Genomic DNA, 56,338 nt, shown 5'->3' with positions numbered 1-56,338 from the left:
CGTTCGTCCTGAGCCAGGATCAAACTCTCCATATAAGAGTTGATTAAGCTCATAAGTTGTCTTTTTAAAAAAGACTAAAGAATTAACGTTGACGTTTTTGTTCGTTCAGTTTTCAAAGATCAATCCGCCGCTCAGAAGCGACTTTATTAATATATCATTTCTCAATCACTTCGTCAACAACTTTTTTTAAAACTATCAAATCTTGTTAACGTCTCAAGCGACTGTTTTTCTATAATAACACCTGTTGCCCATAAGGTCAATAAATTATTCGTAAAAACTAAAAAGATTTTATTTTGCATTTAAATCAAAAAAACCAGCTGGTTAAAACGCAGCTGGTTTCTTCTATATTATATATTACTATTTGGAGATGACAATGATTTCTTTTTCTTTTAGATCAACAGCGCCTGGCTTATTAATCTTGATCACTTCACCCTGCTGAAGGTTTGTAAATAGAATTGGCGTGATGATAGAAGTTGCATTTTTCTCGATATAATCAAGATCCACTTTCAACAGCGGCTGCCCTGCTTCTACACGGTCATTTTCAGCAACTAACGCTTCAAATCCCTGACCTTTCAGATTTACTGTATCAATACCTACATGGATAAGTATTTCGCGGCCTGAATCTGAAAGAATGCCGATTGCATGCTTTGTCGGGAACATGTTAACGATCTTCCCGTCTACCGGTGATACAACAGTTCCTTCTGCAGGTACAATCGCAAAACCATCACCCATCATTTTACCTGAGAATACAGCGTCAGGTACTTCTGTGATTGGTTTGATTTCTCCTTTGATCGGTGAAATGAAAAGATCTTCCTTGTGCTCAGTCTGAAGAGCTTCAGGATTTACTTCTTCAATTTGCTGTTCAACTCCGCCTTCCGGAGCTTTTTCAACCGTGCGCGGTCTTTTGCCGCTCATGATATCTTTCATTTGTCCTTTGATTGTTTCAGATCTCGGGCCAAAGATAGCCTGGATGTTGTTTCCTACTTCCAGTACTCCAGATGCACCAAGTTTTTTTAAGCGTTCTTTATCTACATTTTTAATATCGTTTACCGATACACGCAGACGAGTAATACATGCATCAAGATGAGCGATGTTTTCTTGTCCGCCCATAGCATCAAGAACTTCATATGGAAGATCTCCGCCTTTACCTGAAGAAGCTGTTTCTTCATCTTCTACTTCTTCACGGCCCGGAGTCATTAAATTAAATTTGCGGATGGCAAATCGGAAACCAAAGTAATAGATCACAGCAAATACTAATCCAACCGGAATGACAATCCAGGCATTTGTTTGAGGGTTGATTAAACCGAATAGAATATAGTCAATCAAACCGCCTGAGAAAGTCATGCCGATTTTTACATCCAAGAGATGCATGGTCATGAATGACAGACCTGCAAACACCGCGTGAACCGCAAATAGGATAGGAGCTACGAATAAGAATGAGAACTCCAGCGGCTCTGTAATACCTGTTAAGAAAGAAGTTAACGCCGCAGATGCCATAAGGCCTCCGACTACCACTTTCTTTTCCGGACGTGCTTCATGATAAATTGCTAATGCAGCGGCAGGAAGACCGAACATCATGAACGGGAATTTACCAGTCATGAATGTACCTGCAGTAAGGTTTTGTACATTGTCACTGATTTGTGCCATGAAAATGCGCTGGTCACCGCGAACCGTTTCCCCTGCATTCGTTACATACTGTCCGAATTCATACCAGAATGGAGAGTAGAAAATATGATGAAGACCAAAAGGAATCAATGAGCGTTCAATTAATCCAAAAATAAACGCTGATAGAGTCAAGTTCGCATGAACCATGTTTTGAGAGAAAGCATTCAGCCCTTCCTGGATTGGCGGCCAGATAACAAGCATCAGCAAACCAAGGACTACAGACGTTGCTGCCGTAATAATCGGAACGAAACGCTTTCCGGCAAAGAATCCTAAATAGGATGGAAGTTCGATTTCAAAAAACTTGTTATATAATGCAGCGGCGATAATACCAACAATGATACCGCCGAATACACCTGTCTGCAGAGTTGGGATTCCTAAGATGTTTGCATAATTAAGCCCATTTACATCCTCAGCAGTAATTCCTGCAGCCGTCCCCATTGTCACATTCATAATTAGATAGCCGATAATGGCAGCAAGCGCAGCTACACCTTCACCGCCGGCCAAACCAACTGCTACACCAACTGCAAATAGAACAGGCAGGTTGGCAAAAACGATATCTCCTGCTTTTTGCATAACTTGAGCAACGATTTCAACTCCGCTGTTATCCAGGAATGGAGCCAGCTCAAGCAGCGCCGGATTTTGCAAAGCGGCACCGATAGCGAGCAGTATCCCCGCTGCCGGCAGTAATGCTACTGGAAGCATTAAGGCTTTTCCTACTTTTTGCAGGACGCCAAATACTTTTTTAAACATATGTTAACCCCCTATAGTTTTTTACTCATTAAGCGTTTTCATTTAAAGCGGCAAGCATTAAAAAAATAAAAAAGGCATGAGGAAAAAAGGATAGAATTCAGGTGTATACAAGGGTATCATACCCTATTTACCTAAATTCAATTACCTTTCTTCACTCATGCCTGATCGAATCAGTAACACGTAAAGACTTGCCTGTTTCGCAAGATAGTATTGTAATTAATTTATTTTCTTTTGAAGCCTCTGCAGATGCATTGTCAGATAAACAGCTTCTGCATTAAAGACTGGTTTTTTTAATGTTTGCTGCATTACTTTAATGAGCTTCCAAGAGAGATTGTAGCACACCGGATATTCTTCTTTCAAGAGGGAAGTTATTTTTTCCGGCTCTTCAACCACCTCGCCTTTGTTAACCCGTTCAATGGTGAATCGGATATGGCGGACAAGCCTCATATAATCGATGCTGTCTTTATCAATCTTAATGTCAAGCTGTTCTTCAATCATATTCACAAGATGGGTTACCAGTTGTGAATGCTGATTGACTTCGGATAAATCGCGGTTCATTACAGCACTATGAACATGGAGGGCAATGAACCCAATCTCCCCTTCAGGCAAATAAATACCGGTTCGCTGTCCTATAAGGTTCACAACTTCGTGGGCAATTTCGTATTCAAATGGGTAGAGAGTCTTAGTTTCGATAAGAAAAGGATTTTTCATTTCCATCCCTTTTTTCAGACGCGTTATTGCAAACATCAAGTGATCAGTTAACGCAACATGGATATGTTCATTAAGCATGGAATTTGCCCTTTGTTTAATCAATTGAATTGAGGAGATAATTGCTTCAAGCAATTCATTATCCACAAAAGGCATCAGTTTAATATAATTCTCCTGCTCTTTTTCATTTTTAAGCACAAAGAGCTTTTCAACCAAATTAGAGTCGATTGGCTGGCCCGGCCTCCGGCTGAAGCCAATCCCCTTACCGATAAGGACAACTTCCCCAAATGACTCGTGGCTGCCAATAAGGACGTTATTATTAAGCACTTTTTTTACCTTATACTCACCCATTCTCTTCTCCCCGCCCATAAACAAATGTACTCTCATGGTATTAAAGCCTGTCCGGGAAGTCAACGGATTGAGAATAAAATAAAACAGCCCGCATTAAAGCGGGCCTAATTCATAATTATTACTTCAGGAAAATGAAATACAAAACAAATATGACGAACAGCCCGTACATGATTGGGTGAATCTCTTTGATTCTTCCTTTTACAATCATGGTGATTGGATAGAAAATAAATCCGATTGCAATTCCTGTTGCGATACTGTAAGTCAATGGCATTGCAATAATCGTAAGGAATGCCGGAACTGCAATTTCAAACTTGGTCCAATCAATGTTGCCTAATGATGCAACCATCAATACACCGACAATGATCAGTGCCGGAGCTGTCACCGCAGAAGTGATGACTTCTAATAACGGGAAGAAAAATAATGATAACAGGAAGAACCCTGCTGTGACAATCGATGCAAATCCCGTTCTCGCACCTGCCGCAACCCCTGATGAAGACTCAATGAAAGAAGTTGTCGTGGATGTTCCGAATATCGCACCAACGACAGTTGCTGTGGAGTCCGCCAGAAGCGCTTTACCTGCGCGGGGCAATTTATTTTCTTTCATTAAGCCCGCCTGGTTGGCAACACCCACTAACGTTCCTGCTGTATCAAAGAAGTCAACGAATAGGAATGTCAGAACAACGACCAGCATGCTTGTTGAGAAGAATGAAGGGTCACTGTATGCCCCGAATGCCGCTCCAAACGTTGGAGCTACACTTGGCACGGAATCAACAACCTTTCCTGGAACGTCAATCAGGCCGGCAATCATCCCAACAATCGTCGTGAGTACCATCCCTATAAAAATTCCGCCATTAACACCTTTTGTCATCAGAATTACTGTGATGATAATCCCGAAAATAGCCAGAAGCACATTCCCATCAGTAAAATCTCCTAATCCTACAAGAACTGCATCATTATTGACAATCAGCCCTGCGCTTTGAGCACCGACAAATGTAATAAACAATCCGATTCCGGCACTGACCGCATACTTTAATTCAGCAGGAATCGAGTTAATAATTTTTTCACGCAAACCAGAAAGGGATAAAAATATAAAGATAATCCCTGAGATAAGAACCCCGCCTAATGCATGCTGCCAAGGAATTCCCATTGTTAAAACAACAGTATAAGCAAAAAATGCATTTAATCCCATTCCCGGGGCAAGTGCAATCGGATATCTGGCCAGCACCCCCATCAATAGGGATCCAATTGCGGCAGCCACTGCTGTTGCCACAAATACTGCCCCATAGTCCATTCTCATGGAATCCGGCAAATCAGGTATATCCATTAACGATAATGTAATCGGATTAACGACTAAGATATAAGCCATTGCTAAAAAAGTTGTAAGTCCGCCGATAAATTCACGGCGATAGTTAGTACCAAGTTCTTCAAACTGGAAGTACTTCTTCATTTCTCTTCCCCCTATTGGCTGTCTTTATTTTTTAAAATAAAAAAACTCCGGTTTGACTATCGGAGCATTGACAACTGGGCTCGTGCTTGCAATAGGGGAAAACAAAGAAAAATAATAGCAAAAACATCCCTATTTGCACTTACCTCGTAGTCAAGCTATTTACGGCAGCTCGGTAGAAACTTTTGGGCCATATCCCCAATATTATACGACGTAAAACGACATATTTAATTCTTCTTTATCATAGCACCTCAAAAAGTCCTAGTCAATAGAAAAAGCGAACATTTTCATGTCCGCTTTTTCTTAATGTTCGTATTTTATTCCCACTCGATTGTTGCAGGCGGCTTGCTCGTAATATCGTAAACCACTCTGTTGACATGCGAAACTTCATTAACGATTCTAGTTGAAATAATCTCCAGTACATCCCATGGGATACGTGCCCAGTCAGAAGTCATGCCGTCTATTGAAGTAACCGCACGGATTCCGATAGTATAATCATAAGTCCGGGCATCTCCCATTACACCGACACTGCGGATATCAGGCAGAACCGTGAAGTATTGCCAAATGTCGCGATCAAGCCCTGCCTTTTGGATTTCCTCACGCAGTATAGCATCAGACTCGCGCACAATTTCAAGCTTATCTTCTGAGATTTCCCCGAGAACGCGGATACCTAATCCCGGACCAGGGAATGGCTGTCTCCAAACGATTTCATCCGGAATGCCAAGCTCTGTTCCCAGCGCACGCACCTCATCTTTAAACAGAGTGTTAAGCGGCTCGATCAGCTTGAATTGCATATCTTCAGGAAGTCCGCCTACATTATGGTGAGATTTAATGGTTTGCGCAGTAGCTGTTCCGCTTTCAATAATATCTGTGTAGAGAGTCCCCTGTGCAAGGAAATCAATGCCTTGAAGCTTAGCAGCTTCATCATCGAATACATAGATGAATTCGTTGCCGATAATTTTTCGCTTTTGTTCAGGATCGCTAACACCTTTAAGCTTATTCATAAAGCGTTCCTGGGCATCCACTTTAATTACATTCATATTAAATCCATCAGCAAATGTCTTCATGACGCCTTCTGCTTCATCTTTTCTCAGCAGGCCGTGATCCACGAAAATACAAGTTAGCTGATCACCGATTGCTTTATGAATAAGGACGGCAACAACAGATGAATCAACACCGCCGCTTAATGCGCAAAGAACCTTTTTATCTCCAACTTCCTGGCGTATCTTTTCCATTTCGATTTCAATGAAGTTTTCCATTGACCAATCGCCTGTACAGCCGCAAACGCCGAACACAAAGTTTTTCAGCATATCGTTTCCGTGAACTGAATGGCGTACCTCAGGGTGGAATTGAACAGCATATAAACCGCGTTCTTCATTGCTCATAGCCGCAATCGGGCATGATGGATTTATACCATCCACTGTAAAACCAGCTGGAGCCTCTACGACAAGATCGCCATGGCTCATCCAGACTGTCTGTTCTCTAGGCAGATCTGTAAACAATTTGGATTCATTTTCAATCTTCATGATTGCCTTACCGTATTCACGGTGCTTGGCAGGCTCTACTTTACCATCAAAATGCATCGTCATCAGCTGCATGCCATAGCAGATTCCGAAAATCGGCAAGCCCAGTTCAAAAATTTCTTCATCACAGCGGAAAGCATTTTCGCCGTAGACACTGTTAGGCCCGCCAGAGAAAATAATTCCTTTTGGATTCATTTCTTTGATTTCCGCAGCTGTAATCGTATGCGGATGAAGCTCACTGTATACACCCAGTTCACGGATTCTGCGAGTGATTAACTGATTGTACTGGCTTCCAAAGTCCAGCACTACGATCATTTCTTGATTTTGAAGTTCTGTTTTCCCCGTCACACTGTTCACCTCATTAAATTTGTAATATTTCTTTTAGTCTTCTCTCCTGCAGGTAAAATATCTAGTAAAAATATAATTTCTTTGCAATCTCATATATAACCGCCAGCCAGAAGCTGGCCAATAAAAAAACCGGAACTCTTTCTCCACAAAAAAAAGTGAAGGCAGAATTCCGGTTTTCACGTATAGCAAAAAGCTTCTTCTGCCTTCATAGTCAGATCATTTACGGCGATCCGGTAGAGACTTTCGAACCATATTATCGAGGATATATGAAGGTTGCATGATTTAATTGTAATACGCGGCAAAAACCGAACATTATGCCGCTGTCTTATTTGCCTATTGTAACAACAGCCCCAAATCCCGGTCAAGCTATTGTCTTTTTAATTAAATTTTCCCACAATTCCTTCGTGTCATTCCAGCTTCCTTCTTTTAGAACACCCCTGTAAACAAGTTCTTCATAGCGGGCTGTCAGCCTGCTCATTTCCTTTGTTGAGAAAAAGCTGTCTATATATTTGGCATACTCCCTTAAGGTTTGGCCGTTTTTCCGCTTTAACCCGTACCGGTCCAATTCTTTTAAGAGAATCAGATAAGCCTTAGGAAAATGCTCATCATCCTTTGTTTTTTTAAATCTCCAGATAAAATAATGCGGCATCCATTTGCCCCTCTTCTGGAAAAGCACGAAAACAAGCACACCGGCTGCCAATATCGCTGCTGCGATTACTTTCCAATTATCTTTCAAGAAAGTTCCCAGATTATCCCAAAGCTCTTTTATTGAAAAAGGCGATTTTTCCGCCGCTGCTTCTTCAGGCATGTCCGGCTTAACAGGAGTCTCAGTCTCGCTTGGCTTAACTTCTTCCGGCTGGCTCGTATTTTGGCCGGCGTTGTCAAAGTTGAATTGTACGTTATTATTGAACCCCTGAGTTGGTTCAAATGGAACCCAGCCCATTTCAGGGAAATAGATTTCCACCCATGAATGGGCATTGTTATTTGTCACCTCAAACAATCGAAGACCAGACCCTAATGACTGCTTGAATTCTCCTTCTGTATAGCCCTTCACCCATCTTGCCGGCAATCCAATGGATCTGGCCATTACCACCATGGAGGAGGAGAAATTGTCACAATACCCCTGTTTGGTATCAAATAAAAACTGATCCACATAATCCTCATTTTCATCTGGAACAGCTACATCTGTCTGGCTGTAGGTATATTCTGCCCTTCGGAAATACCTCTCAAGCTCCCTTGCTTTTTCAAACCAGTCCGGTTTCTCTTGAGTAATTTCCAGTGCAAGTTCCCTGACTCTTTCAGGCAAGTCTTCAGGCAGCTGTGTATATCTCGCCACAAATTCCCCAGGCAGTGATTCCGCATTTGCCCCGGCTGCCTTCATTGCAGTCACACTGTATTCAGGCACCTCGAAGCCTAACTTATATTCTTCCAATGCAAATGGCCGTCCGCCCTCCAATGTCCGGATCTTTTCAGTGGCCGTTTCAAGCTCATAGGTAATGAACGGTGCAGCTTCAATATTATTTAACCCTAATGGATACACCACATGAGGGTAATTCATAAAAGTATAAACGGAGCTTACTTCTTCAGTGGTTTTAATTGCATCGTTACCGATGAACGATGTAACCGGGATTTCTTCTCCCATTTCAAACGGTTGATATTCTCCTTCGGCCTGGGATGTAACCCATCCTTTGCCGGTATAAGTATCTTTTGTTTCAACCTTCCAGTAATGGCGGGACTCCACTTCCGCCCTGAAGACCACAGCGTTATCTCCTATAAATGGGCCGCCAAGACGGGAATCGTCTTCCCCATAGCCGATTTTCTGAATACCCGGGCCATCACCGCCGCTATTTTGTCCATAGGACTTAATAAACGGAACTGGATCGGGCCAAATCGGTTCTGCCTTAGGTGCTGCAAACCCCAAGCCAGTACTCAGAACGATCAGAGCAGTCAGCGGAATCATCCATTTACGCGACAGGGAGGCTTCTTTTTTCAGCCCTTCCTGGTCCAGAAGACGGTTGAAGGTTAAGATGCCCATAACCGCAAAGCCCGCAATAACTGTCCTGACAATCGCCGCATCTGCCACGTAAGGCGTAAAGGTATCCAATACAGTTATATAAATGAGTGTCATGAAAAAGAAAATGAAAATCCGCCTGCGATTGATCAGCCAATACTGAATTAAATAAGTCATCAGCCACAGCAGAATGAAAAAGAGGAGGCTTCTGAATAAATTTGTCATGCCCGGCCAGTCTCTATCAGCTATTAAAGCAAAATTGTGCACCATGTCCGATGCAAATAATGATAACCATGAAAATTGGAAAAACGATCCCTCAAAGTACAAATAATGCAGTTCATAGAGAATATAAAGCACCTTTATAAACCCGCTTAATACAGGGCTGACACCGAAAAACGCCAATAGAAGCGATAGTATAAGGAACATGAGAAAAACAATGACATTGGATGTGTCCGTCAGCTCCTCAACCGGACGAAGCCATTCCCATAATAAGAAAAATCCCAGAACATAAAGGAGAAAAGAGGTAAGATCTTTCTGTACCTTAAGAGAACTCATCACTTGCTCACCCCCGAAAACACATCTGCAAACTGTCCGTTATGAACCAAAACTACCCGGATTCCCCTGGCATTGGCAGAGGTTTTGAGCAGCAGTTCATCTCTGGAAGGAGCTTCATCCTCATTTTTCATTAGAAATATAGTGACAATCCCTTTCTTGGACGTGAAAAAACTGGCTTTCTCTATAAGCGCTTTTGTTAATTTCGCTGTAATAACCATCAGCTGACTGTTCTGCTGTAAAAGAAAGTGCTCTGCTTCAAGAACCCGGTCCACTGCCGCTTGAGAATCATCCTTTATTTTTGCCAAATGATAAAACAGCTGAAGCTGGTGCGCTTCCCCGCCTCTGATTGGAAAAGCTGTTCGTGTTTCTGCTGAGGTCAAAAACCCAGTCTGTGCTCCTTTGCGGAGAATCGCCCTCGCAATGGAGGCTGTAAACGAAACGATCGCTTCAAACCGGCTATCCGGTGCACAATCCATGAGGATATAGACGTCATGCGATTGCCTTTGTTCAAATTCTTTGGTCATAATATCATTCCGCTTAGCAGTAGCTTTCCAGTTAATCCAGGAGAATCTGTCTCCCGGCTGATACTCCCTGATGCCGATGGCCATGGAAGTATCCCTTTGCACCCGCTCTTTTGAAGCAGTCATTCCCTGATCATAATGATGTGCCATAGGCTTATAAATGATTTCCTCATATGCCGGATAGACGATCATCCGGCTCTTTGCAGGTGCTTGCTTTTCTTTTTCTATTAAACCGAGCAGATCACCTGTTTTCACACGGATGGAGGCAAAAAAATGCTCCCCCCTCGGAAGGCTATTAATCCTGTATTGAAGGGACATTTCCTTCTGGAACCCAGGAAATAAAAGACGCTTTGCCTCGTTTGATTTCCTGGCATGCTGAAGCTGATCACTCATCTCATCCTCAATGATCAGATACAATAGTGGAAAAGCTGTTCTTCTGGTTATCTTCAGGGTAATAACTGCCTGCTCGCCTGCATTGAATTCTGTTTTTGGCAGGATCCGCTCCACCTTAAAGTCGTTTAAAGAATAAAACGATAAGCCAAGTGCGTAAAGAGCAAAAGGAAGAAAGCTGTAAAATAAAAACCAGCTTACAAAGCCGCCCTGAAACATCGCATATGAAAAGGCGAACAGAATAAGCAAAAATAACACAATCAGCTTCCAGACATCTTTCATTGCTTTTAATAGCTGTTTCATTTTACTTGGCTAACCTTTGAACAGGAACCGAAACCCTGGCAATGACCCGTTCTACTACTTCTTCAGCGGTAATGCCCTCAAATTTTGCCTCAGACCTTAAGATAATCCGGTGGACAAAAACAGCAGGCGCTAAATACTGAATATCATCCGGAAGGACATAATCTCGGCCATACATGAATGCGTAAGCCTGGGCTGCTTTCATTAAAGCAATCGAGCCGCGGGGGCTTGCCCCTAAATACACACTGCTATGGCTTCTGGTCTGATTCGCAATTTCCACAATATAGCGTTTAAGCGTCTGATCGACATGCACTTCTTTAATTTCTTGCTGGAGTGAGCGCAATTCAGCTAAATCTATAACAGATTCCAGATCTTCTATCGGCGGAATCCGCTGCGCCCGATTCAGGACCTCCATCTCATCAGCGATATCAGGATAACCCATTTTCATTTTTAACAGGAATCGGTCCAACTGGGCTTCCGGAAGCGGATAAGTTCCTTCATACTCAATCGGATTTTGCGTTGCCATAACGAAGAAGGGTTTCTCAAGGCGATGTGTCACCCCGTCAATGGTTACGCTGCTTTCTTCCATCCCTTCAAGAAGAGCAGATTGCGTCTTGGGGGAGGTTCTGTTGATTTCGTCTGCTAATATAATATTGCCCATAATGGGGCCAGGCCTGAACTGAAATTCCATTTCCTTCGGATTATAGATGGATACGCCTGTCACATCCGAAGGCAGCAAATCAGGCGTGAACTGGATGCGTTTAAATGCGGCTCCGACTGATTTAGCCAGTGCACGCACCATCATTGTTTTCCCGACACCCGGCACATCCTCGAGCAAAACATGGCCTTCCGCTAAAAGTGCCACTAAGCTCAATTCTGCGACATCCCGTTTGCCGATCATGACTTTTTCGATATTTCCTAATACCCTCTCAATTGCAGGGTGCATATGATTTCTATCCATGTGAAATCTCTCCCCTTTATCTATATCTCGCATTCCATTAATTTACATTATCCTAAATTTAATTCTAACCTATTATATATTCGCTGTCGCGTTAGAAACTCCTGTGTTTTTCTTATGATGATTCTCCCTTATCCCTGGGTTTTCAATAAAAAAAGACTGCTTCACAGCAGCCAAACATACATTACTTATATCGTTTTCCACTTTGATCTACATAGAAAGATTCAATGATGGTTCTTTCAAACGGCTTTCCATTTTCAGTCTGGCCTTTCACTTCTGTTGTCACATTGTATACACCTTCATGTATAAAATCACTTTCGGTCATGAGGCCAGTCTTTTCTCCATTGGCTTTTTGCTGCAGTTTTTTCCCTGAGGGATCAAACCCGAAGAGGATCCATTTTGTATTAAAGGTTTTATGGCTTTTCGCAGACTTGCCCAGAATTTTATCATTTAACGGGCTGTCCAGCGCAACAGTGTACAGATACGAAGCATTTGCCGGAGCCTTTAACGCCCAGTTTCCCTCTTTAGGATAATCTATTTCAAACTGATGAACCCATGCTCCTTTGAAAAACTCGGATTCTTCCTGATACGCTTTTTTCGTTTTATATTCCTTTCCGTCCGGACTGGTCAATTTTAAAGCAGACAAATTCTTTTCACTTAAAAAAGAAACGGTCATGGATTCTACATTTTCCTCCACGGAAAACTGTTCGCTTATTGCACTGACAGCTTTCCCGCCTTTTACAATGGAATGAGTGCCAGGCTGTCTGGCAGCGGATCCAGAGCTTGCTGGTGAGAAAACCGCAGCAGGCTGAGTGATAGTGGTATAGGGCCTGAACACCGGAAATGTATGGGATCCTTCCCGGATGGTTGTATGATTCCAGCTGCCCTCCTGAACAACGGATGCTCCTGGCAAGCGGGAATTAACCGCCGTAACGACGCCATCGCTTTTTCCATACTGGCTCAGATATAAGCCTCCCCAATAGGTTGCACTGCCAAATGAACCCCATTTAGTGCCGCCAAGTGTATAATATCGATTTTTTGCAGCATTCTGATGGGAATCTGTAAGGCTACGGAAGTATTGCATATTGCCTGTCTGCAGGGATTCAGTTGCTTCATTATTGTTGCCAAGGAGGGCAGCAAGCCACCAGGCCGCGCTGCTGTGGGCGAGATCTGCGAGTTGGGTTCCAAAATGAGGGGAAGATAGGGAGATGACATTTGAGACATATGGATGGGCATTGTAATGAACAAGAGCTGTCTGAATATCAACCCCGCCTTTGCTGTAGCCAATGACCACTAGCTTTTTTCCGCCGAAATGATGGTACATTTCTTGAAGCTTTTCAGCCAGAATCGTACCATTCGTCCACATATCACGGTCATGATGAAGGTCAATGAATGCTGTTTCATACCCATTTGCCAAAGCCACTTCATACATATCATTCCCTTCATGCCAGACAGCTGATGAATTATTATAGCCGTGCACAAACACAAGAGGTGATTTGGAAGGATCAATGCTTGAAGGTGCTTCTCCGGCATACCAATAACCCGGAGTTCCACTGTCATCACCGCCAAAACCGCCAGCCTTCACCATACCAGGGATAATCAGCATCATACAAAAGATCACTCCTGCCATTTGTTTTATCAAGCTTTTCCCCTCCTTAAAGGAGATCCGGACGGAAGCCCAGTCAATTTGATTTTATAATTTTCAGAATATTTATTGAAGGGTCTTTCGATATAATTTCCACACATTTGGAAAAAAGAGGCCAAATTATTGAAAAAAGCCACAGGAACAAGCCCCGTGACTTTATAGCAATTAATAGGATACACCTGTGCGGTTATGTGTTTTTTCAAACTCTTCTTTATTCGGGTCAAAGTATTTTTCATTGAAAGCTGCCACGAATTTATCATCTTTAATATATCCCGCTCCCCATGTAGGATCCATAGTAAGCCAGCTTCCATCCACTTTCACTTCCACCCATGCATGCTTCTGCGGCCAAAATCCGCCGAAAGCAGTCCCTTCGACAAAACGGGCTTCCATATTGCTTGCCCGGAGCAGGGCAATGGCAAGATACGAATAATCCTGGCATACGCCCGTTTTGGAATCCAGTGTCTTGAGTGCACTATCATCCCAGCTGAAGTCATCTGTTTCAAGTTTATTCACATCATATGAAACGTTTTTCGCGACAAAATCATATACAGCCTTCGCTTTTTCCCTTTCACCGCTTATGCCTTCTGTCAATTCTTTCGCCAGTTCAGTAATTTGCGGTGCATCTGACTGAACGCCTCTTGAAGGCAGAAGGTCCCGCTTATCCTCGCCTGTTGACTCTACCTCAAACTTGGCAAATCCATAATACCGGAAATAATCACTGTTTTCTTCTTTAATTTCAGGAACACTTAGTGTGACTTCATATGTGCCCGGGCCGAACCTTAAATAAAACGAATCATCAAATGTGAAGTCTTCTACTGGAATAACATCCAGTGCTTCGTCCTCACCCTTTTTAGTGGTAATGTAAATATGATCGGTTTCAGGGCCAAATTCTGCCTGCGGATCAATTTTTCCTTTTACAGAAAAGACACCGTCAGATTCCTCACCGCCATATTGCGGGTATTCAAGTGCCACTCCCCGCTCCTCATACGTTTTAGAATATTCGATAGGGCTCATCGTCCTATCAGATTCGTTGTCTATTAAGATAGTTGTAGCCGTCTGATAGTAATTTTCCCTTTCCCTGTCAGGGACAAGCACCTCAAGCTCGTGAAGCCCTTTTCCATAGAATAATGGCACATCATAGGAAAACTTTCCGTCCTTAAGCGGAATGACATGCTTCCACATATCCGATTCCTTATTCAGCTTAAGCATGATCGTATCGCTGTCTGATAGGCTTCCCGCTTCCCCTTTTAAATGGAATACTTCATTGCCATTTATATAGCTTGATTCAATATCCAGAGTCAGATCTGCCTCGTGGCCAAACGGAGTATACGTCACATCCCGTTCCGCATTTGGATTCACATTGTGGACAGTGAACGAGGCAAGATCATAATAGTAATTCTCACTATCCGTACTCGGAAGCTGAACGGTTATCTTGTACTCGCCTTCCCCATTAAATAAACGGATATTCTGCTTGAACTTCCCTTCTTTGATGGGTGTGTAGTATTCAAGATCGTTCCCTGCCGGTCCATCCTCTGTGGAACGAACCTTGATCCAGGCATAGTCTGATTTTAGGTCCGAATACTTCTCGATCTCTCCCTGCACAGCCACCCTGCCATTAGCAGCAAACTCCTTATGTTCCGGATTCTTCAAAGCTGCTCCTACTTCCTCGCTGTAAGAAGTCAGCTCCAGAGGTTCGAGCTCAAGTTCCTTGTTTTTCTCTTTAACCAGTTTTTCATATTTGTCTTCTTCCTTTTTCTCTGCTTTGGCCTCTGAACTGCTTTCTGAGCTGCAGGCTGAAAGGAAGAGAAAGCTGGCTAATACTAACATCAATAGGGTGATGGGGCTTTTCTTTGGCATGGTGTCCTCCTTTTTAATCTTTCTTAACTTTATTACGTGCGTTATGCCATTCGGTTTCAGAAATTACCAAACTCAAAACAAAAGCTCTTTATAGGGTTAGACCTTTAAAGAGCTTCTCTGTAGTACGTTTTAAAAAAATTCAATATCGATAGATATTAAAATATTTCTATTAATTTTACTCAATCCTATGTTCCTGCCTAACATAGTTATCTTCTTCCCTTAACTTATCCAGATCGATTTTCCGATCCCATACTTTTCTGGCATTGTCAGTCATATAAGGAAAAATGTATTGATCAACAATTACCTGAAAATCACCATCATCCAAGAGATTATAGGTGCGAATCTTTATTTTTTGATTATCGAAGGTTTCAATAACAATATCGTTTATAAGGTTTAATGGATTTCTTATCAAATCAATATTTCGGATGTTCTTTATTAAAACAAGGCATTTTGGGGCAATAACTGTACCGTTCTCTCTGGGAACAATTTTTAGCAATACCTTTCCTGGAATAAAACCAGGCAGACTCCAGAGAGTGATATACAAATAAAAAGGAGTAAATATTATTCCTCCGCCAAGATAGAAAAAGGAGTATTTAGAGTTAAATTTTAATCCATGTATAATTAGAAAAATGCATGCTATTAAAAATCCTGCCGTTGCTAGAAACATTAATACATAATAAAATTTCGAGCCTTTTATAATAACTGCATCCCCTTTTTTCTGAACCATTGACAATTAATACTCCTCCTTTGAATCAGACAGAGAGAACCATATACCTTACCTACATGCCTTATTAAGCATTTGGTTCTAGGCTTTCATAATGAGCTTGTTGCCGAAAAATAAAAGGAGTCAATTTTTACTCCCCCCTTGATAAATACCTCACATATGAGAGAACTTGTGAGAACGATTGAATTTAGCTTAATCAATTTTAGGTTCTTTTCTCTCGTACCTTGCCTCTTTACGAAGATGTTCAAGATCTACCTTTCGATCCCAAACCTTTTTTGTATTTTCAGTCATATATGGATAACTGTATTGATCTACAATCATCTCATAATCTAAGTCCCCAAGAAGATTATATGTTCTAATTTTTATCTTTTTATCATGGAATGTTTCAATAACAATGTCATTGATTAAATTTAAAGGGTTTCTTACTAAATTAATATCTCGAATACTACTTATGGGTATCGTATCTTTTTTCGAATGAATTGTCCCCTGTTCTCCCGGGATTATTACAAACAAAACCTTCCCTGGCATTAATCCGGGCAGGGTCCATAAAGTCAAATAAAGATAGAAAGGGATAAATATAATTCCTCCGCCAAGATAAAACAAAGATATTTAGAATTAAATTTCAGCCCATGTATTATTAAAAAAATACATGCTGCTAAAAATCCTATTGTAGCCAAAAACCTCCAAACATACATGACTTTAGAACTTCTAAAATTACCGGGCCGCCCTTTTCCTGAATCATAGACACGCTCCTTTGATCCAGCAAGTCTAAAGTAAAGAAACTTCAAACTTATAACACATCTATTCTATCTTATGATCCCGCCTTACATAATTATCCTCTTTCCTTAACTTATCAAGATCTATTTTCCGATCCCATACCTTTCTGGAATTTTCAGTCAAATATGGGTAAATGAATTGATCAACAATAATCTGAAAATCGCAATCATCTAGAAGGTTATAAGTTCGAATCTTTACCTTTTTATCATCATAGGTTTCAATTACAATATCGTTTATAAGATTTAGTGGGTTTCTGACTAAATCAATATTACGAATATTTTTTATTGGAACTTCTCTCCTGTTAGCTTTAACAGTGCCATTTTCTCTAGGAACAATTGAAAATAGCACTTTTCCAGGAATAAAGCCAGGCAAACTCCACAGATTGAGATATAGCATGACGGGAGTAAAGACAAGTCCTCCTCCAAGATATAGAACAGAGTACTTTGAATTGAATTTCAATCCATGAATGATTAAGAAGATACACGCAAGCAAAAATCCAACTGTAGCCAAAAACATCCATACATACATGAACTTAGAACCTTTTATGATTACCGTTTCGCCTTTTTTCTGAATCATTGACAAACAATATTCACCCCTTTGAACCAAGCAAAGATACTAAAGAAGAGAGATTCCACACATAAAACCATTATTCAGCCTTTGGTCCTTGCCTCTCATAATTAGCTTGCTGCCGAAGATTCTCCAGATTTATTTTTCGATCCCAAACTTTTTTTGCATTTTCAGTCATATAAGGATATATATATTGGTCAACTATTATCTGATAGCGAAAATCACCAATCAGGTTATACGTGCGAATTTTAATTTTTTGATCATTGAATGTTTCAATAACAATATCATTAATTAAATTCAATGGATTCCTTACAAGATCAATGTTTCGTATGTCCTTAATTGGAACAATGCCTTTTTTTGATTTAATCACACCATTTTCTCCGGGTGTAATGGACAGCAAGATTTTACCCGGGATTAAGCCTGGTAAATTCCAAAGTGTGATATAGAGATAAAAAGGAGTGAAAATTATTCCTCCGCCAAGATAGAATAAAGAATATTTAGAGTCAAACTTCAATCCGTGAACAATTAGAAAGATACAGGCTATTAAAAAACCTACTGTAGCAAGAGACACCAAAACATACATGATGTTTGAACTCTTTATTGTTATATGATCTTTGTCTTGAACCATCGATATATAATAATCCCCCTTTAGATTTGAGACAAATAAAAGGAGTCACTTTTTTCTCTCCCCTTGAGAAAGCCCTCTCTTATGAGAGGACTTGTTAGACAGATTCAATTTATCTTATTCAATTTTAGGTTCTTTTCTCTCGTATCTTGCAACTTTACGAAGACGTTCAAGATCTACCTTTCGATCCCAGACCTTTTTTGCACTTTCAGTCATATATGGATAAATGTATTGATCTACAATCATTTCATAATCTAAGTCACCAAGAAGATTATATGTTCTAATTTTTATCTTTTTATCATTGAATGTTTCAATAACAATGTCATTGATTAAATTTATAGGATTTCTAACTAAATTGATATTACGAATATTACTTATAGATACCGTACCTTTTTTAGCATTAACTGTTCCTTTTTCTCCCGGGAGTATTTTAAACAAAACCTTTCCTGGCATTAATCCAGGCAGACTCCAAATAGTCAAATAAAGATAGAAGGGAGTTAATACGATTCCTCCGCCAAGATAGAGGAAAGAATATTTAGAATTAAATTTCAGTCCATGTGTAATTAAGAAGATACAAGCAAGTAAAAATCCTACTGTAGCTAAAAACATCCATACATACATGAACTTAGAACTTTTTATTAATACAGCTTCTCCTTTTTTCTCAATCATGGACAAGAGGAATTCCTCCTTGGACAGAATTGTTAAATAATAGGTTTCTAATAGATGTCTCGTCTGCCCTTTGAATATTTAAATCTAAGTTATCGTCTCTTGTAATCATCCAGAAGTCCAATTTCCCAGGAACAATAAAAATTAGGTCAATTAAATCGGGATTTTTTGCAGAGTCATATTTAAGACTAAGTAAGCTATCCATTCTTCCTTTTCTATTGGAAATATCTTTTAAAAACTCAAATGAGAATGAACCATTAACCCTATTTTCCCACTTTTGAGCAGTAGATTCAGACAACGAATCCGATTCACTCATATCACCTAGGAATTCTTCAAATTCTTCATTCTTCAAACTAAAAAGCACTTCATCCTGTAAAGGCAGCTTGCTAATATTGAAGAAACCTTTAATACTTGTTATTATATTTTCTGGTGTGGATTTGGTAATATAATGTACTTGATGGTCATGCAATAACTTATGAAGATAAACTTCCCCATTTCCAAAATGAAAAGATATGTTTTCTTCCCCTCCGAACTTTAAATCAAATCTAGAAGCTTTAACCGTCTTCTCCGCATTACTCAGAATATTAATATAAGACTTGTAGTTCTCTTTTAATCTATATTGATTATTAACCTCTACGGCCATATCTTTTGCCAGCAAAGAGCGAGCCGCAAATTCCAGCATTAACTTCAATTCGGAATCTTGAAGTGAAGGAAAATACGTTTCTTTCATAGATATTCCTTCTTCATATAATCCTTCACTATAAAATGCAAAAATTAGTTCCTCAATACTTAATTGAATGGTACTCATATTGCCTCCTTAAAAAAACGATAATTTTTTATCTAAAAACCCTTTTGCTCCATCTAATAAAGATCCAGCTGTCTCCTTAGCCTTTGACAGCCCTTTTCCAATATCTTTAATTTTCCCTACCGGATCAGACATTGTTTCTTTAATTTGTTTATTGACAATATCAATACCCTTATTTGCTGCTTCAACAGCTTTTCCAGCTTTCTCAAACCCACCTTTAAAAAACTCGACTCCATGGTGTAAAGGTTCCTTAATAAGGATAGCACCCTTTTCAGCAATTCCAGCAGTTAATTTAGCAGCTTTCTCTCCAATAATTCCACCAACGAATGAACCTGCAGCTGCACCCACAACTGTTCCAACCGGTCCAACTAAACTACCTAAAGCTCCTCCTATTACTGCACCTGTAATTGCTCCTCCTGAGATAGCTACTGTATTATTTACAGCATTACCAATCGCTTTAGCATTTTCACGCTTCAAAACATCCGGGTTATTTCCGTACTTAGCATAGTTCTCTGAAATTTTAAGCCCCATTCCTCCGACTTCCATTGCACCGGTTAAAACAACTGTACTTAATGCATTTGTTTTAGCGAATTTGGCACCAGTACTAACAAAAGATTTAAACGTAGTTGGATTAAAAGTTTTATATTTAATTTCATCAAAAAAGGCTCTGGAGCTACCCGCAAACTTCGCCACATCATCCGGTAGATATTTAGCAATTTTTCTATGAATTAAATCCGCAAGTGGTACATCTTTATACTTACTTCTCAAATATAATGGACCCAGGAACGCTCTTGCCATCGTTCCCAACTTTTTAGATTCATCAATTTTATCTGTTACCTTCTGAAGGGCCGCCATATGTTTATAGGTAAATACACCATCAGCATCCTTTATAAATTGAGTAAAGCCCAACCCGTAAAAGGCAAGCTGTTTTGTCATCAATGCTCCGAGGGCTGTTACGGCACCATATTGCTCATATAGCTTATACAACTTACCGACCAGATTATCTGCGTCAGCAAATTTATTCGCGACCATTCTCAGGTCAATCTCCATTTCACTGAGCTGCCCAACCAGCTGATTACCAGTACCCCAAGGATCCCCTACATGATAGAAGCAATGCCTATATTCCGCCGGAGCGCTGTTAATCAAATCTGCAAGCTCCATATGGAGGTTTCTGTATTCGTCTTCAATTCTGGACAAACGAGTAACCAAGTCATTTGCCAGGTCTTCCAGGCGATCTGGATTGACAGATATTTCATTTCCCATTTCAATACCTCGTTTCTTTTCGGATTAGTTCTTCTAACTAAATTAAATTAATTATTTGATACCCAACTATTAATACTTGAATTGGCAATATAAAAAGGTCTGCACATCCCGGCACCGCTTCGCCATCATATCTTTTATTCTTATCATATGAACCTTTTTTCTTCTCTTCATTATTAGACATAAAAACCCATCCAATCTTTCTTTATATTCTTCAATTATTATTTTTCCTTAAGCCTGGCCAATCTCTCTAATTCTCTTTGTCTTTCAATTTCTTCTCTGACTCTGTCAACTTCATTCGCAGCGCTTTCCAGTTCTCTGCTGATGTTATACAGGTTATCAGAGTGCCTTTGGAAGAGGACTCCTGCTTCTTCCAAGGCGGAATCAAATTTTTCCCGGGCTTTTCCTTTCCATTCGTCTGCATGGTTTTGGACACTTTGCTTTAGTTTGAATTCCTCTGTTTTGATATCATCTGAAGCTGTTTGAAATACCCTTGCCAGGGCTCTTACATGTGATGAGTTCATTTTGACACCTCATTTTTAAAGTTATTCTATCCAATAATTTTAAAGTCTCGTCATCTGGCTATTTGTCCAGACTTTTTCATCCCTAATTCTTTATTCTATTTTTTAGAGGCCAATTATTTGAGGAGAGTTTGCTGAAGAATTTGGTTGCAGTATTTATGTACATGTCTCCAAACCGGAGACATGTACGGAAATTATTTAATTGTCAGCCTGCTTAGCCATCCTCGGTATGAGGAATCCCATAATCACACCTATGGCAATGACAAGCAGAATAATATAAAGAAAGATTAATTTGTTATCTTGTTCAGCGGGAGTTTGATCCTCTGCCTTCAAAAAGCTTTCCTGTTTAGAATCGGAAAAAAGCTGAAGCTGGTCTGCTTTTGCAGTGATGGTATTATTAGTGGTTGCACCGCCATCAAAAAGCTGATCCTTCACTTCCTTTAAAGGATCCAGGTTCTTTTTTGTAAAAGTAAGATCCTTTTGTTCTTCGGGGATCTCTTTCTTATTTTCATAAAGTGATTTTTCATGCAAGTAATCGGTATTCTCTTTGAATTCCTTTTTTTCATAGGTATTCGGAGTTAAGTTATCAAAATCAGGGGTCGCCCCGGCGGAATGGCCAGCTATCAGCCAAAACGCCGGGATCAACAGAATGATTTTAATAAATCTTTTAAGCTTCATAAGCCTGATCCTCATCCCTTTTTGTACGCAGGTCTTTTATCGACCGGACTGCAAATGGAATGATGGCAAGGAAGGCTATGATGCCAAGCAGTATGAGAATAGCCGGAACAAACAGTGATTGCGAATCATACTGGATGGACATATATACCTTGGACATTGGATCTTCATAGTTAATATTCGGTGCTGTAAGAGCCAGGAACGGACTAATGAAGAAGGCAATGAGACCAACACTCAAAATCCACCCTGCCAGATTGCCAATCTTGAAACCTGCCAGCACAATGGCTGAAGCTGCAGTCAGCAGCAATATGGTAAATATCGTCCACTCAATAGCCCGATCCTGTTCCATTGAGTAAATATTAAGGCCGAATATACTGATTATCAGACCAACAATAAGATTCAGCAGCACAAACATGGAAGCATGGACAAGCATCGGCGCATTTTTGAAATAATGGCTGAAGTATCCGATCATTAAGCTGCTGAGCAGGACAATGGCCAATACAACAACAGGCGGCAGCTTGCTTTCCTCTTTCTTTGCAGCTGTTTCTCCGCTGATTTGAAGCGGATTGGATAATTGCTCGTATACCGGGCCATTCTTTTGGCCATTCACATAGGTATTACCAAGAAGGTTGTAAATATCATCCCGGAACATCTGAGTCGTCTCTACGTTCGAGCCCCACTTGGAATTCAGTGTATCTGCATCCTGCTGGACACTTTGCACCTTTTGCTCAAGCTCGCTTGTATAGGACACGATATTGCTTTGGTTCTCCCCGATGGAGCCAACAAGATCATTAATCATCAGCATTCTTTGGCTGATTCCTTCCTGTTTGACCATCACAGAAGTTCCGTCAATGCCATCGACAGGCATTGAAGTATTGGATGATGATAACAACTGAATATTATCCATGACGGCCAATGCACTTTCCTGCAGTGCAGATAAGTCTGATGTAATAGCAGCCTGCTGCTCTTCAACTTTCTGACTATACTCGCTAAAAAATGCAGTAAACTGATTATCCAAACCTGTAAGCTGTTCCCCTGAATTAGGGATGGAAGTATTCAATTGATCCCAAACCATTTGTTCATCCTCGCCCACTTTTACAATTGGGTTCAATTTTTCTATAAAGGTTTGAAGTTTCTCAGGATTATAGTTAATGGAAGACTCTATCGTGCCTTCAAATCTTCCGAGAGCAGAATAATATTCCATCATTTTTGATGGGATCGCATAGATAATTGGCTGGTTAAACACTTCTGTTAACTTCGCTTTGCTGGAACTATCTAAATTCAATTCGAGAATTTTATTTTCTTTCTGATCGATTAAGCCGATTAAAGATGAAAAGTTTCCTGAATTAGTCAGCTGCTCAATCAAATTTTTGTTTTCTGCAACGAGCTTATTATAGTCTTCAACCAATTTTCCATTCTGAGCAGCTAAGGTTTCGTTGGCAGCCTTTAGCTCATCCACCACTTTCTGCAGAGGATTTTCTGCTGAGTCATTCGCAGAAAGCTTTTGTTCCACATTAAGCAATCGCTGAGACAGCTTCGGCAGGCTTTCAGCAGCAGCGGATGCTTGCTCCGAAGTTCCTTCAATGGTTTCAAGTGAAGACTTTATTGCGTTCATTTCACTGGCAATGGCCTGCAATTCTGCCCGCTCAGCTTCAAGGCCGGGAACTGAAGGAATGACAGTATCCGTATTTGTATTGGCAGCCTGTTTTTCTGTATAGCTTTTGTTTGAAGCTGCTGATGCCGTTCCTGGATTACCGGCAGATGTGCCTTTTGACAACTCCAGCTTCAAGGAAGCTATGTTTGCCTCAACCTGGCTAAGGGTCTCTCTCTCTTGGTTCATAAGGTAATTGATTAATTCTTCTCTCTGCCGATCCACTTGTGCAGTACGGATATTCGAGAGGCTGCTGAACGTCTCACTGTTTTCCTTAAGCTGAGCTTCCACTGAATCAATAGTATTCGAGAGCTGCTCGCCGCCCTCATTCAGCGCGGTTAGCGATTCAGAGTACTGAGGATCATGTTTCCCAGTTATCGCTTGGATATTTAGTACATTTTCATCCTGCAGTTTTTGGAGCGTCTCCTGCTGAGCATCCTGATATTCCCGGTACTGCTCTACATATTGAACAAATCCAGCAAGATTCTCTTCAAATTGGGTAAGGTTATTTTCGCCCTCTGAAGTACTTTCCGCAGCAGTCTTCACTGTCGACTGAATGCTCTCCAGCATATTGCGCTGCTGTTCAATTTCCTCTGCCAGGTTCTTTGAACTAGGCTTATAGAAAGCGAGCATTGCATTCTGGAAGTCTATTTCTTTTTGTAAAATGGTATCGAACTGGGATTTCACATTTTCAAGGTCCTGGGATACATAGGTCCAATACAATGTTGAAATCTTTCCATTAACACGGTTGGTGGCAGTCTGGATCTCACGCAGAACCTTTTCCCGGTTCAGTGAGTTCAGCTGGTTCTGCACCGTATATTCAAAACTTGCTTTTTCAGGCTGCTTGCTTTCATAGGACATGATGTTCTTTGAAAAGTTGGATGGAATATAAACGACTGCGTCATACTTGGTATTTTTCAACCCATTCTCTGCAGCACTCCTGCCAATGACGGTCCATTCATACTGTGAGCCGTCCTGCAGAATCGATGTAATTTCCTCTCCAAAATCAAGTGACTTCTCTTCCTTGTCAGCGCCTGTATCTTCATTAACAACAGCTATGGTTCTTGTGGCATTCTCCCTGACTAGCAGAGGATTATCGCCAATGGAGCCAAAAAAGATGGCTGGCGCGGCGATAATCAGAAGCATCACCAAAACCATTTTCACGATGTATTTTGTTTTGGCTGTCATGCTAAGACCTTCCTTTCAGTGGCACATAAAGGAATTTGAATTTTTAATTCCTTTCCGTTTATAACGTAATAACCATATCCCGGCTGGATCTCTGCCTCTTTCCGGTCGTATGGAAGGGTAAACAGCGTCTGCTCCGATTTCTTCATCAGAACGATCGCCTGGCGGATCTGTTTGATTTCTGCTGTTAAGGAATCGTATCCTTTTGTCAGTTCATTATTGCTGCCCGTAACGATGACACTAAAGCCCAGATGGCTGCCGTTTTTCATCAGCCTTGCCATTCTTTCCTGCAGACTGTTATCTAATGTCTGCGCAAAACGGGAGTATCCATCCACAGCCAGTACGATTGGCGAAAACTCTATATCGGTCTTGCCATGCTGGATTGCGTTTAGATATTCTTTTTCCCTGAGGGATAATTGTTCTTCCACCTGTGCTGCCCAATCGCTGATCTGTTCCTTTGTCTCGATATAAACCGACTTTTCCTCGCTGGCATAGGATGATAATCCTCTGTCAAAGGAATCGAAAATACCGACGGACTCTGCATCCTGAACAAGCATGTGATTGATCATGAGCTTAAGAACATTTGTCTTTCCTTTTTGGGCCTGCCCCAGGATGATGCAGTGTTTCGTTTTATTGAAGTTCGCATATACAGGTTTTACAGATTCCTCATCAAGGCCAACAGGCACAAGTCCCGGCTGAACAGCTCCATTAGTGTAGCGGGTAAAGTTAATCGTATTAAGCTCTGCTGGAAGCATCGGCACCTCTTCAGGCTGCCTGCAGTCCTTGTATTTCTCTTTCAGTTCCTGGATGTCTTCCCGGATGGCTTCTATAATCTCAAAATCATCCTTGCCATCTGCCGGCAAGAATACCTGTGAGAAATATGCCTCTTCCATTTTAATAATGGCTCTTCCCGGTATAGGCTCAGGTGCGAACGGAACCCTTCCCAGTACGGAGTATGCCTCGCTGCTGTCCATCAAATAATGGACAACCTTCGTTTTGAGGTTGTTCATAAGCGACTGTCTGATCGAATTGATCCGCGTCGCAGCAAAAATCATATAAATGCCGAGTGACTGTCCGTCCCTGGCAATCTGATTGATTTGTGTTTCAAGCTCCTGCATTTCTTCTTTTACTAAATCAAAGTTATCAAATGTGATATATACGAGCGGCAATTTCTCGCTGCTCATCGAATTGTACATCTTAATTCCGCTGACTTCCTGCTGCTGAAACAATAGCTTTCTGCGGGCAATTTCATCCTTGATCAGATTCATGAACTTTTCAATTTTACGTTCTTCATCCATCAGGAAGAAGTCGGCCGTATGCGGCAGCTGTCTTAGCGGAAGAAGTGAGCCATTTCCAAAATCAAAAATATAATAATGGGCTTCTTCCGGAGTTCGCTTTTCGGCAATGCTAAGAAGCATTGTCATAATCGTATGGGATTTTCCATAACCTGAGGAGCCAAATACCCCCACATTACCATCCTCTATGATTTGATAGCTCAATGGATACTGGCTCTGCTTCTCAGGCTCATCCACCATCCCTAAATGAATCTCATGATTCTCTTCAGCGCGGTGGAGCTTCCTGCTTAAACGCCCTTCAAGAGGCGGAAGCCACGGACTTCTAAGCTTTTTAATGCCCATCGAAGACTGTGCTGCTTCAATTTCCTCCACCACTGCTTCAATTTCTGTTTTTCCGCCTTTTTTCTTTCCTTGGCGTGAATTAACATCCGATAATGGCACAAGGCCCAAGTCGGTTACGATTGCAATTTCATCCTCTGTCTCTGAGGAGTCATCCAAATAAGGCGCCCCGCTCCATGCAGATTGGAAGAGCTCATAGACTTCATTATTGCCGACTTGAAGGTAGCCGCGTCCGGTTACGGTAATAGCTGCTGCATCTCCGTTTTTGATGATCTCCCGACTGTCATCTGTGTCCTGAACCTTTAAAGCTACCCGGAAACGGGCATTGCTCCAGATCTGTTCATCAATGACACCGCCTGGCTTTTGGGTTGCCAGAATTAAATGCACCCCCAGGCTTCGCCCAATTCGTGCAGCACTGACAAGCTCCCTGATGAATTCTGGCTCTTCACTCTTAAGCTCTGCAAACTCATCGGAAATTAAAAACAAATGCGGCAGCGGTTCCTTTGCCATCTTGTTTTTATAAAGGTCTGTGTAATCATTGATGTGATTCACCTGGTATTGATCAAAAAGCCTCTGCCGTCTTTTCAATTCACTTTTGATTGAGGCTAGCGCTCTTGAACTGAAGTTTTTGCTTCCTTCAATATTCGTAATGGTTCCAAGAAGATGCGGCATGTTCTTAAACGGCTGAGCCATTCCCCCGCCTTTGTAGTCAATCAGCAGGAAAGCGACCTCATGGGGATGGAAGTGAACTGCAAGTGAAAGAATATAGGTCTGCAGGAATTCACTCTTACCCGATCCCGTTGTCCCAGCCAGCAGTCCGTGCGGGCCATGCGCCTTTTCATGAAGATTCAAAAGCGACAGATCTTCCTTTCCTTTTAAGCCAATTGGTACCGCCAATGATCTGGAAGACTCTTTTGTAAGCCAATTCTGCTTGATTGGAAGTTTTCCCACTTCCTTTACTTTCATCATTTCCAGGAACGAAACGCTATTTGGAATGGAATTGGTCATTCCAACCTGATGATCAAGCGTTCTTAACAGACGGGAAAATTCCTCATTTCCCTTCTTCTGATGAGCATCGAGCCTAAATGGGATGCTCACGGCCTTTTTGTCCTGAATCAGAATGTCTCCTTCTTCCTGATTGACATATCTGACAAGTGTTTGAATATTATCATGCAGGCTTTCCTTTGAATCAGCTGCAGTAATAACGGAGATCCCCATGTTGGAGTGGTCGCCCTCCAAATACTCCAGAATCACATGATCTGCAATCAGCTGCTGGTTAGTAATGATAAACACCAGATGCGGAGAATACACCTGCTTTTCCTTATTTTCATCCAAATCCCTTTCCCGCAGGATTTCATAAATGGAAGATAACAGCTGATCCCTCGTTTGTTCGTTATATATCAGCCCTTTTGCATGTGCATGCGGCATCTGGAAATGCGGAAGCCATTTCAGCCATTCCCATTTCTTATATTCCTTTTCATTAAAAATAAATACAAACCGTACATCATGATAGCTGTGGAAAAACGCCAGCTGTCCAATGATCTGGTGTATCTCATTCTTAACAACCGACTCTTTTCCGATCAGTCCGATTGGCCCCTTAGCAAGGTCAGCCACGACTGGCACATTTCTAACTTCCTTATAAACTTTTTCCATCTGCTGTGACTGTTCAAGCAGGTCATCAATTTCACGGTTAGCCATATCCCCAGAGCTGACCTTAACTTCATAACTCGCTGGCACATTACCGGTTCCAAGCCTGAACTGCAGAAAATCAAAACTCGCAAGGGGTCTTTCCCAAATCCGGTCGGATATATGGCTTGTGAAGTATTTCATTTTCTCAAAAGAGGGAAAGTGGAATTCCAGAACATGCCTCTGCTGGTCAGACAGTGCCTGCAGCTCTTTCCTCTTCTCTTCCAGATAGGCAGTATACACTCGATGTCTGCGCTCTTTCCGCTTCTTTTGATTGCTTTTATCCTTAAAGTACTGAACGGTAGATGTGACTAACGTGGTCATGAACATGACCATTGAAATGATAATAAAAATTCCTCTTGGCTGAATCAGAGCCACGATGCCCATCACGATTAGCATAATCAGCGGCGGCATAATGATCATCCATAACCCCCGATTGGAATCATCAGGCTCCTGTGACGGGAAGGATAGAGAAACTTTCTCATCCGGCATCTCATAGATCATTCTGGGCGTTCGGCGATAGAGCGGATATTTCTTTGCCATCTCTGATTGCGGCCTGATGGTAATCGGAAGCTTAGATTCATAGCTTTCAATGCTGTCGATCTGGAATAGATCCTCTTCTTGTATTCGAATAGACATAAATGGGAAGAACAGCACATCCCCGATTTCAAGAAAAATTCTCTCTACGGCTCTTTTTCCGTTTACATAGAGCTGTCCTGACTGTGGTTCTGCCATCCAGCCGTTATTTGTTTTAATCAGTTCGAAGGAATGGCTTGCATCCATTAAAATGCCGTTCTTTTTATAAATCGATGCTTCTGGGTTTTCCGAGGAAAATTCTATTTGCTTTTGATAGCCAGAATAGTAGGTCTGGCTATTCATATTTTCAGAGGTTACGATTATCGTCAGGGTCTTCCCTTCATCATTCAGCTGGAAGGGTTCCCCGTCATTTAGCTTTCCGAGAACTGACTCATTTTGCCTCACTTCATAGGAGCTGTCGTGCCTTTCTATTGACACAGCCCCTTTTGTGAAAGGGAAATCCCTTATTGTCACCAGCTGTTCAAGCTCTGGGCCTATGGTGATCGTGCTGCTATTTTCAAATGGCATAGACAGCTGCTGGCAGTAATCGCTGTAAAACAACCATAACTGTTCCATCTCTCCACCTCCTGTCTATCTTAATTTGGTTTTGTCTTTGCTGCCTCTTCCTGCTTTTCGGCTGGCTTTTCAGCAGATGTTTCAGCTGCCTTTGAATCTGCAGGCTTTTGCTCTTCTGCAGCCTTCTGTTCAGGCTCTTGTTTTACAGCCTGCCCATTATCACTGCTGTTACTTTGCTCTTCCTGAAGACGCTTCTCCTCTTCCTCCTGAGCTTTCTGTTCCTCTATATACTCATCAATCTCAGCTTGAATTTCGTCAATTTTCTGCTGTTTTTCATCAGATTCAAGACTATCATCTGCTTTGATAACTTCCCGGTATTTAATCAATGCAAATAGAATTAATTCTCTATCCTCAAGATCCCGTGAGATATCGAGAGCTTCCTTAGCATCTCCCCTCCCAATATGAATCCAGTAATGATAGTAAAGAGGATCTGTCTGCAGGGTGATGGTATTTTGGACATTCTCTTTCTGGTCTTCCGTCAATGCTTCATTTATTATGTAAGACTGCGCAAGTTCGTATTGCACGACTCGCGGCATCTGATCAATATCATAATTGGATAATTCAGAAACGACTTCACTATATTGGCTTTTCAAGAAGTGTTCCTGGCTATTAATAAATGCTGCCTGTTTAGGCTGTGTAAAGAAAAGGGAATATAGACTGAAAGCAAGGAAAGGCAATAAAGCAATCAGCAGACCCCAAGCAGAATACCTTGTGGCTTTCCATTTTTTCTGCGGAACCTTAACATATTCCTTATCTTTCTTTTCAAGCATTTCAATATTAGTCCGGATGACTTCTGACAATTCATTTTCATCCTTGGCTTTGATCACACTAGCCGCTGCAGGCGACAGTTCAATGGTTTCATGGAGTCTAAGGTAATCCCGGAAGGAATGCTTTCCATCTACAGCAGCTGCAACGGTCGCTTTCAATTCCATCCAGAGTTTTTCATGATTGGCTTCATAAGGCGGAAGGCTTTCTTTCACACCATAGTGAAGCAAATGCGGCGACAGGCTTTCATCTGCCACTAAATTTTCCGGACAAACAATGAGATGCAGTCTGGTATATGGATGACTTTTCACAAGCTTGAGGAGCTGTGAAGAAAAGATCCATCTGCTTCTTTGGTCTTTCTTTTTTAATTTGGAAAAGGTTAAATAATTTGAGGGAATTTGCAGGACGAGGCGCAGTTCATCCTCTGTTAAATGGACATCCCTTTTTATAGCTGAATCCATAGCTTTGAGCAATTCCAATTCCGCAGCAGCATCAGCTTTTATTTTCTCTCTTTGAAAAAGAATGGTAAGGGATTGATGATCTGTTTCGACAACCGCTTCAAGCTGCTCTTCAAGGTAGGTTTGACTCTTTTCTGACATTTTTTAATGCTCCTTTATAAAATTTCGAAACGGTCCCCAGTGGTAATCCCCTTTTCTGCCAGCTTATCGTTTCCTGACAGAATCATTTGCTTGTTAGGAATTCTGACCCAATAGCCTTCCCGGGGCGGCTGAGGAATCGACTTAGCTTGCCAAACAATATCAACTACTTTTTTAACAGAGTGATAGTTAGATAGACGGAGATCAAAAGGTTCAACTTCATAATTTTTCAGATCAATTGTTAATTCTATGTACATATTCAACACCCCACTAGAAAAGCGCAAGCGCCTCGATCACCCTCGACACCTCGAGGGGGTAGGCGCTGGAGCTAGACAAATTACCAAAGTGAAAATTTGCTAATTTAGTACAAAAAAAGAGCGCTTTTCATCTGATGAATGTAGCGCTCCTTCTCCACTTTATTGATTCAGATGAAATTAGCCGCGGATTTGGCCAGCAATCTGGTTATCAGCATCCTCAAGAGCTCTTGCAGTATTATTAAGCTGAACAGAGATATCCTCTAATAATTGCTGCATTTGAACAAATGAAGGTCTTAAAGATTGGTATTGTTCAGCAAACGCTCTGCTTGCTTCCCCTTCCCATGCACCTTCCAGTTCACGAATCATATTATCCAAACGGACAATCTGATCCCCAACCTGGCTGCTTTCTCCATTATAACGGTTAGACATGCCTACTAATTCTGCTGGTGTAACGCGAATAACTCCTGACATTCAAATCTCTCCTTTTCAATAGGTTACTATTATTGTAAAAATACACAATTAAAAGGTCAATTACTTACTTGCAAAAAATAACAAAACAGTTATTTATACCCACCAATACCCAATTTCGAGATACTTAAACCAAAATTGGTATTTTTTTCATAGGTTTTTTCTAATTTTTTGTTATTCACTCATTTTAAAATTCAAATTTTCTACCTTTTTATTACTATCATGGCAGTCAAAACTCGTCAAATCGCTTGAGTGGCCTTGTCGAATTATGTCTGTGGTTTTATTCCTATTAATCTATAAACCCCCAATTGTATTTTATAGGCAGAATTACCTTATTATTTATATTTTAATTAAACTTTGTTGAGCCCTTTTTTTTCCTAAAATCACCCTTCCGGCTTTTGTAGTTCTTTTGAATCATTTTCAAGAAAAAATTTCCGGGTTCTTAAAGCAAAAAAAAGATACAGCTGAATCGCTGTATCTTTTAACAACCTATTTATTCCTCAACCACCTTAGCATCCTTCAGCATTTCATCCGTTAAAGCGACTCCCTGCTCCTCAGCTGCTTTTTTGTTAATCACCAGCTCAAGACTTTCAGGGTAGCCAACAGGAATCTCACCAGGCTTTTTGCCTTCAAGGATATCAACGGCCATTTGGCCGGTAGAGTATCCAAGATCATGATACTCAAAACCATAGGAAGCAAATCCGCCCCGTTTAACCGAATCGCTTTCTCCAACAAATGCTGGAATGTCTTTCTCATTGGCTACGTTCAGCACAGATTCAAGGGCAGATACAACTGTATTGTCCTTAGGGATGTAGAACACGTCAGCACGGCCTACTAAGGATTCTGCAGCCTGCTTTACCTCGGAGCTTGTTGAAATAGTCGTTTCAACCGCTTCAAGTCCTGCTGCCTCGATGGCTTCTTTCGCATGCTTTACATTTACTACTGAGTTTGGCTCCCCATCATTGTAGATGATGCCGACCTTCTTGGCTTCCGGTACAAATGTTTTAATGGAGTCAATCGTTTTTTTGATGGCATCCGGATGTGTATCAGATGTACCCGTTGCATTCCCGCCTGGCTTTTCCATGCTTTCCACAAGCTCAGCACCAACAGGATCAGTGATGGCTGTAAAAAGGATTGGAATATCCTTTGTGGATTGCACAACGGATTGTGCACTGGCAGTCGCGATAGCAAGAATCAAATCATTCTTGTCCGCTACCAGGTTCTGGGCAATGGACATATTATTGTTCATATCCCCCTGGGCGTTTTGGAAGTCGATTTTAAGATTTTTTCCTTCTTCATAACCAGCATCTTTCAATGCGGCAATAAATCCCTCTCTCGCAGAATCCAATGATGGGTGCTCCACAATTTGCGTGATCCCGATTTTTACGGTTTTCTTTTCTGACGATTCCCCGCTGGTTTCCTCATTTCCTGATCCACAGGCAGCCAGCATTAATAATGCGCTGCTTGCTAGGATGGCTAACATTTTCTTCATCCAAATATCCCCCCGACAGTCATTCAGTTTTTAAAATTTTTATAATATTTTGATATTAACACGTTTAATAAGTAGGTAACAATAGCTAATCCCACTTTTTGTTAGATAAATTGACATTAACAGTTTTAGAAGGCTCTATTTGCGAAAGACTATAATAAAATATAGGGAGGGATGAGATTGGAATTCGATTGGATTTGGAACTCAATCCTTGTCGTCATCGGGGGCACCCTGTTATTAAGGATCGCTGGCAGAAAGTCTATTTCACAGATGACATTAGCTCAGGTAGTAATCATGATTGGCATCGGTTCACTATTAATTGAACCGGTTTCAGGGGAAAGCATTTGGACTACTCTTGCAGTAGGACTCATCCTTGTACTCACCCTAGTTGTCATGGAATATGCACAAATGAAATCAGACAAATTTGAGAAGTTTATCACTGGGCAATCCAAAATTATCATAGAAGATGGAAAATTAAATGAACAGAATCTGAGAAAACTCCGGTTTACTGTGGACCAGCTTGAAATGAAGCTGCGTCAGCATAATGTTGCAGTTATCAGCGATGTAAGATGGGCAACCCTGGAGGCGAACGGACAAGTGGGCTATGAATTAAAAGAAGAAGCCCAGCCTGTAACGAAAAAGGAATTCCTTCAGCTGCAGGCTGATGTCCAGCAGCTGATTCATTTACTGGAACCCGCCTTTGCCAAGGGCTTCTCTGTCCATATGGTTCCTGAAAACGAAGAGGATATTTTTACAGAAGTCGCAGAAGAAACGACTGATAGTGTACCAGATCGACTGCAGTAAGAATGAAGCTGATTCCCATTGGGACTCAGCTTCTTTTGACTATGTTAACGAATTGGCACCCTGTTAGGGATTTCATTATATTCATCCGGATTCAAATCATACACACTGCCATCTGCCACACCATTGATAATCCCCATGACACCTGTTTCTACTGTCTTAACCAGCTGACCTTTCATCTTTTGTCCATAGTTATGTGTCTGCCCTTTTACCTCAAATAGGACAACCCCGCTGCCGTTCAAGGCAAAGGAGCCCAAGGCAGTTCCAGGCAAGTCTAACTCCTGGTCATATAAAGAAATATTGGTAAACACTGAATTTCCTTTTTCCTGAAGTGCATCATAAAGGGCGACGTTTAACTGGCGTGAAAAATCAAAGCGGTAATTCTCCGCATATTGGCTATATTTTGCACCCTCCGCAGAACTTGGATCTGGAACAAAGTCTGCTGAAATGGACATTGTTACATCTTCATCTGTTCCTTCAATCTTATAGAAATTCTGGTGATGAAGATCTAAAAAGACTTCAACATGACCAAATTCCTCTTGAAGACTCTTATAAACATCCCGGACTGTTTGCGATTCAGGCGTAATATACCAGCCTGGAGTGCTTGAATTGCCAGGGAAGTCCTCCGCCTTCGGAACATAATTTAAATCTGGGTTAAAGTCACGGTTTACATCGAATCCTGGTGCTGCAGAGTAGTCGTCCCCCTGAAGGCTGCGTGTGTAATAATTCCAGGTGGGCTGTGCATTATGTAATTGAGGAAACTGTTCCTGAACCTCTTCCCAGGTCATTACATTGCCGCGCCTGTCCAATTCGGAGCCATCGGCATTCATCATCGGGATTGCGACAATCGTTAATTCTTCTCTAATCCTTTTCGCATCTGCTGATTGACTTGACCCCAAATATTGAAGAATATTCAGCAACGCGACAGTGCCGGTCTTTTCATTGCCATGAATTTCGCTCTGCACTAGTACCACTTTATCTCCATGGCCCACACGTGCTGTAAAGATATCTCTCCCCTGATTCGTTTTTCCCGCAGATTCCACCTGAACCAGGCCGTTGGATGATTTTTCAATTTGGCTTAACTTTCTCTTTAATTCTTCATAATCAACAAAACCATTAATTGATACATTTTCTTCTGTCACAGGCTTTGCGCCCTCAGCAAAGCCGACTTGGGGTACGAGAATCGCTGCTGCCAGTGCTGCTGAACTAAGTACTTTCCATAATGATTTCTTCTTCATTTTTAAGCCTCCTCTGATCTATTAATTCGATATCCGAATTATTTCTATCATGCCTTTTTAATAGGAGGATGTAAATCTGCTAAAAGAATTAATATTCTGAATAATAAATATCCTACATTTTCCTTATTAGTTAAGACTTTCATCATATATGACGAGTCACTCAAATATATTCTTAGGAAAAAATCTCACTTCATTAGCCGTTACACAAACTTGTGTTATTAATCTGATTCATTTTCTGCCTTATCAAGCATCTCAGCCACGGCATGCCGCCGGCCACCCCCATTTTCATAATAAACCTATTATTGCTCCTGAATTCAGCAGGTAAATTATTGCCGAATTCAAAAAGGGAAAGCCCCTTTATGAGCTTCCCCTGATATTTATTAATAAGGGTATCCAAATCCTGGTCCACAGCAAGGTCGCGGGTAATAAGGCGGCGGCGGTGGAGGATACCAATAATATGGACGCGGGTAGAATAAGGCAGTGCCCAATAAACCTCCTGCTAACCCTCCTAAAAAGGGCAGACCAAAGAATCCAAAAAACCGCTGATCCTGCGGCTGATAAGGGCCTCTGTAACGGTACATCCGTTCATACCTCCATTTCCTCTATATATGCTTACACTACTTTATATGCGCGGAAATGGGTTTGGCTTGGGCAAATTCATTACATATGGAGGGGGAATGTTGGGGAGAAAGAAGGCTACTCCTCTACTATTAAACAAAGAACCTTGAAAGGCATCTACCCATCAAGGCCTTATTTGTAACTACTATGACTCAAAAGCTGTTTTTTCTGGAAATATGCCACCTTCTCTTACTAGGCAAACTGCCAATCTTTGAGCAGCTCGATCATAATAAAACTTAGAGGGAATATTTTGATCTGGTAAACTTTCTAACTCTGAAAACTTCCTGGTTGTTTTATTTAACTCAATTTTTCCCATAATCTCTTCATTAGGTCCGAATTTGTAAACCACAGTTTCATCATCTTCATAATCCTTTAATAATAAAACATACGAAGCCAATTTTACTCCTCCTCTGGTGGATACCACGGACGCCCTGATTCAACTGTTTTATCATGTACGGTCCTGTAATCCGTTTTGAATATTCCCTCGAATTTTGACTCAAAAAGTTCATGATTCAATAAATCAATATCATTCTTGTTATAAGTATCTTTTTGAAGCCTATCCCAAGCTTGTGCAATTTGATAATCCGGATCAAAGCGTCCAATCCCATGTTCTTTTATGTTCTCTTTGATAAATAAATGCTCCTTGATTCTTTGTACCCTCTGTTCAGTCATTCCTGTATTTTTAGCAATAGACTGTACATCAATTTTGGATTTTCTAAAAGATTCGTACATCTCTTCTGCTTTATCAAGTTGCTTTAGATATTCATCAATTGAAAGTTCCCTGCCACCAGTTTGAACATCACCCGTACCCTTACCAACCTTCTTCCCCGGCAAGACCACATGGCCCTTTTCCTCTTTCAATATCCTGACAAGGGCATCAAAGTCGGCCTTATTGATGCTTTTCCGTATAACCTTGGTTCCTTGTTTTCGGACAACAGCCGCCAGCGACAGGTATTCGAGTATTTCAAGCGGGGTTCCGTCAGCTATGGAGTCCAGTTCCCGAGCTCCTCCCACTCGGTCTTCTGGAATGGAGTCAACGAACTCGTAAGCTTTTCCTTTTTCAGCATAGTATTCCCGGACAATCCGGCCGTCATCATACAGATGGAACTTGCCGCCCTGATTCTGGCTGCCGATGCCATGCTCATCTATGACTTCTACAGTCAGGATCTCTCTGCCGCTCAAAGAGGTGAATTCCTCTGGGCTGATTTCTTTATCGTTTAGCTTTGCCAAAGCTTTCAAGGCTCTTAACTGATATTGGATGGTCTTGCCTTCATATTTGCTCTGCCAGATAGTCCAAATGGAATAAGCACCTGGCGGTAAAATCTGACCCAGGGCAGTTATGCTCAGTTCTTTATGGAATTCCGGTGTGCGCAAGGAATTTCCTGCTTTATGCCTGATGCCTTCTAAAAGCTCCCCATATATTGGGCTGGAGTGAAGTTGCTTGAGGGAATACCCGGTTTTACTCTGAAATAGGTTGGAGGCCAACATCTTAAAAACTTATATGTCTAACAAAAAATAAAAACACCTGTTGCCTAAAAGGCAAGCAAGTGCTTATTGTAAATTCTGTAATATAATCCTAAACATTATTGAACTGGTCCCATAAATTCAGTAATAATAAGAACATGTTCCTTCAATTTGACTTTTTTTAGATTCTCTACTTTTTCTGCTCCTCCTAAACCTAATAGGGGAGTATATCCGAAACACTCATCATAGTTAGGGGCACTGTACTTACTAATCGCTTCAGGATAAGGTTGCCACATTAACTCTTCGTCCATAAAGTCATTATCTTCTAAGTCATCAAAAAAGAATTCAAATCCGGATGAAATAACATTTACATATCCTCTCCTAAAGTTTAATAAATTTACATACTTTCCTTTTTCCCAAACTATAATATCTCCCATTGCGGTTGTAAAAATAGGAATAGCCTGGTCATACCTTAGATAACTTCTCTTTAAAACATCTAAATATTCGTCTGGATTAATAACTTTTAAAAAGCCATTTGCGAAAGTACCAAAGCCATATTTGTTCCATATTCTTATTAATTCTGCAGGAAGATCATCCTCATATTTTAAAATTACATCTTCATCAACTTTCTCATGTTTTAAAAAATCACTAAATATAGTTACCAATTAAAATGCCTCCTTTGATCATTGAGTTAATTTCACATTTAAATAAGTATTCTTTAGCTGCTCAGGTGACATATTCCTAGCAATTTCCCTAATTTGCTCATCAACTACATCAATTCTATATTTCCATTGTGAACCTATCGAGGAATTTACTTTTTTATCCCCCAAACCTCCGATAATGTCTACTCTTCCTCCAGCTATTTGATCTGGATTATGAAGTGCTGCTTTTGTTTCCAGCCATTCAGAAGCTTGCTTTGTCGCAGTTGCTCTTGAGAGTCCTTGTTTTCGCAGTTCAGCAATTTTATCTTTAAGTGCTTCTTGTCTAGCCATTTTTTGAGCTGCATTTCCTTCTAATGCTCTACCTTCTGCAATATACCTATCTCTATTTTTCAAATACTCGTCAACCGTTAATTCATTCATGCCTTGTTCTTGGTCTTTTAATTGTCTAGTAAACTCTTCGGAGTCATGTTTAATATTTCTTTTAAAATTAACTTCAACTTCTTTTATTCTAGGTAAATTTTTTAAATGCTTTACTTTACCCTTACCATCCTTCTTCCCCGGCAAAACCACATGGCCCTTTTCCTCTTTCAATATCCTGACAAGCGCATCAAAGTCTGCCTTATTGATACTCTTCCGTATGACCTTGGTTCCTTGTTTTCGGACAACAGCCGCCAGCGACAGGTATTCGAGAATTTCAAGCGGGGTTCCATCGGCCATTGAGTCAAGTTCCCGTACTCCTCCCACGCGATCTTCTGGAATGGAATCAACGAACTCGTAAGCTTTTCCTTTTTCAGCATAGTATTCCCTGACGATCCGACCGTCATCATACAGATGGAACTTGCCGCCCTGGTTCTGGCTGCCTATGCCGTGTTCATCTATGACTTCAATAGTCAGGATCTCTCTGCCGCTCAAAGAGATGAATTCCTCTGGGCTGATTTCTTTATCGTTTAGCTTTGCCAAAGATTTCAAGGCTCTTAACTGATATTGGAGGGTCTTGTTTTCATAGTTACTCTGCCAGATAGCCCAAATGGAATAAGCACCAGGCGGTAAAATCTGTCCCAAGGCAGTTATGCCCAGTTCTTTAAGGAATTCCGGTGAGCGCATGGAATTTCCAGCTTTATGCCTGATGCCTTCTAAAAGCTCTCCATAGATTGGGCTGGTGTTAAGCTGCTTGACGGAATAGCCGGATATACTAAGATTTCCACTCTGAAAGTGGCTGGAGATTTCATCGATGTAGGACTGCATCAGGTGAAGATCCTGCTCAATTGGATCAAGTGCCAGTGTTTGCTGGCCATCAAAGGTAATAAGATCATCAACGGTATTTCTCCGGTGAAGTTCCGCTCTCCTTACATGTGCCGAAAACTCCCCATCCTGCAGGTGAGGCAGACTGACAATATCAGAAACTTTCTGCATCACCGCATTGGTCTCTTCTGTTAGGCTTGTGGTGATAGATTCTGTTTTTACCAGGCCCTGTGCCGCTTCTCCATCCAAAAAGCTCTGACGGATGAATCCATTGCTTGCCGGCTCGAGCATCTGAAGTGAAGTAGCTATTCTTTTTAAAGTATTTTGATAGTCTGCAAGAAAACCTTCAAAAAATAAGAGAAAAGGAGAATGACATTCACGAAAAAAAGCCTGAATAGCGGCTGCTCCCTCTCCCCGAAAGGAGTCCTCAAGCGAAGTGATTCCTTCTACATCACGTGCAATGTTTCTTATCTGCTCTTCTAAGGAGTACAGACTGGAATGAAGCTCCTTCAATCCGCTATGCAACTCCCGTGCATCTAATACCTTCAGTATAAATCGCCTCCTGCCATTCGACAACTGCAATAGAGGTACTTCTAAGAGCCCCTCACTAGCATTTTCCATAATTTATACTTTACACCAAAAATAAGAGTAATTTTATCACGAATAGGATTAATTTTACACTTTTGTATAATACAGTAATAATTACCCATCGACACAATAATCAAAATGAGAAAATCGTATCATTATTACATTATTTCCCTGTGATATAGTAAAATGGATTCTCTTTTATGGATGTATAATATGAAAATTGCAGTATATAGAGGTGATTTTTCATGTCTTTAGGATATTACTACAGTTTATTGGCGAAGAAACAAAACGAGCTTCAGCGACTGCTGGCCTGTAAGGGAGAGCTTCAAGGAAAACAGCAGGAGTTTAACCACTATCGGCATACCGTCACAAGACCGGATCTTTCTCCTTTCACCTGGCAGGGAAAGCTGGCAGGTGAATTTGAGGACATCCGGTTTGAACAAATGCTTGCGAGCTACACTGACATTGAATCAAATCAGTTTCATGAGGTGTTTTCAGCCATAAACCGGAAGTTCCAGCAGATCCAGCAAGAAATCGATTCTATCAAACAAACGATTGCTTCCCTGGAAGCGCAGCTTGCAGCGGAGAGGTCGAAGAAATAATAAGGAGGTACTGAGAATGGATACCGAGATTAAGCTAAGGATAAGTGATATAGAACAGGCACTCACCAACCTTCAAACCTCCGCTAACGGACTCCAGCCATCCCTTCCATCCACTATTGGGGAGAATAATGTCCTTGATTTCATCAATAAATTGAATGCTTTAAATAGGCAGCTTCAGCAGGTGACAGAGGCGTATAAATCTGTATTGCTGCAAAACGAAGAAACAACGCGACAATCCGTGCAATTCTTAGATGAATCGGATCGGCTGCTATCCAGGGGAATACATGGAGAAACTGGCAGAAGAATTCCGTAGCCATTACTATTAAACAAAGAAGAAGCTTCCCACAATCAGTTTATGGGAAGCCTCCATTAATATTTTCAAGCCAATTGCTGGATTTACTTCATTAGGAACCTATAATACTATACTTGTGATTTCTCATTTTCAGGAAAATCTCCAAGTGTTCTTTTAAGAATCCGACATAACGGTCGACCTCTTCTATCGTAGAGTAGGGAGAGATCGAGAAGAATTTATGTGCGTACACCGGCAGCTGCTTGTTTGAGTCTGCCGCTTCCACAAGTCTCTGCTTTTTCGTATTTCCAAAAAAGACAGTATCTCGTTCAGCACCAATTACCTCTGCAAACTCGTCATTAAATTGATTAATTTCCATTATTTCTTCCACAGGTAAATGTCCGTTCAATTCATTATCCCATTCAGTCTTTTCAGGGTAAAAGCGGAATGTTGTAATAGGAGAAATTTCATTCGTTACTGCCACATTCGAAACTTCTCTTGTTAACATCTCTCTAAATGCAATATTGACACGGATATAATTGGCCAAAAGCTCTTGATAGCCTTCCATTCCAAATGCTAATAACGATGCATAAATCGCCAAAGCACTTCCCATCCGCGAGCATTCCAGTGTGAAGCCTGTATGATAGCTGCCATACCCACGATTCCCAACATAAGGCGTTTCCGCTGCATCTAAGTCTACATACTTAAGATATTCTCTGTTTTTAATTAAAAATAAACTTGTGATATATGGGGTTTGTCCAAGCTTATGGAAATCAAAGACCATACTATCTGCAAGCTTTATCTGTTTGAACTTATGCTGATAGGATCTTAAAACCTCACTAACATTGTCTTCAAATCTCAGAGGGTTGCTTTCAAAATCGTAATGGTTAAAGAAGGTATACATGCCGCCCATGGCCGAATCTGCATGGATATAGATCGGAAATACGCCATGAGTGCGTTCCAAGTCTTCTGCTATCCGCTTAATCCCCTCAATGTCATCAACCCCAAATGTATCAGTCGTTCCCATTGTGGCAAGTACATAAAGAGGAACACCGCCTTTGGCAATAACAAGCGCCATTTTCTCTTTTAAATCGTCGAGATTCATAGAATGATCAGCATTCGCTTTTATCCGAATCATGTTTTTCACGCCAATCCCTGCAGCTTCTACAGACTTATACAGACTATAGTGTGATAGCTCTGAACAGAAGCAATAGAGATTTTGCGGTACACCATTTTCATTTGAAGACGGAGCGTACCGTGCAATGGCAAGTCGCAAAGAATTAAAAACAGCGCCTTGTCCTCCCCAGGTTGTATACCCTGCACTAATGCTCTCATCGTATCCGATTAATTTGGATAGCATACTGGTTATTTCGATTTCTGCTGCAGCCGCAGCCGGTCCTTCCACATCCCAAAGATTGTTCCCATTGACCAGGACCATTACTAAGTTCCCGATCATACTGGCTATATTCGGAAGGGGCGCTGCGTTGGCTACATAATTTCGATTGACGTAGCGGTGTCCTTCTGCCAATTTAAGAAGCTCCTGAATCACTTGTTCTATCGGCACACCCTTTTTCGGAACATCGGCCTTTTCAATGATACGATTATAGTAATCCTCTGAGTACTCGGGCATTATTCCCAGTGTTAGTTTGTTGGGATCCTTTAACTCATCTATTTTCGTTAAGATCGTCTTAAAGTAAGACAATAATTCCTCTCTTTGGAGTTCATTCCCATCCATACTGGGAAATAACTTTTGTATTTCCTTCATCCTGTACCTCCTGGATGCTTTTTCTTGAAGCAGTTTTATCTAAAGATCCAATAAAAAAGTCCACACAGGTGGACAAATCAGTGCCTAATTAAGCCTTTTGGCAACCTTGCTGCCATAAAAATATTCCCTATTAAACAGAAGGAATACTGTAATATTTATTGATCCTTTCTTTTATAAGGACTAATTCGGGCATCAAAGGGAACTTCCCACAGGCTGCATTTACCTGAAAGAAGCACCTTTATATTAATCAGCCAGCAAAGCAACGATCTTTATACTGCTGCACTGAGCTTTTTATCAGCAATTTGACCATGAGCTGCCTCTGTTTCAGCACCATGATTCCATACAAATATTAACTTGTTTACATCATCTGTTAGCTCTACAAGATTCTTTGCTACCTGGACAAGTTTTTGCATTGCAGTCAGTTCATCATCACTAATTTCGATTAGCTCCTCAAACATTTCAACAGATTCCCGTGAGATTGAGGCAATCTCAACAATTGTTGCCATGATCTGCTGCGAAGCAGAAGATAATTCCTGTGTACTCGCAGAAGAGTTTTCATTATTTTCAGCAATAATTTTTGTAGTAGCCAGAATTTGTTTGAACATGGACCCAACTTCTACAAGGGTGGTATTTGTATCTTTCAATTCCTCTGTTCCCTGCTGCATGGAGTTCACGACTATCCCAGTTTCCTCCTGTATATTCTTTACAATGTTTGATACTTCAGAGGAAGACTGCCGTGATTGTTCGGCCAATTTTCGAACCTCATCAGCAACGACTGCAAATCCTTTGCCATGCTCTCCCGCACGGGCCGCTTCTATGGCCGCATTCAATGCCAATAAATTAATTTGTTCTGAAATCCCTGTAATCACTTTTACAATCGTGCCGATTTCATGAGATTTTTCTCCGAGTTTATTTATGGCATCAAATGTTATATTTACCGTTTGATTAAACTGATTCATTTTATCTAAGGAATCCTTTAGCTTCTCGTTTCCTTCCTGCGTCAGTTCTAAGGTAGTATTCGATTGTTCTGAAATCTGAAGGGATCTCACGGATAGATCTTCGATAGCCTGTGTCATTTCCTCCATAGATGCAGCACTTTCTTCTGTTGCTGCCAATTGTTTCGTCAACCCTCTGCCTACCTCATCAATTGCCGCTCTAACAATATCCGCTTTTTCAGAAGCATATTCACCGACTTCAGTAAGATTTTCACCTTTTTCATGAACATCTTTTGAATAGGAAAAAAACTTTTCCCTTACAAGGCCGAAATAGTCGATTAGCCCATTAAATACAGCATGTTTAGAGCTTCGTTCATCAACCTTCGCTGCAATTTTACCTGCTGATAATTCTTCCATTCCATTTATTATTTCCTTATGAATATGGAGATGGTGTTTTAATGAAAAGTATCGATAGGCAAAAAACACCGATACTCCCATTAAAATAATAATGATGCCTAGCATAATCGCTTCCATTATAATAAATCCCCTAACATCTATTTAATTGAATTAGACTTTATATGTTATTTAAAGCTCTTTTATTAGGATATATGTTCCATCTGCTACATTTGCAGGAATACCACTCAGCTTATTATTATCCTGATATTTATGGACAATATAATTTCCTTCTGTATCTTTATATTTTTTCATATTATGATATTTTTCCATGACCCGTATTGATTTAGGGTTGGTTGCTTCACCTAAAACAGCCTTTAATCCTTGGGATGATGCTTTTGCGATTAATCTATTTCCTAGCTGCTGAATAATTTCATGACGATTATGTTCAGCTATTACGCCTAACATGAAAAGGTGTAATAGTTCTCCATCCTTGATTTCATGTCCATTCTGTTTTTTATAATCTTCCATGAAACGTTTATCGACATCTTCCAAAACACGCAGAATTACATTCATATCATAAAAAGAACCTTCAAATATGTCTTCTCCGATTATCTCAGGTGCATTTGTATCTCCCGCAAGTACACCGACAACTTTATGATTAGCATCCTGTGCAACTGCGCAATATCCCTGTTCAATCGTAGAGTCTAAATAATCCTTGGTAAACTGATAGAAATCCTCATAGCCTATATTCAATTGACCTACCATTGGCTCCTGAACCCATTTCCCTGCAACCTCCACTCCTATGAATGTTCGAGCCAGACAATCAGCTGCTTTCACAATTAATTCTGGCTGATCCTTCTTTATAATTTCGTAGGTATATAGCTCTAGTGTTGTTTGCACTTCTTTACTCCCTTTCAAATGTAAAATAATGATCCCCTATTCATTGTCACGAACATTAGATGCCATGAGGCACTTTATCAACAAACGTACCTGAGAACTCAATTCTCTCAAGTGCATTCCTGATTTGCACCTGCGCAATTTTAGATGACGGTTTTACTACAAGAATATCCTTAAATCCCAATGAAGAATAAAATTGCATTGTCTGTTCAAGCTGTGGAACCACCTTTGATGGGACAGGGGTTTGATGGGTCCCGTCTACAACAAATGTATAACTTTGCCTTGATACCTTACTAATCGTATCCTGTAAATCTATCATATAACCTTCCGCATCCTCCTCTCTCATTAACCCATGAACCTGTACATGAACTTCCTTTGCGGCCTCATTAATGGCCATTTTGTATTTTTTCTTATCTACAACTATCATCGCTGATCTCCTTTGCCTGTATTCTCCATCATTTTTGCAGCTATTTAAAAGGTGTCCAAAAAAAAGACTATCCCCAAATAGACAGGGATAGCCAAATAAACGTTCTTTATTATCCTTGGCAACCCGACTGTCATTACCCTGGAGGATTTTAGACTCGTAGCTTTGCGTCCTTACCTTTCGATAAGTTTGCCTTTTCAATTTTATTAAATATAGGACTAATTTCACGATTATATTTTACTATACTATTATAAAGAACTTGCCATTTTTTGTCGATACTTGTAATTTTTATTTCTGCATCCAATTTTATTTGGAAGAGTATGTCTCCATGTTAAAGAAATAAAAAAGGCTTCCCATAAGTTTAGTCAACTTATGAGAGGCCTCAATTAAATACCTTTATGTTAACAAAATATCAGCATTCTACATTCACCTCGCCAGCGCAAACTCGGCCGGTAAAAATCAACTTCATGCTTCTCAAATCTCCAGCCAAATTTAATTAACGTATCCCTTTTCAAAAAAGCGAAAATAAAAGAGATAAATAATTTATAGAGCTGATGTATTTTGTTATTCTAGTAAATATGCATATTGGGCAGCTTAGGAGTGGATTTAACTGTGAACAAAAAAGACATCGCACAGATTCGGAAACAATTTAAATTAAATAATGACTTACTAAAGATCTCAGATATTTTTAATGTCTATATTATGAAGGAATCAAGTGAGATTTATCATTATGAAAGCCAGCCCTTTGAAATGCTGGACCAGGATCAGCAGGAGCTATTTATGGATAACTTCAAAAAGCTGCTTGGCGGCCAATTGGATGAAAAGCTCTTTGAATTAAAGTTTCAGAGGGATGCCGAAAACAGCAGTCAACTCATCCTGCATCAGGGATTGCTAAGCAGTGATGCTGAAGGCTGGATGGATCAAATGCTTCAGATAGTCGGCAAAATGCTGGGAATCCGGCAATATGAAAAGGATATTGTCGTTACATTCATTCGCGGGGAGTATCTTAAGCCAATGAAACGCCGCAACGCAGAAGCCGAGGAAAGTGAACGGGATGCCGTTTATTCTCATCCCTTTATTCTCTGCAGCATAAATAACACTCAAGAACCGAAGAAAGAATTGCTTTTTGACTATGTAGAAAAGGAATTTAAATATCATTTTACCGTTGATCCGATTATCAACCTCAAGGCTCCCATTTCAGGGTTTCTATTTCCTTGCTTTACCGATCATGCAGCTGATGTCAATCACGTCTTGTATTCAGCAGGCAAGGTACATGAGCCCGACTACCAGTTCATAGTGGACGTTTTAAACGGGGAAGAAACGATGACGGCGCAGGATGATAAAATCGTTTTTGAGGAAATTATTAAAGACGTAACAGGAGATCAGCTAAGCACAGCAACCCTTTCCAGCGTATATGAAGAGATTAACCGTATGATCGTGGAAAACGAAGAGGATGAACCGCCGAAGCTGGATTCCAAAGACGTAGAACGCGTTTTAAAAGTGAGTGGTCTCGAAGATATTAATTCAGAAAAGGTCCAATCCGCTTATCAAAAAATCATCGATGATGACAAATATGAAATAAAGGCAACCAGCGTCCTGCCCAAATTTAATTCAAAATCAATAAAAATCAGCACGAAGGCAGCCAACATATCCATCTGCCCGCAAGATCTTCGATATGTAAAACAAGTCCATTTTGACGGCAAGCGCTATCTGATGATCGAAGTGGAAGAAGATACTGTGATTGAAGGCTTCACGATGATTCCCGAAACTTTTGGCGGGGGTTCGGACAAAGAATAAATAAAAAAAGGAATTCCCGAATAGGAATTCCTTTTTTGTTTGTTATAAACAGTTTTGGGAACAGCAGGACAAGAAAACCTGTACCTATGTCCTGGTGGATGATGCTTTAAAACGTTGGGTTCAACGCTTTAAATTACATCATGCCGCCCATTCCGCCCATGCCGCCCATATCAGGCATTGCAGGAGCAGCGTTTTCTTCCGGCTTGTCAGCAACTACTGCTTCAGTAGTTAAGAACATAGCTGCAACAGATCCAGCGTTTTGAAGAGCTGAACGAGTTACTTTAGTTGGGTCAACGATACCAGCTTCGATCATGTTTACCCACTCGCCAGTAGCAGCGTTGAAGCCAGTTCCAACTGCTTCGCGCTTTAAGCGGTCAACAATGATAGAACCTTCTAGACCGGCATTGTGAGCAATTGTGCGTACAGGCTCTTCCATCGCACGCAATACGATGTTAACACCAGTTGCTTCATCGCCTTCAGCCTGGATAGCAGCCACTTTATTGTATACGTTTAGAAGGGCAACACCACCACCGGAAACGATGCCTTCTTCTACAGCAGCACGTGTAGAGTTAAGGGCGTCTTCGATGCGAAGCTTGCGCTCTTTTAATTCAGTTTCAGTAGCAGCACCAACTTTAACAACTGCAACACCACCAGCAAGTTTAGCAAGGCGCTCTTGTAATTTTTCGCGGTCAAATTCAGAAGTTGTTTCTTCCATTTGAGTGCGGATCTGGTTCACACGTCCGCCGATTTGCGCGCTGTCTCCAGCACCCTCAACGATTGTAGTGTTTTCTTTTGTAACAACTACTTTAGTAGCGCGTCCTAAAGAGTCGATTGTAGCAGACTTAAGGTCACGGCCTAACTCTTCAGTGATTACTTCACCGCCAGTCAGGATCGCGATATCTTCAAGCATAGCTTTGCGGCGGTCACCGAAGCCAGGAGCTTTTACTGCTACCGCGTTGAAAGTTCCGCGAAGCTTATTCACAACTAGTGTAGCAAGTGCTTCACCTTCAACATCTTCAGCTACAAGCAATAAAGGCTTGCCTTGCTGTACAACTTGCTCAAGTACAGGAAGGATTTCCTGGATGCTTGTGATCTTCTTATCAGTGATTAAGATATAAGGGTTTTCAAGAACCGCTTCCATCTTATCAGAATCTGTAACCATGTATGGAGAAGCATATCCGCGGTCGAATTGCATACCTTCAACCACATCAAGCTCAGTTGTGAATCCTTTAGATTCTTCGATTGTGATAACACCATCGTTGCCAACGCGCTCCATTGCTTCAGCGATCAGCTGGCCAACTTCATTGTCAGCAGCAGAGATTGCAGCAACCTGAGCAATAGATTCCTTATTTTCGATTGGCTTAGAAATAGCTTTTAATTCTTCTACAGCTGTAACAACTGCTTTTTCGATTCCTTTGCGGATGCCCATTGGGTTAGCGCCTGCAGTTACGTTCTTAAGGCCTTCACGGATCATTGCCTGAGCAAGAACAGTTGCAGTTGTTGTACCGTCACCGGCAACATCATTTGTTTTACTTGCTACTTCAGCAACAAGCTTCGCACCCATGTTTTCGAATGCATCTTCAAGCTCGATTTCTTTCGCAATTGTCACACCATCATTGGTGATAAGTGGAGAACCGAATTTCTTCTCAAGAACCACGTTGCGTCCTTTAGGTCCAAGAGTTACTTTTACCGCATTTGCAAGGGAATCCACACCGCGAAGCATCGCGCGGCGAGCTTCTTCACTAAATTTAATCTCTTTAGCCATTGATAAAAACCTCCTCAAAAATTTTAGCTTTATTCTTTAATAATCTTCGTCTGATCGGCGATTAGCCAATTACAGCAAGAATGTCATTTTCGCGTAAAATTAAATACTCTTTGCCTTCGTACTTCACTTCAGTACCAGCATATTTTGAGAAGATGATACGATCGCCGTCAGCAACTTCAAGGGCAACACGCTCACCATTTTCAAGAACGCGGCCAGTTCCTACAGCTACAACTTTACCTTCTTGAGGCTTTTCTTTAGCAGTGTCCGGCAGTACGATGCCGCTTGCAGTTTTTTCTTCAGTTTCAACAAGCTCGATAATAATTCGATCACCTAGTGGCTTTAACAAGTGAAACAACCTCCTCAAATAATATGTAAATATTTTTATTTATTAGCACTCTCTCTGTATGAGTGCTAACACAATTATTATATTAATGAATCTCATTTCTATTTGCAAGGGTGAAGCTTAAATTTTTTAGAAAAAATTTCATTCGCCCATACACGCTATTTTTCGACACAGACAACCTCTTAAGTATGCTTCGGAACTCTTCACTTTACCCATAGTATTTTCCTGCTTTGATGCTGATATTTGAAACCCGCTCCTTATTAAGAGTACAATGGCTTTAGGACTTGTTTTCCAACACTCAGAATAAGGAGTATAACATTTTGAAGAAGGAATATTGGTTTATATTAATAGCTTATATTGCCATGCAGCTGTCCAGTTTGTTTGGCGTTCCGCTTGTGTTATTTATTGCAGATGCCCTTGGACAGAACCCCGAAAACATGCAGATCCTGGCTGTAGCCTACTGGCTTGTCATCAGTTTTACGGTTACACTGATCATTACGCTTCTATTATTAAGAAAAGAGATGAAAAAAGGCCTGGATAGGGATGCATCTTCCGCAGCAAGCTCAGCGGGCTGGGCAGTTGGGGGTATATTTTTGGCCCTGATCGCTCAAGCTACTGCTGCCAGCATTGAAAATATGATTGGGATTGAAATGGGATCTGAGAATACGCAGCAGATTATCCGGATTATTGAAGCATCGCCAATCGTTATCTTAATTAGTTCGGTCATTGGGCCAATACTTGAGGAGATTGTCTTTAGAAAAGTTATTTTCGGTTCTCTCCATAAGCGCTTCAACTTCTTCTTATCGGCCCTGATCAGCTCAGTCATTTTTGCACTTGCCCATTTCGAGCCTGAACATGTACTGCTGTACTCGGCAATGGGGTTCACCTTTGCTTTCTTATATGTCAAAACGAAGCGGATTATTGTGCCGATTTTTGCCCATGTGGCGATGAACACCTTTGTTGCGGTTATCCAGCTGAATCAGGATAATATGCAAAAATGGTTAGAAGAAATGGAAAAAATGCAGAGCTTTATCAGCTTTTTCTAGCATAGGGAAATGCTTTGCAGAGTTTTAAACTTACTGGGGGATTTTGATGAGAAGCACACCTTTGTTTTCAGGCTTTATTTACATCCTTCTCGGATGCCTTTTCACTTTTATAGCCATACAGAATATCCAGCATGAAGAAACCTGGGGATTCTTTACTTATTTTCTGATTATAATTGCCACATTCGATTTTGGCACCGGACTGCGGATGGTTGGCCTGCATTTTAAAATGAAAAATAAAATGAAAAAATGAGCCCCCAAAAGGCTCATTTTTTTACATTTCTTCCGGATAGTTTTTCAGAAAATAAACCAGTGACTGCAATTCTACTGCCAGATCGATATGGTGAATCCGAATCGAGGCTGGCACAGTGAGCCTCGCAGGTGTAAAATTAAGGATTCCTTTTATTTTCGCATTCACCATCCGATCGGTAATAGCCTGGGCAGGCGGTGCCGGCACCGTTAAAATCGCCACCTGAATATTATTATTTATAATAACTTCTTCAAGGTCATCCATATGATGGACCGGTACATCACCGATTTTCGTGCCAACCTTACTCTCATCAACATCAAAGGCTACTTCTATTTTGGTATTATTATTTTTAAGAAAATTATAGTTAAGAAAGGCTGTTCCTAAATTCCCTACCCCGATCAAAGCTACTTTAGTCAGCTCATCCTGGTCAAGAGTCTTCCGAAAGAAGCCCAGCAGGTAATTCACATTATATCCATATCCTTTTTTTCCTAACGCACCAAAGTACGAAAAATCGCGGCGGATTGTTGCAGAATCTACCTTTACCGCCTCACTCAATTCTGCTGAAGAGACTCTTTGTTTGCCTGATGAGTGAAGGTTTTTTAGAAAGCGGTAGTATAAAGGCAGCCGTTTAGCTGTTGCCTGCGGTATCTTAATTGGTTCATTGGCCATTCGTCCATCCCCATTTCTTATGATGAATTAATTTCTTTTAAAATCTCCGTTTTTTCCGCCTGTTTTCTCTATTAAAAAGGTTGGCCCAATCACCATTCCTTTATCTACAGCCTTGCACATGTCATAAACGGTCAGCGCACAGACAGAAGCGGCTGTTAACGCTTCCATTTCCACACCCGTATTTCCCTTCGTTTTTACAGAAGCAGTAATGATCAGGACATACTCTTCCTCTTCCGCCTTCCATGAAAATGAAATGTCCACGCCCTTAAGCGGCAGCGGATGGCACATCGGAATAATGTCCCATGTTTTCTTGCTCGCCATAATGCCTGCAGTTTGTGCAACAGCGAGTACATCCCCTTTTTTCATGGAGTTGGATGTTATCTTTTCGTATATCTCCTGATTAAGAGTAATACTTGATTGAGCAATGGCTGTTCTTGCCGTTTCAGGTTTATCGCTGACATCCACCATTTTTGCCCTGCCCTCTTGATTAAAATGAGTAAAATCCGCCATTCAAAACACCTCTCTTCAAAATCATACACTATTTTTCTGTTACTTTGTATGTGCTTTGTATTGTTCCTCACATATTTATTTGCCTTTTGTCTTGATTGAATGCCCCGCAGAAGGGCTTATAGTCCTGTCTCCTTTATTGCCGAACATATATGAATGAGTTACACTTACTCTATACCCGAGGTGAAAGAACATGATATTATTACAAGTCAATCAGCTGGCGAAAAATTTTGGCGCTGATCCCATTTTAACCAATATAAAGCTTGAAGTACAAACCAGGGACAGGATTGCGCTAGTAGGGCGCAATGGTGCAGGAAAATCCACCCTTTTGAAAATTATTGCCGGACAAATGACATATGACTCCGGTGAGATTATAAAGCCAAAGGAAGTAACAATTGGCTATCTTGCACAAAATACCGGCCTGGAATCAGAGTTATCCATTTGGGATGAAATGCTGACTGTTTTTAGCCATCTGCAGAAGCAGGAAAAACAGCTTCGCAGCCTTGAAGAACAAATGGCGGACCCTGATATCCTAAATAACTCTGATGCCTATGAACGCACCTTAAAAGAATACGACAAGCTTCAGGTTGATTTCAAAGAAAATGGCGGCTATCAATATGAGGCAGATATCCGTTCCATTCTCCACGGACTCAACTTCAGCTCAATGGGCTATGACACTAAAATTTCATCATTGAGCGGCGGACAGCGTACCAGATTGGCCCTTGGTAAACTTTTGCTGACAAAGCCTGATATCTTAATACTGGACGAGCCTACCAACCACCTGGATATTGAAACATTATCATGGCTCGAACAGTACCTGCAGGGATACAATGGTGCCATTCTAATCGTATCCCATGACCGATATTTCCTTGATAAGGTCGTTTCCCAGGTTTACGAGATTTCCCGCCGCCAAATAAGAAAGTACCCAGGAAACTACAGTTCCTATCTCGATCAAAAAGCGGCTAACTTTGAAAGAGAAATGAAGCAATTCGAGAAACAGCAGGAAGAGATCGCTAAGCTGCAGGATTTTATCCAGCGAAATCTTGCCCGTGCTTCCACAACCAAAAGGGCACAAAGCCGCAGAAAGCAGCTGGCCAGAATGGACGTGATGGACAGGCCGCTTGGAGACGAGAAATCAGCTTCTTTTGGCTTTGACATTGAACGGCAATCAGGCAATGAGGTTTTAAATATTCATTCTCTTGCTATTGGCTATGAAGAGATAGTGAGCGAGAGTATTTCACTGCGACTGGCAAGAGGTGACAGCATTGCACTGGTGGGGCCCAATGGAATTGGTAAATCCACCTTGCTCAAAACCATCATCAAAAAAATCTCTTCTTTTTCCGGGGAGATACAGTACGGTTCCAATGTGACAATTGGCTACTATGACCAGGAACAGGCGGAACTCACCAGCAATAAAAGAGTCCTGAACGAATTATGGGATGAATACCCGCTAAAACCGGAAAAGGAAATCCGGACAATACTTGGGAACTTTCTTTTCTCTGGTGATGATGTTCTTAAAACTGTTTCAACACTGAGCGGCGGTGAAAAGGCACGTCTTGCGCTTGCGAAGCTTATGATGCAGAAAGCCAATTTCTTAATCCTCGACGAGCCTACAAACCATTTGGATCTGGATAGCAAAGAAATTCTTGAAAATGCATTGATCGATTATCCTGGAACGATTCTCTTTGTATCTCATGACCGATATTTTATCAACAGAATTACAACAAAGGTAGTTGAACTTTCCAGTATTGGGGCAACAGTGTATCTCGGCGATTATGATTATTATGTGGAAAAAAAGCAGGAACAAGAGGAACTGCTTGCACTTAATGAGCAAGATGAATCCACGGCATCACAGCCTGTTAAGCAGGACAAAAATAATTATCAGCAGGATAAAGAAGCCAAAAAGCTCGAACGCCAACGAAAAAGAAGAATGGAGGAAATTGAAGAGCAAATAGAAGCATTGGAGAAAGTAATCGATATGAATGATCAGCTTCTCTGTGATCCGGATGTTTATCAAGACCATGAAAAAGTGATGGGTATCACAAATGAAACTGATCAAGCAAAAGCTAAGTTGGAAGAATTGATGGAAGAATGGACACTTTTAGCTGATGATTAATAAAGGAAAATTCATAACTTTTAGACTGGTAGAATAGTCACTGCCAGTCTTTTTTATTATCCACAGAGATAATCACAATAAAAATGCAGTTATATATACTCTCCACAGACTTTTCCACATTATCCACAACTTAAACAGTTTTTATCCACATTACCAACATAAAATTCTGAAATAAATGATTTTATCCACAGAAAAAGCCCCCTACGCGGTCGGGGACTTTTTCCTAATTTATTTATCATTGTGGATAGTGATGTCCAAACCGGGATTGGCATTTAAATCAAGTCCGGCGAATTGTCCTTTTTCAAACAGTACACTTCCTGCTGCACCAATCATCGCTGCATTATCTGTGCATAATGTTAATGGCGGAATAATAAGCTTTATCTCCGCTTTGTCCCCAAACCTCTTTTCCAAAGAAGCTCGAAGTCCTTTATTCGCCGCAACTCCGCCTGCGAGCAGCAGCTGCTTCACCTGATATTCTTCAACAGCTCTTTCTGTTTTCGTTACTAAGACATCAATGACACTTTCCTGGAAGCTTGCGGCAAGATCTTCCGGCACAATGGTCTCACCACGCTGCTCAGCATTGTGAACAGTATTGATAACGGCAGACTTTAAGCCGCTGAAGCTAAAATCGTATGACCCTTCTTCCAGCCATGCTCTCGGAAGTTGAATGGTCGGGTTCCCTTCATGAGCGAGTCTGTCAATGTGAGGACCGCCTGGATATGGCAGATTTAATGTCCGGGCAACTTTATCATATGCCTCTCCTGCAGCATCATCCCTTGTCTCTCCAATCACTTGGAAATGGCCGTGCTCCTTCATATAGACAAGCTCTGTATGACCGCCTGAGACTACCAGGGACAGTAATGGAAATTCCATTTCTTCAACCAATCGATTGGCATAAATATGTCCAGCAATATGATGCACGCCTACAAGAGGGATACCATGAGCAAAAGCAACTGCTTTAGCGGCATTAACCCCGATCAGCAGCGCGCCTACAAGGCCAGGTCCTTCAGTCACAGCAATTGCTGAAAGATCTGAATATGTAATGCCTGCCTTATATAATGCTTCTTCCAACACTATAGTTATCTGTTCAACATGATGGCGGGAAGCGATTTCCGGAACTACTCCCCCAAAACGTTTATGGCTTTCTATTTGGGATGCAACTATATTGGCTGAGATTTCACGGCCATTCTTAATGATGGCAACAGCCGTCTCATCACAGCTTGTTTCAATCCCCATGATCCATTGATCTTTATTCATTATAAATTCACCCACATTACTAAAGCATCTTCTTGATTATCAGTGTAGTAGTTCTTCCTTATGGCTCCATTTTGAAAACCAAGCTTTCGGTACAAGGCCTGAGCTGTGAAGTTAGATACCCTTACTTCCAGAGTCATCGTGATGGCCCCCATTTCAGACGCAATCTCCATTAACTTTCGCATAAGAGCTTCTCCAAGCTTTCTCCCGCGATATTCAGGGAGCAGCGCAACATTTGTGATATGAGCTTCGTCCACTACGATCCATGCTCCACAGTAGCCTATAACTTTATTTTCTTCTTCTAAAACAACATACAATGCAAACTGATTTTGTGTTAATTCGTTAAAAAAAGCTTCCCTGCTCCAGGGTGTTGCAAAGGACTTATGTTCTATTTCCAAAACATCATCAATATCCTCTTCATTCATAAAACGGAAAGTTAAGGATTTATTCATACGTTCGCTTCCTCATCACTATAGCTTTTTTTCTTGGTTTGCTTTTATCCAATTGGCTTCAGCTTCTGCAATCCTAATATAATTAGGAACAAAAGAGTGAACTTCCTCAGGCTCTCTGTCTCTGCCTAACAAGGCAAGTTCTGCCGGCCTTGGATTATGTTCAGCAGGCGAAGCGTACACAGCCAGGTCTCTAAGGGATTCTGTAAATACCTCTTTATGTAAAGGCAGATCATTCCCTATAAAAAGGACCTTCTCTTGCTGCTCAGAAAGCATTGCTGCCCAATCTTTTGCAAGAAGGAGCTGGTCTTTCATAAGAGATGCTAACTGCCCTTCCTTATATTGATACAGGCCAGTATATATTTGTCCTCTCCGTGCATCAAACAAAGGAGATATGACGCCATTAAAGTATCTGCCTGCCGAAGCCGCATAAATTTCCAGGCTGGATACCCCAACCAGCGGCTTATTTAAAGTCCAGGCCAGAGTTTTTGCAATTGTAACCCCAATACGGACGCCTGTATAGGAGCCAGGTCCTTTCGCAACAACAATTTTATCTAACTCAGCTGGCGTAACACCACAATCTTTCATTAAGATATCAATAGCCGGCATAACACGAACAGAGTGATTCTTTTTGACATTGGTAATGTACTCGCCTATAACCTGATCACCATCCAGAAGAGCTACTCCCAAAGGGTAATTGGATGTATCTATGGCTAAAACCTTCATAACATAATCTCCTTACACAATTCCTCATATCTTTTTCCCCGGGGTTCCAGGACAAGCTTTCTTGAGTCATTATCATCAAGATATAAATAAATCGTCAATAACTCTTCGGGAAGCTGTTCTTTAACTAGATGAGCCCATTCTACAACTGTGACCCCATTGCCTTCAAAATATTCATCAAACCCCAAATCCTCAAAAGAATCTTCAACTCTATATACATCCATATGATACAGGGGCAATCTTCCTTGGTATTCTTTAATAATCGTAAAAGTGGGGCTATTTACATTACGGGTAATATTAAGTCCTTTTGCCAGCCCCTTGGTGAATGTCGTTTTTCCTGCGCCCAAATCTCCTTCCAGAGCAAGGACATCCCCCGGCTGGAGCAGGCTGCCCAGCCTTTCCGAAAACGCCATCGTATCCTCTGGCTTCTTTGAGATAAACTCAAACTGACTCATATGTTTCATCACCTTTTATGGTCTAATCTATAAAGAAAAAAAACCTTAGGATAAATCCTAAGGAAATAATCTATATGTAGTTTACCTTATTTTGCAGCAATGGGCAAAGTAAGCTATTTTCATTATTAATGGAATATAAGCTGAGGATAAAAAAGAATAAAAAAAAGACGAAACCAGGTTTCGTTTGACGTTTTTAATATTAGAAAATGGCGGTCCGGACGGGACTCGAACCCGCGACCTCCTGCGTGACAGGCAGGCATTCTAACCAACTGAACTACCGGACCAGATTGCGGGGGCAGGATTTGAACCTGCGACCTTCGGGTTATGAGCCCGACGAGCTACCGAACTGCTCCACCCCGCGATAATATTATTTGTGTGATTTTTCGTCACAATTTGTTTTTCCGCCCGGCAGCGTCCTACTCTCACAAGGGGACAGCCCCTAACTACCATCGGCGCTGAGAAGCTTAACTTCCGTGTTCGGTATGGGAACGGGTGTGACCTTCTCGCTATCGCCACC

General features: G+C 41.1%; 50 protein-coding genes, 2 tRNA genes, 1 rRNA gene, 1 pseudogene and 3 riboswitches. Of the genes and pseudogenes, 7 read left to right on the top strand and 47 right to left on the bottom strand.

What is annotated here, in order from left to right; translation table 11 throughout:
• Positions 1 to 357 precede the first annotated feature (357 nt).
• From ptsG to NR125_RS23725, 25 genes are all read right to left on the bottom strand, one after another.
• Positions 358 to 2,415: a glucose-specific PTS transporter subunit IIBC gene (gene ptsG / locus NR125_RS23845; RefSeq protein ID WP_256816253.1), complete on the bottom strand. Its 2,058-nt coding sequence runs from the start codon at positions 2,413 to 2,415 to the stop codon at positions 358 to 360.
• A gap of 216 nt (positions 2,416 to 2,631) precedes the next feature.
• The gene (gene glcT, locus NR125_RS23840) at positions 2,632 to 3,474 is read right to left on the bottom strand and encodes a glucose PTS transporter transcription antiterminator GlcT (RefSeq protein ID WP_019382399.1); all 843 of its coding nucleotides are present in this window, start codon (positions 3,472 to 3,474) and stop codon (positions 2,632 to 2,634) included.
• Positions 3,475 to 3,592: 118 nt separating this feature from the next.
• On the bottom strand, positions 3,593 to 4,921 hold the full coding sequence (locus tag NR125_RS23835; protein ID WP_009336181.1) for an NCS2 family permease: 1,329 nt from the start codon (positions 4,919 to 4,921) through the stop codon (positions 3,593 to 3,595).
• A 127-nt stretch (positions 4,922 to 5,048) separates the two neighbouring features.
• A riboswitch (purine riboswitch) is annotated at positions 5,049 to 5,150 on the bottom strand.
• 85 nt (positions 5,151 to 5,235) lie between these two features.
• A complete protein-coding gene (gene guaA / locus NR125_RS23830) occupies positions 5,236 to 6,756 on the bottom strand; it encodes a glutamine-hydrolyzing GMP synthase (protein WP_175502204.1) in 1,521 nt (506 codons plus the stop codon).
• A gap of 221 nt (positions 6,757 to 6,977) precedes the next feature.
• Positions 6,978 to 7,079: riboswitch (purine riboswitch) on the bottom strand.
• Between the two features lie 71 nt (positions 7,080 to 7,150).
• Complete coding sequence (locus tag NR125_RS23825) at positions 7,151 to 9,355, bottom strand: transglutaminase TgpA family protein (protein WP_256816252.1); 2,205 nt, start codon at positions 9,353 to 9,355, stop codon at positions 7,151 to 7,153.
• On the bottom strand, positions 9,355 to 10,569 hold the full coding sequence (locus NR125_RS23820; protein ID WP_256816251.1) for a DUF58 domain-containing protein: 1,215 nt from the start codon (positions 10,567 to 10,569) through the stop codon (positions 9,355 to 9,357). The genes NR125_RS23825 and NR125_RS23820 overlap by 1 nt, the downstream gene beginning before the upstream one ends.
• 1 nt (position 10,570) lies before the next feature.
• Positions 10,571 to 11,527, bottom strand: coding sequence for an AAA family ATPase (locus NR125_RS23815; RefSeq protein ID WP_071158498.1), 957 nt, complete (start codon positions 11,525 to 11,527; stop codon positions 10,571 to 10,573).
• Between the two features lie 181 nt (positions 11,528 to 11,708).
• The gene (locus NR125_RS23810) at positions 11,709 to 13,166 is read right to left on the bottom strand and encodes an esterase/lipase family protein (protein WP_256816250.1); all 1,458 of its coding nucleotides are present in this window, start codon (positions 13,164 to 13,166) and stop codon (positions 11,709 to 11,711) included.
• 168 nt (positions 13,167 to 13,334) lie between these two features.
• Positions 13,335 to 15,026, bottom strand: coding sequence for a transglutaminase domain-containing protein (locus tag NR125_RS23805; protein WP_256816249.1), 1,692 nt, complete (start codon positions 15,024 to 15,026; stop codon positions 13,335 to 13,337).
• A 175-nt stretch (positions 15,027 to 15,201) separates the two neighbouring features.
• Complete coding sequence (locus tag NR125_RS23800) at positions 15,202 to 15,753, bottom strand: DUF5381 family protein (protein WP_256816248.1); 552 nt, start codon at positions 15,751 to 15,753, stop codon at positions 15,202 to 15,204.
• A gap of 189 nt (positions 15,754 to 15,942) precedes the next feature.
• A complete protein-coding gene (locus NR125_RS23795) occupies positions 15,943 to 16,353 on the bottom strand; it encodes a DUF5381 family protein (protein WP_256816247.1) in 411 nt (136 codons plus the stop codon).
• 198 nt (positions 16,354 to 16,551) lie between these two features.
• Complete coding sequence (locus NR125_RS23790; RefSeq protein ID WP_256816246.1) at positions 16,552 to 17,103, bottom strand: DUF5381 family protein; 552 nt, start codon at positions 17,101 to 17,103, stop codon at positions 16,552 to 16,554.
• A 70-nt stretch (positions 17,104 to 17,173) separates the two neighbouring features.
• Entirely contained in the window at positions 17,174 to 17,722 is a 549-nt protein-coding gene (locus tag NR125_RS23785; protein ID WP_009336190.1) for a DUF5381 family protein, read from the bottom strand.
• A gap of 114 nt (positions 17,723 to 17,836) precedes the next feature.
• Positions 17,837 to 18,388, bottom strand: coding sequence for a DUF5381 family protein (locus NR125_RS23780; protein WP_009336191.1), 552 nt, complete (start codon positions 18,386 to 18,388; stop codon positions 17,837 to 17,839).
• Positions 18,381 to 19,193: a hypothetical protein gene (locus tag NR125_RS23775; protein ID WP_009336192.1), complete on the bottom strand. Its 813-nt coding sequence runs from the start codon at positions 19,191 to 19,193 to the stop codon at positions 18,381 to 18,383. Before NR125_RS23775 ends, NR125_RS23780 begins: the two co-directional genes overlap by 8 nt.
• A 9-nt stretch (positions 19,194 to 19,202) precedes the next feature.
• Entirely contained in the window at positions 19,203 to 20,351 is a 1,149-nt protein-coding gene (locus tag NR125_RS23770; protein WP_232292567.1) for a glycine zipper domain-containing protein, read from the bottom strand.
• Positions 20,352 to 20,490: 139 nt separating this feature from the next.
• On the bottom strand, positions 20,491 to 20,634 hold the full coding sequence (locus NR125_RS23765) for a hypothetical protein (protein ID WP_019382387.1): 144 nt from the start codon (positions 20,632 to 20,634) through the stop codon (positions 20,491 to 20,493).
• A 37-nt stretch (positions 20,635 to 20,671) separates the two neighbouring features.
• Positions 20,672 to 20,974, bottom strand: coding sequence for a WXG100 family type VII secretion target (locus NR125_RS23760; protein ID WP_256816245.1), 303 nt, complete (start codon positions 20,972 to 20,974; stop codon positions 20,672 to 20,674).
• 195 nt (positions 20,975 to 21,169) lie between these two features.
• Entirely contained in the window at positions 21,170 to 21,649 is a 480-nt protein-coding gene (gene essA / locus NR125_RS23755; RefSeq protein ID WP_009336195.1) for a type VII secretion protein EssA, read from the bottom strand.
• Positions 21,639 to 24,485 carry a type VII secretion protein EsaA gene (gene esaA / locus NR125_RS23750; RefSeq protein ID WP_256816243.1) on the bottom strand — a complete coding sequence of 949 codons (2,847 nt, stop codon included), beginning with the start codon at positions 24,483 to 24,485 and terminating at the stop codon, positions 21,639 to 21,641. The genes essA and esaA overlap by 11 nt, the downstream gene beginning before the upstream one ends.
• Entirely contained in the window at positions 24,482 to 28,954 is a 4,473-nt protein-coding gene (gene essC, locus NR125_RS23745) for a type VII secretion protein EssC (protein ID WP_251265057.1), read from the bottom strand. Before essC ends, esaA begins: the two co-directional genes overlap by 4 nt.
• Before the next feature lie 20 nt (positions 28,955 to 28,974).
• A complete protein-coding gene (essB, locus tag NR125_RS23740; RefSeq protein ID WP_256816241.1) occupies positions 28,975 to 30,318 on the bottom strand; it encodes a type VII secretion protein EssB in 1,344 nt (447 codons plus the stop codon).
• Between the two features lie 14 nt (positions 30,319 to 30,332).
• Positions 30,333 to 30,572 (bottom strand): ESX secretion system protein YukD, encoded by a 240-nt coding sequence (gene yukD, locus NR125_RS23735; RefSeq protein ID WP_019382382.1) that lies wholly within the window; start codon positions 30,570 to 30,572, stop codon positions 30,333 to 30,335.
• Positions 30,573 to 30,749: 177 nt separating this feature from the next.
• On the bottom strand, positions 30,750 to 31,043 hold the full coding sequence (locus NR125_RS23730) for a WXG100 family type VII secretion target (protein ID WP_009336200.1): 294 nt from the start codon (positions 31,041 to 31,043) through the stop codon (positions 30,750 to 30,752).
• A 490-nt stretch (positions 31,044 to 31,533) separates the two neighbouring features.
• On the bottom strand, positions 31,534 to 32,532 hold the full coding sequence (locus NR125_RS23725; protein WP_071158486.1) for an ABC transporter substrate-binding protein: 999 nt from the start codon (positions 32,530 to 32,532) through the stop codon (positions 31,534 to 31,536).
• Between the two features lie 177 nt (positions 32,533 to 32,709).
• Between NR125_RS23725 and NR125_RS23720 the strand changes: the two genes are divergently transcribed.
• The gene (locus NR125_RS23720) at positions 32,710 to 33,333 is read left to right on the top strand and encodes a DUF421 domain-containing protein (RefSeq protein WP_019382379.1); all 624 of its coding nucleotides are present in this window, start codon (positions 32,710 to 32,712) and stop codon (positions 33,331 to 33,333) included.
• Positions 33,334 to 33,377: 44 nt separating this feature from the next.
• On the opposite strand, the gene NR125_RS23715 is transcribed toward NR125_RS23720, so the two are convergent.
• The 7 genes and pseudogenes from NR125_RS23715 to NR125_RS29970 all read right to left on the bottom strand — a co-directional run.
• On the bottom strand, positions 33,378 to 34,568 hold the full coding sequence (locus NR125_RS23715) for a M14 family zinc carboxypeptidase (RefSeq protein WP_192908041.1): 1,191 nt from the start codon (positions 34,566 to 34,568) through the stop codon (positions 33,378 to 33,380).
• A 380-nt stretch (positions 34,569 to 34,948) separates the two neighbouring features.
• Positions 34,949 to 35,149 carry a hypothetical protein gene (locus NR125_RS23710; protein ID WP_192908040.1) on the bottom strand — a complete coding sequence of 67 codons (201 nt, stop codon included), beginning with the start codon at positions 35,147 to 35,149 and terminating at the stop codon, positions 34,949 to 34,951.
• Positions 35,150 to 35,331: 182 nt separating this feature from the next.
• Positions 35,332 to 35,583 (bottom strand): hypothetical protein, encoded by a 252-nt coding sequence (locus NR125_RS23705; protein ID WP_256816240.1) that lies wholly within the window; start codon positions 35,581 to 35,583, stop codon positions 35,332 to 35,334.
• Positions 35,584 to 35,585: 2 nt separating this feature from the next.
• The gene (locus tag NR125_RS23700) at positions 35,586 to 36,560 is read right to left on the bottom strand and encodes a hypothetical protein (protein WP_256816239.1); all 975 of its coding nucleotides are present in this window, start codon (positions 36,558 to 36,560) and stop codon (positions 35,586 to 35,588) included.
• A 209-nt stretch (positions 36,561 to 36,769) separates the two neighbouring features.
• Positions 36,770 to 37,315 (bottom strand): T6SS immunity protein Tdi1 domain-containing protein, encoded by a 546-nt coding sequence (locus NR125_RS23695; protein ID WP_256816238.1) that lies wholly within the window; start codon positions 37,313 to 37,315, stop codon positions 36,770 to 36,772.
• Positions 37,316 to 37,333: 18 nt separating this feature from the next.
• Positions 37,334 to 37,819: a polymorphic toxin type 15 domain-containing protein gene (locus NR125_RS29975; protein ID WP_372675477.1), complete on the bottom strand. Its 486-nt coding sequence runs from the start codon at positions 37,817 to 37,819 to the stop codon at positions 37,334 to 37,336.
• Positions 37,820 to 38,560: 741 nt separating this feature from the next.
• Positions 38,561 to 39,175 (bottom strand): annotated as a pseudogene (locus NR125_RS29970) (T7SS effector LXG polymorphic toxin); the annotation flags it as partial.
• 212 nt (positions 39,176 to 39,387) lie between these two features.
• Here NR125_RS29970 and NR125_RS23685 point away from each other — a divergent pair.
• Positions 39,388 to 39,744 carry a YwqH-like family protein gene (locus tag NR125_RS23685; RefSeq protein ID WP_256816236.1) on the top strand — a complete coding sequence of 119 codons (357 nt, stop codon included), beginning with the start codon at positions 39,388 to 39,390 and terminating at the stop codon, positions 39,742 to 39,744.
• A gap of 16 nt (positions 39,745 to 39,760) precedes the next feature.
• The gene (locus tag NR125_RS23680) at positions 39,761 to 40,057 is read left to right on the top strand and encodes a YwqI/YxiC family protein (RefSeq protein WP_019382372.1); all 297 of its coding nucleotides are present in this window, start codon (positions 39,761 to 39,763) and stop codon (positions 40,055 to 40,057) included.
• 91 nt (positions 40,058 to 40,148) lie between these two features.
• Here NR125_RS23680 and NR125_RS23675 read toward each other — a convergent pair whose 3' ends face one another.
• The 4 genes from NR125_RS23675 to NR125_RS23660 form a co-directional block, all read right to left on the bottom strand.
• Complete coding sequence (locus NR125_RS23675) at positions 40,149 to 41,798, bottom strand: pyridoxal phosphate-dependent decarboxylase family protein (RefSeq protein ID WP_251265062.1); 1,650 nt, start codon at positions 41,796 to 41,798, stop codon at positions 40,149 to 40,151.
• A 269-nt stretch (positions 41,799 to 42,067) separates the two neighbouring features.
• Positions 42,068 to 43,267 carry a methyl-accepting chemotaxis protein gene (locus NR125_RS23670; protein ID WP_252245789.1) on the bottom strand — a complete coding sequence of 400 codons (1,200 nt, stop codon included), beginning with the start codon at positions 43,265 to 43,267 and terminating at the stop codon, positions 42,068 to 42,070.
• A gap of 51 nt (positions 43,268 to 43,318) precedes the next feature.
• Positions 43,319 to 44,029: a hypothetical protein gene (locus NR125_RS23665; RefSeq protein ID WP_071158466.1), complete on the bottom strand. Its 711-nt coding sequence runs from the start codon at positions 44,027 to 44,029 to the stop codon at positions 43,319 to 43,321.
• Between the two features lie 55 nt (positions 44,030 to 44,084).
• Positions 44,085 to 44,453: a hypothetical protein gene (locus NR125_RS23660; RefSeq protein ID WP_009336220.1), complete on the bottom strand. Its 369-nt coding sequence runs from the start codon at positions 44,451 to 44,453 to the stop codon at positions 44,085 to 44,087.
• A 114-nt stretch (positions 44,454 to 44,567) separates the two neighbouring features.
• A riboswitch (cyclic di-GMP riboswitch) is annotated at positions 44,568 to 44,654 on the bottom strand.
• 408 nt (positions 44,655 to 45,062) lie between these two features.
• Between NR125_RS23660 and NR125_RS23655 the strand changes: the two genes are divergently transcribed.
• On the top strand, positions 45,063 to 46,247 hold the full coding sequence (locus NR125_RS23655) for a DUF4317 domain-containing protein (RefSeq protein WP_256816234.1): 1,185 nt from the start codon (positions 45,063 to 45,065) through the stop codon (positions 46,245 to 46,247).
• 133 nt (positions 46,248 to 46,380) lie between these two features.
• Here the strand turns inward: NR125_RS23655 and groL are convergent, their stop codons facing one another.
• Together groL and groES are read right to left on the bottom strand one after the other, a co-directional pair.
• Positions 46,381 to 48,012 (bottom strand): chaperonin GroEL, encoded by a 1,632-nt coding sequence (groL, locus tag NR125_RS23650; RefSeq protein ID WP_009336288.1) that lies wholly within the window; start codon positions 48,010 to 48,012, stop codon positions 46,381 to 46,383.
• Positions 48,013 to 48,073: 61 nt separating this feature from the next.
• The gene (gene groES, locus NR125_RS23645) at positions 48,074 to 48,358 is read right to left on the bottom strand and encodes a co-chaperone GroES (RefSeq protein WP_009336289.1); all 285 of its coding nucleotides are present in this window, start codon (positions 48,356 to 48,358) and stop codon (positions 48,074 to 48,076) included.
• Positions 48,359 to 48,675: 317 nt separating this feature from the next.
• Between groES and NR125_RS23640 the strand changes: the two genes are divergently transcribed.
• Positions 48,676 to 49,401 carry a CPBP family intramembrane glutamic endopeptidase gene (locus NR125_RS23640; RefSeq protein ID WP_009336290.1) on the top strand — a complete coding sequence of 242 codons (726 nt, stop codon included), beginning with the start codon at positions 48,676 to 48,678 and terminating at the stop codon, positions 49,399 to 49,401.
• 46 nt (positions 49,402 to 49,447) lie between these two features.
• The gene (locus tag NR125_RS23635) at positions 49,448 to 49,651 is read left to right on the top strand and encodes a YdiK family protein (RefSeq protein WP_019382369.1); all 204 of its coding nucleotides are present in this window, start codon (positions 49,448 to 49,450) and stop codon (positions 49,649 to 49,651) included.
• A 21-nt stretch (positions 49,652 to 49,672) separates the two neighbouring features.
• Here NR125_RS23635 and NR125_RS23630 read toward each other — a convergent pair whose 3' ends face one another.
• Entirely contained in the window at positions 49,673 to 50,317 is a 645-nt protein-coding gene (locus NR125_RS23630) for a redox-sensing transcriptional repressor Rex (protein WP_019382368.1), read from the bottom strand.
• A 27-nt stretch (positions 50,318 to 50,344) separates the two neighbouring features.
• Positions 50,345 to 50,827, bottom strand: coding sequence for a cyclic pyranopterin monophosphate synthase MoaC (moaC, locus tag NR125_RS23625; protein ID WP_019382367.1), 483 nt, complete (start codon positions 50,825 to 50,827; stop codon positions 50,345 to 50,347).
• 190 nt (positions 50,828 to 51,017) lie between these two features.
• Here moaC and NR125_RS23620 point away from each other — a divergent pair, with 190 nt between their 5' ends.
• Complete coding sequence (locus NR125_RS23620) at positions 51,018 to 52,940, top strand: ABC-F family ATP-binding cassette domain-containing protein (protein WP_256816223.1); 1,923 nt, start codon at positions 51,018 to 51,020, stop codon at positions 52,938 to 52,940.
• Positions 52,941 to 53,168: 228 nt separating this feature from the next.
• Here the strand turns inward: NR125_RS23620 and tsaD are convergent, their stop codons facing one another.
• The 7 genes from tsaD to rrf form a co-directional block, all read right to left on the bottom strand.
• Positions 53,169 to 54,197 carry a tRNA (adenosine(37)-N6)-threonylcarbamoyltransferase complex transferase subunit TsaD gene (gene tsaD, locus NR125_RS23615; protein WP_009336295.1) on the bottom strand — a complete coding sequence of 343 codons (1,029 nt, stop codon included), beginning with the start codon at positions 54,195 to 54,197 and terminating at the stop codon, positions 53,169 to 53,171.
• Positions 54,197 to 54,646 carry a ribosomal protein S18-alanine N-acetyltransferase gene (rimI, locus tag NR125_RS23610; RefSeq protein ID WP_009336296.1) on the bottom strand — a complete coding sequence of 150 codons (450 nt, stop codon included), beginning with the start codon at positions 54,644 to 54,646 and terminating at the stop codon, positions 54,197 to 54,199. The genes tsaD and rimI overlap by 1 nt, the downstream gene beginning before the upstream one ends.
• A gap of 18 nt (positions 54,647 to 54,664) precedes the next feature.
• Complete coding sequence (gene tsaB, locus NR125_RS23605) at positions 54,665 to 55,369, bottom strand: tRNA (adenosine(37)-N6)-threonylcarbamoyltransferase complex dimerization subunit type 1 TsaB (protein ID WP_009336297.1); 705 nt, start codon at positions 55,367 to 55,369, stop codon at positions 54,665 to 54,667.
• Positions 55,366 to 55,821, bottom strand: a complete 456-nt coding sequence (tsaE, locus tag NR125_RS23600; protein ID WP_009336298.1) for a tRNA (adenosine(37)-N6)-threonylcarbamoyltransferase complex ATPase subunit type 1 TsaE — start codon at positions 55,819 to 55,821, stop codon at positions 55,366 to 55,368. The genes tsaB and tsaE overlap by 4 nt, the downstream gene beginning before the upstream one ends.
• 207 nt (positions 55,822 to 56,028) lie before the next feature.
• Positions 56,029 to 56,105, bottom strand: a tRNA-Asp gene (locus NR125_RS23595).
• A gap of 3 nt (positions 56,106 to 56,108) precedes the next feature.
• Positions 56,109 to 56,182 (bottom strand) — tRNA-Met (locus NR125_RS23590).
• A 42-nt stretch (positions 56,183 to 56,224) separates the two neighbouring features.
• A 5S ribosomal RNA gene (gene rrf, locus NR125_RS23585) occupies positions 56,225 to 56,338 on the bottom strand; the annotation flags it as partial.

The organism is Cytobacillus sp. Bac17, from assembly GCF_024519925.1.
Lineage (GTDB): Bacteria > Bacillota > Bacilli > Bacillales > Cytobacillaceae > Cytobacillus > Cytobacillus pseudoceanisediminis.
This window is presented reverse-complemented; position numbering and strand designations above follow the sequence as displayed.

What these genes read in the sequence shown, in the direction of transcription:
- NR125_RS23680 (WP_019382372.1), top strand. Translation starts at nt 39,761, where the DNA reads ATGGATACCGAGATTAAGCTAAGGATAAGTGATATAGAACAGGCACTC.
- essB (WP_256816241.1), bottom strand. Translation starts at nt 30,318, where the DNA reads ATGTCAGAAAAGAGTCAAACCTACCTTGAAGAGCAGCTTGAAGCGGTT.
- NR125_RS23765 (WP_019382387.1), bottom strand. Translation starts at nt 20,634, where the DNA reads ATGTCTAATAATGAAGAGAAGAAAAAAGGTTCATATGATAAGAATAAA.
- guaA (WP_175502204.1), bottom strand. Translation starts at nt 6,756, where the DNA reads ATGATCGTAGTGCTGGACTTTGGAAGCCAGTACAATCAGTTAATCACT.
- tsaE (WP_009336298.1), bottom strand. Translation starts at nt 55,821, where the DNA reads ATGAGTCAGTTTGAGTTTATCTCAAAGAAGCCAGAGGATACGATGGCG.
- yukD (WP_019382382.1), bottom strand. Translation starts at nt 30,572, where the DNA reads ATGTACATAGAATTAACAATTGATCTGAAAAATTATGAAGTTGAACCT.
- essA (WP_009336195.1), bottom strand. Translation starts at nt 21,649, where the DNA reads ATGAAGCTTAAAAGATTTATTAAAATCATTCTGTTGATCCCGGCGTTT.
- NR125_RS23770 (WP_232292567.1), bottom strand. Translation starts at nt 20,351, where the DNA reads ATGGAGCTTGCAGATTTGATTAACAGCGCTCCGGCGGAATATAGGCAT.
- NR125_RS23825 (WP_256816252.1), bottom strand. Translation starts at nt 9,355, where the DNA reads ATGAGTTCTCTTAAGGTACAGAAAGATCTTACCTCTTTTCTCCTTTAT.
- NR125_RS23730 (WP_009336200.1), bottom strand. Translation starts at nt 31,043, where the DNA reads ATGTCAGGAGTTATTCGCGTTACACCAGCAGAATTAGTAGGCATGTCT.
- NR125_RS23670 (WP_252245789.1), bottom strand. Translation starts at nt 43,267, where the DNA reads ATGGAAGCGATTATGCTAGGCATCATTATTATTTTAATGGGAGTATCG.
- glcT (WP_019382399.1), bottom strand. Translation starts at nt 3,474, where the DNA reads ATGGGTGAGTATAAGGTAAAAAAAGTGCTTAATAATAACGTCCTTATT.
- NR125_RS23790 (WP_256816246.1), bottom strand. Translation starts at nt 17,103, where the DNA reads ATGATTCAGAAAAAAGGCGAAACGGTAATCATAAAAGGTTCTAAGTTC.
- rimI (WP_009336296.1), bottom strand. Translation starts at nt 54,646, where the DNA reads ATGAATAAATCCTTAACTTTCCGTTTTATGAATGAAGAGGATATTGAT.
- NR125_RS23835 (WP_009336181.1), bottom strand. Translation starts at nt 4,921, where the DNA reads ATGAAGAAGTACTTCCAGTTTGAAGAACTTGGTACTAACTATCGCCGT.
- NR125_RS23760 (WP_256816245.1), bottom strand. Translation starts at nt 20,974, where the DNA reads ATGAACTCATCACATGTAAGAGCCCTGGCAAGGGTATTTCAAACAGCT.
- NR125_RS23815 (WP_071158498.1), bottom strand. Translation starts at nt 11,527, where the DNA reads ATGGATAGAAATCATATGCACCCTGCAATTGAGAGGGTATTAGGAAAT.
- NR125_RS23685 (WP_256816236.1), top strand. Translation starts at nt 39,388, where the DNA reads ATGTCTTTAGGATATTACTACAGTTTATTGGCGAAGAAACAAAACGAG.
- moaC (WP_019382367.1), bottom strand. Translation starts at nt 50,827, where the DNA reads ATGGCGGATTTTACTCATTTTAATCAAGAGGGCAGGGCAAAAATGGTG.
- NR125_RS23620 (WP_256816223.1), top strand. Translation starts at nt 51,018, where the DNA reads ATGATATTATTACAAGTCAATCAGCTGGCGAAAAATTTTGGCGCTGAT.
- NR125_RS23785 (WP_009336190.1), bottom strand. Translation starts at nt 17,722, where the DNA reads ATGGTTCAAGACAAAGATCATATAACAATAAAGAGTTCAAACATCATG.
- NR125_RS23725 (WP_071158486.1), bottom strand. Translation starts at nt 32,532, where the DNA reads ATGAAGAAAATGTTAGCCATCCTAGCAAGCAGCGCATTATTAATGCTG.
- NR125_RS23780 (WP_009336191.1), bottom strand. Translation starts at nt 18,388, where the DNA reads ATGATTGAGAAAAAAGGAGAAGCTGTATTAATAAAAAGTTCTAAGTTC.
- ptsG (WP_256816253.1), bottom strand. Translation starts at nt 2,415, where the DNA reads ATGTTTAAAAAAGTATTTGGCGTCCTGCAAAAAGTAGGAAAAGCCTTA.
- essC (WP_251265057.1), bottom strand. Translation starts at nt 28,954, where the DNA reads ATGGAACAGTTATGGTTGTTTTACAGCGATTACTGCCAGCAGCTGTCT.
- NR125_RS23775 (WP_009336192.1), bottom strand. Translation starts at nt 19,193, where the DNA reads ATGAGTACCATTCAATTAAGTATTGAGGAACTAATTTTTGCATTTTAT.
- NR125_RS23710 (WP_192908040.1), bottom strand. Translation starts at nt 35,149, where the DNA reads ATGTACCGTTACAGAGGCCCTTATCAGCCGCAGGATCAGCGGTTTTTT.
- NR125_RS23805 (WP_256816249.1), bottom strand. Translation starts at nt 15,026, where the DNA reads ATGCCAAAGAAAAGCCCCATCACCCTATTGATGTTAGTATTAGCCAGC.
- groL (WP_009336288.1), bottom strand. Translation starts at nt 48,012, where the DNA reads ATGGCTAAAGAGATTAAATTTAGTGAAGAAGCTCGCCGCGCGATGCTT.
- NR125_RS23630 (WP_019382368.1), bottom strand. Translation starts at nt 50,317, where the DNA reads ATGGCCAATGAACCAATTAAGATACCGCAGGCAACAGCTAAACGGCTG.
- esaA (WP_256816243.1), bottom strand. Translation starts at nt 24,485, where the DNA reads ATGACAGCCAAAACAAAATACATCGTGAAAATGGTTTTGGTGATGCTT.
- NR125_RS23635 (WP_019382369.1), top strand. Translation starts at nt 49,448, where the DNA reads ATGAGAAGCACACCTTTGTTTTCAGGCTTTATTTACATCCTTCTCGGA.
- NR125_RS23800 (WP_256816248.1), bottom strand. Translation starts at nt 15,753, where the DNA reads ATGGTTCAGAAAAAAGGGGATGCAGTTATTATAAAAGGCTCGAAATTT.
- NR125_RS23675 (WP_251265062.1), bottom strand. Translation starts at nt 41,798, where the DNA reads ATGAAGGAAATACAAAAGTTATTTCCCAGTATGGATGGGAATGAACTC.
- tsaD (WP_009336295.1), bottom strand. Translation starts at nt 54,197, where the DNA reads ATGAATAAAGATCAATGGATCATGGGGATTGAAACAAGCTGTGATGAG.
- NR125_RS23820 (WP_256816251.1), bottom strand. Translation starts at nt 10,569, where the DNA reads ATGAAACAGCTATTAAAAGCAATGAAAGATGTCTGGAAGCTGATTGTG.
- tsaB (WP_009336297.1), bottom strand. Translation starts at nt 55,369, where the DNA reads ATGAAGGTTTTAGCCATAGATACATCCAATTACCCTTTGGGAGTAGCT.
- NR125_RS23660 (WP_009336220.1), bottom strand. Translation starts at nt 44,453, where the DNA reads ATGATAGTTGTAGATAAGAAAAAATACAAAATGGCCATTAATGAGGCC.
- NR125_RS23715 (WP_192908041.1), bottom strand. Translation starts at nt 34,568, where the DNA reads ATGAAGAAGAAATCATTATGGAAAGTACTTAGTTCAGCAGCACTGGCA.